The following is a 57,671-nucleotide window of genomic DNA, read 5'->3' as shown; positions in this document are numbered from 1 at the left end:
AAATCATCCCGTAAATACTGCGGGATGAGATGCAGTGGATCTTCATGCATCGGGCATCCTTTTATTGCATAAATCGCACCAGAGTCTTTTAACGAATAATTTTCAAGTCCACGCTTCAGTAAAGAAACGAGTGTGGACTTCCCACCTGACACCGGACCCATGAGAAGCAATATCCGCTTACGGACATCCAGCCGTTTTGCTGCCGGATGGAAATATTCCTCGATGAGCCTTTCCAGTGAATCTTCAAGGCCAAATAACTGACCGCTGAAAAAATTGTATTTCTTTGTCCCATTTACTTCTTCTATCCCTGCATCTCTGATCATGTTGTATACACGTGAATGAGCAGATTGAGCAACTAAAGGCGTTTCTTTCAATATTTCTAAGTACTCTGCGAAGGTGCCTTCCCACTTCAGCTTCTGTTCATCTTCTCTAAATTTTTCGATTTTCTTTAAAATATCCATTAAGGAACCTCCCCCTGTCACTTTCAGAGAATACTTAAATCTATGCTCCAAGTCTGACAAACATGTCAGACTTTAAAAAGTGGACGGGCATTGTTTCGAATCCCCCTTGACTCTCCATGTATCGAAAAGGGCTTAATCATTGAGAATTGATGACAAATATGCTGGCAAGAAAATTTGTGTGCACTCCTGCTAAAAATTAGGGTATACTAAGCCTATACTTAAGTGGGACAATATGGGTAAAGGGAGGTCACAACATGGGCACAGTTATTATCGTTGCAGTTGCTTTAACATTTTTAGCCGCTATCTTCACTGCCGGGTATGACGATAAACCAGGTGTGAAATAAAAAATAACAGCCTTTTCTAAAACTCCAAAAAAAGGGACAGCAAATTAAATTTGCCGTCCCTTTTTTTATTCCTCATCTATATATAAATATAGAAGCACTTTCGAAGTCATTCACGAATGGCTTATTGAGCATGCCAAACGAATAGGCTTCATCATTTATACAGCGTTCTTTTTATCAGTTTGAGCTGAAACGTTGTTCTCCATCGATCTCAAGTCTTCATTTACTTTTTGTCCTTGTTCCAAATATTCCGTTTGGAAACCACTCTTTAATGCCCAACTATAAAACATTAGTGATAAACATGTAATGATGACCATATCCAAACCAAATGGGATTATATTTAGTCCACCAAACTTTTCACTGCCTAAGTATGAAATGGTCATCATACAGAGTAAGTAAACAACCATCCAAAGCCCTGCTGAAAAGTTTTGGCGGAATCCCTTCCATTTTATTTTTGATTGATAATAGAAATAAACGGGAAGACCAGCCATAATGATAAATAATACTTGACCTGTAAGCGGCCATCTTGCCCAATATAGAACCAAAGAAGCAAAAACAAAGCCCAGTGGTGCAATGATGCTTAATCCTTTTAAACGTAATGGTCTGTACAAGTTCTGACCTGTGCGTCTTAATGTCATTACAGTAACTGGACCTGTAATATAAGAGACTAAAGTCGCAACTGAAATAACCTCTGCCAATACGCCCCAGCCTCTAAACATGAATAAAAATAAGAAAGATACGCCTAGATTAAAAAACATGGCTTGACGCGGGATACCATAAAGAGGATGCAGTTTTCCAAACACGCTTGGTAAATATTTATTCTTTTCCATTCCATAAAGCATTCGTGACGTTGTCGCCGTGTATGTTATTCCTGTCCCCGAAGGAGAAATAAAAGCATCTACGTATAGTAAAATAACCAACCAGTTTATGCCTAAAACAATTGCTAAGTCAGCAAACGGTGAATTGAAATTCAAATGTTGCCATCCATTCACAATCATGGACGGGTCAACGGCTCCAATAAATGCAACCTGTAATAGAACGTAGATGACCGTTGCAATTAAAATGGAGCCAATTACTGCAATTGGGATCGAACGTCCAGGATTCTTTGCCTCACCTGCCATGTTAATTGGACTTTGAAAACCGTTAAATGCAAAGATGATACCAGAAGTTGCTACAGCAGTAAGTACACTTGCCCATCCATTAGGAGCGATACTTCCTGCAGATGTAAAATTGGATGCATGAAACCCGGCAAATAAAAGTGAGCCAATCGTAAGTCCAGGAATAATAACCTTAAAGACTGTAATGAATGAATTAGCTTTCGAAAACAAACTGACTGTCCAGTAATTTAATAAAAAGTAGACGATCAGCAATACAGAGGCAATTGCCAAGCCTCCCCCAGTAAGACTTCCATTTTCTACTAAACCATGTGTCCACCGTGCCCATTCCCATGGCCATGAGCTCATATATTGAACAGAAGCAATCGCTTCAACTGGAATTACGGAAACGATTGCAATCCAGTTTGCCCAGCCTGCAATAAACCCTAAAAAAGAACCATGAGAGTACTGCGTGTATTTTACCATTCCCCCAGCTTCAGGAAACATAGACCCTAATTCACTGTAAGATAGTGCGATAAATAAAATAACAACCATCCCGATAATCCAAGAGATAATGGCAGCGGGTCCTGCAATCTGTGCCGCTCTCCAAGCTCCGAATAACCAACCTGAGCCAATAATTGACCCGAGTCCCACCATCATTAACGAAAATGTTCCCATCTTTCGCTGCATATTATTCATACATTTTTCACCATGCTTTCTAAAATTATTCTTTACGTTTAAAAGTAACTGGATTAATGATTCGTGTAGTGCGCCCAATTACATCTTAAAGTAATTGCTGCATTTACATCACCTCTTGTAAAAGTTTGAAAATTGATGAGGAAACCTTAAAGATCTCCCCTTATTGCTTCTATTAATTACACCGGAACCAAATTTTTCTGCATTTCAGAAAATGCTTAAATCCCATTCTTGTGCCATTTGTTTCAATAACAGACTACCTGCTACGCTATTCCCATATTCATCGATGGCTGGTCCATAAATACCAATGCCACATCCATCTTGAAAAGGCATTCCGCTTCTGGCACTTGGAGGAACTAGTGCCATAATCCCGCCAGATACTCCGCTTTTGGCCGGCACCCCAATAAAAGCCGCAAATTTCCCCGAAGCATTGTACATACCGCAAGTAAGCATTAATGCTTTGGCAAGCTTAGCCAATTTTTTAGGGATTACTTGTTCTTTACGAACGGGATGGTAACCATCTTGAGCAAGAATCAGTCCAAGGAGGGCTATGTCTTCTGTGGTCACTTCTATGGAACATTGCATGAGGTAAACCTCTAAAGCTTCCTCTACTTCCGATTCCAAATAATTCGTCTCTTTCAAATAGTGAGCCAAAGCTCTATTTCTATGAGAGGTTAACCACTCAGATTGATACACTTCCTCATTGATTGTCGGGCGCTTCCCTAACAAATTTTCAAATAGCTCATAGAGAAATTCCAATTTATTTTGTGAAGAATCCCCTGGGAGAAGCGAAGCTACTGTAATCGCCCCCGCATTTATCATAGGATTGAACGGCTTTCCCGGCTTATGCATTTCTAAACGAATAATTGAATTGAAAGCATCCCCAGTCGGTTCCACATCGACCCTCTCTAACACATAAGAAATGCCGCGACCCATACATGCGGCTATAAAGCTAAGCACTTTTGAAATACTTTGCAGCGTGAAAGGAACTTCCCAATCCCCTGACTTGATCATTGTTCCACCCGGCTCCAGTATGGTAATGCCCAATTGCGATAAATGTGCATTTCTCAATGCCGGTATATAATTAGCGGTTTGTCCTTCAATAGCAAAGGATCTGTAATATGCTACCCATTCATCTAAGTCGGATTTTCTTTGACTATTAACGTGAATGTCATACTCTTTTGACAATTCTTCAATCACATTCTTCCACCTCTTCAATTGTTGTATCATTATATTTTCAATATGAGCGTTTTACCGAATGCCATTACTAGATTCGATGAAAAAATAATGAATATTCTAAAAATTGTTAAGCGCTTTCAAAAATTTCTTTCTGCTTAATTTTAAATTGGGAACTACATAATCATACAAAAACCTACAAAATCTAAAAAATAAAAATCCACTAAAAAAACGTGATCATCTCACATGTCCCGTTACCATTTTTTGTGGATAGAAAAACAATTTGGTTTTGCCATAATTGATTATAAGCCGTTCTATTCAGGAAAAAGTAAGCGTTGTATTGAAGCCGATGAAACTGTATACTGATTTTTTAAACAAATTAGGAGGTGACGACTTGTATCTCAGTACGTTAATGAAAAAAGAGGTCTATGTCCTTGCTTTGATGTTGTTAACTGTGCCATTAGCAGGCGAATTGAGTTTTTATCCTTTCAATGAAACGTTTCGGGTAAGTTTTGGTGTGCCTGCATTTTTCTTCTTTTTACTATTATTACAAAAAACGCCTGCCATATTTTCGGGCATCTTGACTGGAACAATGGTTGTGATATTTCGCATTCTAATCGACTTTTTCATGCAGGATAATTTCTCCTGGATTTCCGCATTTCACGCTCATTATCCTAGTTTTTTCTTTTATTTTACCTATTCCGTTCTATTCTATTTTGCGAAAATCAACCGCTTTCAAAGCCGAACTTTGATTATTGGATTTATTGGTCTCATTATCGAAATATTGTCCGACTCCGTAGAATTAATCTTTCAATATATTGTGTTGGAAACAACGATTACGTTTGGTTCACTAAATGAGATGATCGTGATCGCATTCGGCCACAGTTTTATCGTTTTGAGCTTTTTTAATATGATGAAACTTTATGAAGCACAATCAAGGGAGAGGCAAATCAGAAAACAAAATGAACATATGCTGATGCTCATTTCCAATTTATACGAGGAAACGATTCATTTAAAAAAAACATTAAAAAATGCTGAGAATATTACAAAGAAATCATATGATTTGTATCGCGAATTAAAAGCATTGGAAAAAAGGGAAAAGCAACTTCATGATCTTACAGAGCCATATAGTCAAAAAGCATTACGCATCGCTGGTGAAATGCATGAAGTCAAGAAAGATAATCAACGGATTTTTGCTGGTCTCTCCAAATTGATCTCCAATGAGAGTTTTAAAGATTATATGAATGCTGCTGAACTTTTTTATTTAATTATCCGAATTAATGAAAAATATGCCTTATCATTAGGAAAGGACATTCAATTTGAATACTCATTGGAAGGAAAAAACGATTCACCCTATCATGTATATACTGTGTTATCTCTTTTCAATAATTTAGTCGCCAATGCAGTGGAAGCAATTAAAGAAAAGGGAATCGTCCGTTTAAGTTTGTTTGAAATTAGTGACAATGTAGAATTTAAAGTTGCTGATACCGGACCTGGAATTCCTCAAAAATATCAGACTGTCATATTCAAACCTGGTTTTACATCAAAGTATGATCAGTTCGGGACACCTTCAACAGGGATTGGACTCTCATATGTTAAAGAAGTCGTGAAAGAACTGGGAGGGGATATCCTATTTGAGAATAGTTTTAATGGCGCTGTTTTTTCAATAAAGTTACCAATCCAGAAGTTGATTCAGAAAGGGTGATTCCATGCGTTTTTTTATAACAGATGATGATTGTGCCATACGTTCAAACTTAAGCCAAATTATAGAAAACGAAGATTTAGGTGAAGTGGTGGAGGAAGCGGAAGATGGCAGTCTATTAGAAGGGCATATTTTGAATTTAAAACAAATTGATATATTATTTATTGATTTATTAATGCCCATCCGGGATGGCATTGAGACACTTCGTCATATAAAAAGTACATTTAACGGGAAAATAATAATGATTTCGCAGGTTGAATCCAAGGAGTTGATTGGCGAGGCTTACTCGCTCGGAATCGATTATTATATTACTAAACCAATCAATCGGATTGAGATATTGACAGTCATTCGAAAAGTCATGGAACGCATCCATTTAGAAAGATCGATCACTAATATCCAAGCCTCTTTAAATAGTGTATTGAACTTTGAACAGCCAAAAGTTGATAATTCCAATAGTTTTAATGAAAAAAGTATAAGAGAGGTGGGTGAATTCCTTTTATCGGAATTAGGGGTCGTTGGAGAAAATGGTGCAAAAGATTTAATGGAAATGCTTCAGTATTTATTTATGTATGAACGCACTTTTACTTTTGGAAAGCAATTCCCCACCCTTAAAGAAATCTTTGTAGAAATCACCAAAAAAAAGCTCGGAACAGCAGCTTTGCCGGTTGATATCAATCGTGAAATAAAAGCTGCCGAACAGAGAATACGCAGAACGATTAACCATTCGTTAAATCATTTCGCTTCGCTAGGTTTAACGGATTTTTCGAATCCGAAGTTTGAAAATTACGCTTCCAAATTTTTTGATTTCACAGTCGTTCGCCAAAAGATGAAAGAACTGCAAAATGATTCAAAAATCGTTCTTACACCTACCCGGGTAAATACAAAAAAGTTTATTCAAGTATTTTATTTCGAAGCGAAACGATTGAATCCTGATGAAATAAATAGATATAGATAATACATGATTAATTACGAAAAATTACGGAAGAACCAAAAAACATAAAATCCCCTGAATGATTTCAAGGGATTTTAACAATATCTTATTTTTTCAACAATAAATACATGAAATAAGGTGCACCGATCAATGCAACCATGATACCTGCGGGAATCCCCTCGGGTTCAATTATATTTCGGCCTATCGTATCGGCAAGCAGCAATAGCCATCCACCGATTAAAATGGCAACCGGAATGAATAGTTGATTTCGAGGTCCTACCAAGGATTTTGCTATATGCGGGGACATAAGTCCAATGAATGCAATTCCGCCTGTAACAGAAACGGCAGCCGCTGCCAGTGCCACAGCCGTGATCAGCAGTACAATCCGCTCCTTTTCAATCGATACACCGACCCCAATTGCGACCGGTTCACTTAAACCAAGCAGATTCAAACGATTTGCTTTATATAAGGTGAATGGAATAAGGATGACTAACCATGGAATGATTGCCCAAATGAAAGGCCAATCCGTTCCCCATATATTTCCTGCCAGCCATTTTGCGATGAAATCGACCTTCGCTCGTTCCGCTGACGAAATGAGGACAATCATCAGGCCTGAAAGCGCCATTGAAAAACCTACGCCGATCAACACTAACCGGACGGGTTCAAGTCCACTCTTCCTCTTGTATGAGAGGATATATATTAAACAGGCCGTCAGTAACGCTCCGATAAAACCAACAAGCGGAACCATATAAACAAAAGAACCAGCGTCAAGCGGGAAAAACAGAAAGAATGCGGCAATGGCAACACCTGCTCCTGAGTTGATCCCGATGATTCCGGGATCGGCTAAATCATTACGTGTGATCCCTTGTAGAATGGCTCCCGACAGTGCAAGGGCCATGCCTGCTAAAAGGGTGATGATGATACGCGGTAAGCGGACGGAAAATAATATGAATTCCTCTTTAAACGTCCCTTGCCCGAAGAGCGTTGGAAACAGTCGTCCTATAGAAAGATTGGAATAGCCCGAACACGTCCCTATAATGATCGTAATGATGATGAGTGCACTCAATGCACCTATTATCCAACGCTGTTTTTTGACTAAAGCTGACTGGATCATGAAAATGCTTTACCTCCTTTACGCACGATTAGGAGGAAGAAAGGTAAACCTATCATCGCAACAACCGCTACCACAGGTGTTTCATATGGAGAATTGATCGTACGGCCGATCGTATCGGCAAGCAGCATGAAAGTGGCTCCCAAAATCGCAGACATAGGGAGGATGAATCGATAATCCGTACCCACGATAGCCCGAACGATATGTGGGACCATTAACCCGATGAACACCATATTTCCGACAAGCGCAACGGCAGCCCCTGCCAGGAGAATGATGACCACGAAGAGAACCGCCTTTATCTGTGTTGTCTTTTGCCCTAAGCCTACGGCCACTTCTTCACTTAAACTAAGTATGGTGAGCTGTCTGGAAAAGATAAGGGAGATGAGGATGCCCATTAAAATGAACGGAACGATTACACGAAGCTGCTCCCATGAAGTTCCGATATTCCCGCCAGCTGTCCACATCGATACATCTTTTGATACCTTGAAATATATGCCGACCCCTTGCGAAACGGCAAATAGGAATGCAGAGACTGCAGCACCAGCCAAAACGATCCGCAAAGGTGAAAATCCTCCCTTTTTCATCGTACCGATTCCGAAAACCATGGTTGCCCCGACAGCGGAACCTATAAAACACGCAATCATGATCCCTAAATTATTAGCATTTGGAATGAATGCCAAAGTGATGGCGAGACCTGCATTGGCTCCTGCCGTCAATCCAAGCAACCCGGGATCGGCAAGTGGATTTCTTGTCATTCCCTGCATGATGGCCCCAGAAACGGCAAGGGCTGCACCCACAAAGATTGCCCCCACTTCACGAGGGAAGCGGATTTCCCGAATGATTGAAATCTTTTCACCGACAGCATTTGATGTCAGTGCTTGCCAGACGTCTTTAACGGTAACATCAGCCGCACCAAATGCCATTGAAATAATGAACATGCCTATAAAGGCGACGATCGCTATGATCAGTTTACTTATAAATGGGATGAAACGTTGATTTTCATTAGTCATCTGTCTCTCTCATTTCTTTTTTTATAGAATAAAAGGAGAGGAATTGGAATCCCTCTCCCTCGCTGTATTATTTTCCAAGAAAACTTTTGGAAAAGAAGTCTAATTGGTAATCTAATGTGATTGGATCATTAAAGTAGAATTTTTTTGCATCAGCTTCATACAGTTTATTGTTTTTAACGGCAGGTATGCTTTTAAACGTGTCACTTTGTTGGAATGAATTGTCCTGATCTTTGTTATTGCTCAAAATCACATAATCACCTGCATAGTCTTTAAGGACTTCTAATGATAAGGCAAAGTAACCATCTTTCAGCGCCACTTCTTTTACCTTTTCAGGCATACCCAATTTCATTTCTTGATAAAGGATTTCCGTTCCACGTCCCCAATTATCACCGTATACATAGAACTGTTTGTCAAACTTTTCGAAAACGGAAACGGTAGCATCTTCTCCAATCTTGGCTTTAATTTCATCACCAGTTGTTTTTGCCCGTTTTTTGAAATCATCCACCCATGCTTGAGCTTCTTTTTCTTTATTCAAAAGTTTACCGATTTCTACATGTTGTGTTAAATAGTCAACTTTTCCGTATGTATAAGTTACGGTTGGAGCAATTTCCTTTAATTTATCGACATTTTTAATCGTGGATAAACCAATGATTAAATCCGGATTCAACTCGATGATCTTTTCCAGGTTTTCGTCCGTCACTTCTTCCACATCTTTTAACTCTTTAAAATTCGGGTTCATTTTAGACCAGGAATCAACCCCTACAAGGTTAACATCCAAAGCCATTACGTTACCTGCGAAAGATGATAGTACTAAAACACGCTGAGGATCTGCGGGAACTTCAACAGGACCATTTTCAGATTGATAGGTGATGGTACCTGATTTTTCTTTTTTGGAAGCGGAGCTTTTTTCTTTTTCGGCTGACTCGTTACCACAAGCGCTAATAATTAACACTAACAGCAGTATAAACGGAAACATTATCTTTTTCATTGGCTGTCAAATCTCCTTTTAGTAAGTTGTATGTGCTGCACATTGGTTTGTTCGTTCGTAGATCTCGTCCGATTACCGCATCAATATGGAATACTTCCTTAAGAACTTCATGAGTGATGACTTCTTCACAATCTCCTGCTTTGACTATTTCCCCGTCCTTTAATGCAATGATATAGTCGGCAAAGCGAGCAGCTTGGTTTAAATCATGAAGAACCATGACAATTGTACGTCCCTGTTCTACATTCAGCCTCTGTAATAATTCCAGAACCTCCAGCTGATGGGCCATATCCAAATAGGTGGTCGGCTCATCAAGGAAGATGATTTCCGTTTCCTGGGCAAGAGCCATCGCAATCCAAACACGCTGGCGCTGACCTCCTGAAAGAGCATCCACGGGACGGAACTTGAAGTCTTTCGTGCCGGTCACTTCAAGTGCCCAATCAATCACATCATAGTCTTTTTGGGTCAGGCGCCCAAAACCTTTTTGATAGGGAAAGCGCCCATATGATACGAGCTCCCCAACCGTCAATCCGCTTGCACTCTCGGGTGTCTGCGGAAGTATGGCCATTTTTCTTGCAAGGATCTTAGTGCTTTCTTTTGAGATATTAACCCCATCTAAAACAACCGTACCTGATTGATTTGGAATGATTCTGGTGATCGCTTTCAAAAGTGTCGATTTCCCACATCCATTTGAACCGATGATCGTTGTGATTTTTTTATCTGGTATTTCCACACTGAGATCTTTTACAATTAAACGTTCACCATAACCAATATTCAAATTCTCTGTATATAGGCGAACCATTTTTTAACCTCCATTTACTGAAAAAAATAGGTAAGTAAAAACTCAAATGAAAATGATTATCATTATCCACTACTTAATTACTATAATTCTATCTAAATATATTGTCAATGGTAATTTCATGGTCATATAAGAAGAATTTCTGACAGGATTTTTGGGGCCGGTCCGTATTACCGACTGACAATGAAAACAATAAAGATCCCGGAGACGTTCCCGGGATCTGTACTGTTTGGCTCATACTCAGCACTTTGGCAAGAATATTCCTAATAGGCCGTATTCATTAATCAATGTTTCTTAAATCCTTGCTTCTCAACATAATCCTTCATGTACAGCCTGCTTTTCTTTCCAAGCATTCCTGCCATTTGCCCGGTCCAGGTCTCTTTTCGTTTACCTTTAGTCCGAAGCTCATAATAACTGGAAATCGTTTCATTATACTCTTCAAGTTGTCCGATGAACTCTTGCTTATCCCCCTGATATCCATTTTCATGATAAATGTTGGACACTGGCAAACGCGGCTTTTTATCCGAATGGTTTTTCGGATATCCGACCGCTAGAGCGAATAATGGTATAACACGATGCGGTATATTCAAAATCGCTGACACTTCCGGGAGATTATTGCGGATTCCGCCTATATAGCAAATGCCTAGATCCATCGATTCTGCCGCCAATGCTGCATTTTGGGCCGCTAGAGCCGCGTCAATACAGGCAACCATGAATTTCTCGGTACTTTCAATCGATTCGGACAGGTCCGTGTTTTCCATTTCGGAAACCATATCCTGACGATATAAATCGGCGCAAAAGACGAATAGATGTCCATTCTTCTCTACATATGACTGTGGTCCGGCAAGTTCGGCAAGCTTGGCTTTCTTTTCCGGGTCGGTTACCCCTATGATTGAATACGCTTGAATATAACTTGAAGTCGATGCAGCTTGGGCACATTCCACAATCGTATTGATTTGCTCCCCAGACAATAACTTGTCCTCAAAAGAACGAATGGAACGGTGATCTAAAATTTTCTCAATAATGTTATTCAATGCTCCCACCCCTAAAGAATATGTAAAGTATCCATCATCGGGGCTGAAATGCCCCCGATGACAGTATTGATGAAACTCAACCTTTTGTTTTCAAATCCAATTCACGGTAATTTTGCTGTCTAAGTGCTTCATAAACCAAGATGGCTGCCGTGTTCGACAGATTAAGGGAACGTACTTTATCCGTCATTGGAATCCGCAGGCACCGATCCATATTTTCTTGGATCAGATCTTTCGGGAGACCCGTCGTTTCACGGCCAAAAATGAAGAATATCTCACTTTCTTGATCACTGTAATCGAAGCTGGAATGCGGCTGCTCCCCGAATTTCGTCAAGTAATAAAATTCACCGCCGGCGTTTCTTTCAAAAAACTCTTCTAACGAATCATAATAATGGATCTTTACATTCTCCCAGTAATCGAGCCCGGCCCGTTTGAGCTGTTTGTCATCCGTCGAGAAACCGAGCGGGCGAATGAGATGTAAAGACGTATCCGTCCCTGCACATGTTCTTGCGATATTTCCTGTATTTGCTGGAATCTGTGGTTGATATAAAACTACATGTATTGACACTTCATTTTCACCTCTAGTTTGAACTTCACCTTAATTATAGCATTAAACAAAAAAGACTAAAAACCTATCACCCTCCATCCAAAATCACAAAGAATTTATAAACGATGTTCGGTGTATATCTGGTTGAATCCTCATACGTCCAATACCGGTGACGACTGTTCATCGTATGTGCATTCACAAGCGGCATCCCGTCCTGATCCTTCGCCGTTACAATCAAGTTATGGTCAAACCGTCCGTCCCCTTCGAAATCTATGCAGAGGATATCGCCCAAATTCAATTCCTTGGCCGACTCCACCCGCTTTGTCCTGATGGCATTCCCGGCTTTAAGCAGATGATATAAAGAATGGGCTGTCGTCCATGTATAACTCCAGCTTTTCCCCCTTATCCACCAGCCCTTATTTTTATTTGGCGCCCCCCACATCGGTATTCCCCCTGCATGTAAACATTGTGAAATGTAATTCGTACAATCATCGGTGAATTTATGATAAGCCGGATTGAATTCATTCCACCAACGCTCGGCATATTGAACAGCCTTCATTCGATCATACTTATATGCAAGACGATCTGCGCCTGGATCACTTTTTGGCGGTGCCTCTTCGGTTTCAAAGCTGGGAATCAACTCATTTTCATCCACTATATACCCATTTCGAAACCGTGCCTCCCTTTCTTCCATTTCTTCTTCTATATAAAATGAATCTTCCTGTTTCAATAAATATTGCAGATGGACATGATAGGTCAGGACTGTATCATTGTCTTCCTTTCTTTTCGAATGTACCTTGCCTGCCGCATTCACCCGAACAATTTCGGCGGCGCGGTTCCTCAACATTTTCTTCTTCAAATGTAACTTCCTTTCACCCCGTTCCAGATCATCTGTAGTATAAAACTCCACTCTTTCTTGTAAAAGGCGTTGCAATTGTTCCCTCAAGTTCATGCCCTCCTTCTTACCATCTATGCTAATGTGTATGTACGAGGGCATGGACAAAAACACAACTTCATAAATGTGGGAGTTTCAATCCTCCATAATGAAACTTTTTATAAAGATTTTCCTTGAAGCTTCCGAAATATCTTAAGCAAAAAGCCGCCCCGTTATATTTACGAGGCGGCTGCATTTTAAATATTATTTTGTTTCCAAGGTAAACTGCAGTCCTTTCTCAATTTCCACCAATACCTCTTCATCCTTTTCCTTCATTCGTGCTTCTTCCAATGCGGAAACAGCCTTCTCCCGGCCAATTTTCCCAACTGCCCAGGCCGCCGTCCCCCTGATGACAGGTCGCGGATCATTCTTCATGACCTGTATCAATAGAGGCAATGCCGTTTCATCTTTGAAATGGGCCAATGCTAAAATGGCATTTCGTTGGATTGGTTTTTTACCGCGCCAAGAGCCAGATACATGGCCGTATGTCTCTTTGAAGTCCCGATTTGAAATCGTAAGCAGGGGTTTTAACAGCGGTTTCGCCAGCTCGGGATCGGGTTCCATTTCTTCATGAAAATGAAAATCCATTCCTTTGTTTTTCGGACAAACGGTCTGGCATGTATCACATCCATACAAACGATTGCCTATTTTCGTCCTGAACTCATCCGGAAGGAAACCTTTTGTCTGTGTCAAGAACGCAATGCAACGCTTGGAATTTAGCTGTCCGCCCTGAACGAGGGCTCCAGTCGGGCAAACATCGACACATTTATTGCATGTCCCGCATTGATCTTCCATCGGTTGATCCGGTTCAAATGGCAGGTTGGTGATCATATCACCCAAGTATACATAAGACCCGAACTCCGGTGTGATGATCATACTGTTTTTTGCACTCCAGCCAATACCTGCACGCTCAGCCACTGCCCTATCTGATAACTCACCCGTATCAACCATGGACTTCATCATTGCCCCGGGCACTTTATCTTTAATGAAATTCTCAAGTAACTGCAATTTATTACGGAGAACGGTATGATAATCCGTTCCCCAAGACGCCCGGCAAAAGATCCCGCGGCGTTCACTTTTTGTACTTTGCGGAGCATCCTTCAATTTCGAAGGATAAGCAAGCGCAATCGAAATGATGGATTGCGGTTTATCGAATATCAATTCAGGCCTTACCCTTTTTTCTATATCGGCTTCTTCAAACCCTGACTGGTAATCCAGTTCCTGTTGACGTATCAGCCGACCTTTCAGTTCGGTGAAAGCCGTAGCCGAAGTAAAGCCGATTTTATCGATGCCGATTTCCTTACTATATAAAATCACTTCTTGCTTGAATGAGTTCATATCCATATTAATCACCTACGTTCATTCAGTATTCCCATTGAAGCTTGAATCCATTTCAAACCATTGCTATCTATGATAAACTAATTGCAATCATTTTTGGAGGTGAAACGGTTGGAAATTACCGTATCAGCTAATCTTAGCAGTAAAATCCCTGAATTCAAAGTCGGGGTCATTACATATGAAAACATCGAAGTCGGTCCCTCCCCGCAAATGGTGAAAGGAAGACTTCAACTATTTCAGGAAGCTCTTTTCTTCGACCTTGAAGAAAAGGAATTGACCGACTTTTCCGGCATTAAAGTGTGGCGGGAAATTTTCAAGGCTACAGGAACAAACCCGTCACGGTATCGTCCATCCGTGGAAGCCCTATACCGCCGCGTGAAAAAACAGAATTACTTGACACCCATCCATTCGGCCATCGATTTGAATAACTTCTTTTCACTGTTATATGAAGTTCCGATCGGCATTTATGATGCTGAAAAATTAACGGGAGACATCTCGATTAAGATTGGCGAGGGGGCAGATGGGTATGACGGTTTGAACGGCCGCTTCAATTCCATGGAAAATATGATTACCTCAGCCGATCATGCTGGCGCATTCGGAAGTCCCTACGTTGATTCAGAACGCACGAAAGTCACTGAGGAAACGAAAAAAGCCATCCAAATCATTTATTTACAACCCAATACTTCAACCACGGAAGCAAATCAGCTAACGAAATCCTTGATGGACATGTTCCTTGAAATCCACGGTGGTGAAGGGACTTACTCGATTATGGAAGGATAATTAAAATTGAACGGAAATAAACCCTTTCCACAATCGGAAGGGGTTTTTTCATTATTGTTCCACTTAATAAAACCAGTCCGCGGTATCCTTTTATTTAACCGATCGATCCATACCTTAAAAATTTCTTTTCAGTCGATTCCAGAAATCCGCTCCCTTTCCACCGACTGTCTGCCAAGCCTCCTCGACGTAAACGTCTCCGGGGTCTCGGCTAGCCAGTTACTCGGCAGGAGTGTCGCATATTTCTTCCATCCTTTAAGGATTAATGTAAAAAACCTCAAGGATCACCTCGTCTTAAACTTGGTTCGGGATGTCCAGCCTACGGTTTTTTCTTAATATTTCATTCCAGTCGATCCCAGAAATCCGCTCCCTTTCAGCCGACTGTCTGTAAAGCCTCCTCGACGTAAACGTTTCCGGGGTCTCAGCTAGCCAGTTACTCGGCAGGAGTGTCGCATATTTCTTCCATCTTTTAAGGATTAATGTAAAAAACCTCAAGGATCACCTCGTAAATTTGGTTCGGGATGTCCAGCCTACGGTTTTTTCTTAATATTTCATTCCAGTCGATTCCAGAAATCCACTCCCTTTCCGCCGTCTGTCTGCCAAGTCTCCTCTACGTAAACGTCTCCGGGATCTCGGCTAGCCAGTTACTTGGCAGGAGTGTCGCAAATTTTTTACATCCTTTATGGGTTACTGTAAAAAAACCTCAAGGATCACCTCGTCATAAACTTGGTTCAAGATGAGTCTAGCCTGCGGTTTTTATTTAAAAGAACATTCCAGTTGATTGGAACGTAAGGTACGAGACTCCTGCGGAAAAGCGTGGACAAGGAGGCTCCCGGACCGCCCGCGGAAAGCGAGTGCCTGTAGTGGAAATCAACGATCAGATTTGCTAACCCTCAAAAACACTTTCCGTTTTACCCCAGAAACCCGTTCCCTTCCCTCCGACTGTCTGCGAAGCCTCATCAAAGCAAACGTCTCCGGGGTCCCGGCTAGCCGATTTACAATGGTTACTTTCTGCCTTTCGATTGATAATCATCGATGCTACATAAGCCTGGCACGCCTTTCTCTTCCCCATTAACAAAAAAGCACAAACTTAGTCAAACTGATTCTACTAACGTAGTTAATCATATTGACTAAGTTTGTGCTGCATCGAAATTCCCGGATGAAGGATAATCAAAATTTTTCGGGTATGACATACTGTATTACCGCTTCGATGAAATGCAGGCAATTTGGACAATAAAAAAATCCCACTGTAAACAGTAGAATTCTTGTAATAATATTTAAACGCAAAGCTTCGTTCTCCAGGTAACGAAACCCTACGTTATGAGTATGTATTGGAGCGGGTGAAGGGAATCGAACCCTCATCATCAGCTTGGAAGGCTGAGGTTTTACCACTAAACTACACCCGCATATTCTTGTAGAAGTTTGTCGAATTACCAATCAACAAAATTAATTATATAGTTTAATGTGAAAAAATGCAATAGTTCTTTTAAAAAAAATTAATAATTAGCGTATTGTAACGTTAATATATTCATTCACTCTAGTAAGTATGTTAAAAAGTCCTCTGATTCAGAGAACTTTTTTCATCCTATATGATGATTTAAGACCAAATGACTTCCATTAAACGCGGATAAACCTGCTGTGCCGTTTCTAGCAGCATGATTAACTTCCTGAACGCCAGATCCGGTACGATATCCCCCTCAATGGAGTATGAATAACGAATCGAAATGGTCCCATTTTCTTCATACAGCTTGGAATACCTGAAATTAGCATTAAATTCATTCAACAGTGTATGTACATCCTGTTTCTTTTCAGGGTTCTTCAACTCGGCGACATTAAAGCAAAATAAGTCCGCCACATTTTCATCTTGATTGAAAGCAAATACTAAAAGGACCTTCCACCCGTCCTTTAACTTTTGCTCGGCTCTAAAAAAGGTGGTGCCATCTTCATTCAACTCATTCATATAGATTTTCTCACTAGTTAAAAAATCACGAAATTTAGCAACGTTTGACATGGTTCATCACCTTTCTGTTTATAAGTCCATTTTATAATGAAAACAAGCATTTTTACAGACTTTTCTATTATCCTGCCAATTTCCTCCTATTAACAGGGGCGACCTTAAAAGGAAGGGAGTCATATATGAACTCCCTTCCTGGATTGATTATCCAGTTGCTTCTCCGCAAAACTGAAGCGCTACTTGCAGGTCCAAAATTACCTGGCGGATTTTTGAGTATCCTTCCATGTCAGGAACTTCTTTATTCGTAAGTAGTCGACCTTTATCTGCCGCTATCGATGGCTTATCCTTCAAATGGTTTAAGAGATACCACTAATATATTTTACTTGAAAGGAAAACGGCCTTTTCCCGATTGAATATCGAAAAAAGGCCGCTTTTGTTATAGCTGCTTAAAAGTCACATCGAAGAACCTTCCTCAGCTATATTTCCATAAAACTTATAGTTGAGCGAATTCGGGTTCCGCAACTTTTACAAGCTGTTTTCCGAGGTTCGTTCCTTTAAACAGACCTAAAAATGCATCCGGTGTGTTTTCGAACCCTTCAATAATCGTTTCTTCATACTTCAGCTTTCCTTCTTGAAGCCACTTACCTAATTCCGTAGCACCCTCCTGGAATCTAGCAGCATAATTTCCAACTGTGAAACCTTTCATTAGTGCACTGGTTTTGATCATTGCCGATTGCAGACGCGGTCCTAGATCTTTTCCTTCCGCGTTATATGAGGAAATCGCCCCGCATAATGGAATTCGGGCATTCGCATTCAAAAGTGTAAAAACAGCATCGGACACCTCGCCGCCCACATTATCGAAATAAACATCGACTCCATCAGGAACAGCATTGGCTAAATCTGTCGCAAAACTATCACTTTTATAATTTACGGCTCCATCAAACCCGAGCTCTTTCGTTAAGTACTCAAGTTTTTCATCCGAACCAGCGATGCCAACAACCTTCGCACCTTTAATCTTAGCAATTTGTCCGACTACTGAACCAACTGCTCCAGCCGCTCCTGAAACGACTACCGTTTCACCCTCTTGAGGTTTACCAATATCAAGCAAACCAAAATAAGCAGTTAAACCGGTCATTCCAAGAATCCCCAAATGAGTTGTGACCGGAGCCACCTTGGGATCAATCACACGGATTTCCTTTTCAGTGACAACTGTGTATTCTGCCCAGTCGATATTCCCAACAACGACATCCCCTTGTTTGAAGGAATTCGATTTCGACTCAACAACTTCAGCAACAACGCCGCCCGTGATGACCTTATTCAATTCAAATGGAGCTATATATGATTTGGTATCTTGCATTCTGCCACGCATGTATGGATCGACAGATAAATATAGTGTACGTACTAAAATCTCATTATCCTTCGGTGTGGGAACTTCACTCTCAACAAAGTTAAAATCCCCTTTAGAAGGCATACCTTTCGGGCGATTTGCCAGGGTGATTATTTGTTGTTTGGTTTGTGTCATCATTGTTCCTCCTTGGTTTGAATACGTAATTTCGAAAAGAAGCGTATCACTGATGAAGTTCATAGGTCAAAGATTATGATTGGCTATTGCTTCCATAACACTATTTATGTATCCTTTCCTGAAAACCTCAAACTTGCTACAGCCTATTATGTCCCATGTTTTTCATTTTAATAAACGTTTCGCTCACCAGAAAAATTTAACGGCCTTTCCCCGATTGGATACCGGGAAAAGGCCGCAGCTTGAAATACTCTTTTTTTATTTTCCGCTTTACAGGGCTACTGCCCCTTCTTCTTATGAACTAATTCATGGATAGTCTACATCAATTTTGAAATGAACATCGTTGCAATTCCAAAGTAAATTAGTAACGAAAGTATATCATTCAGTGTTGTAATTAGCGGACCAGACGCAACTGCGGGATCGATGTTGAATTTATATAATATCAAAGGAATAATGGTCCCAGCTAAAGTCCCGATAATCAGGGTCATCACCAATGAACTTCCAACCACTAATCCCAAAACGGGATTTCCCTGCCAAACATAAGCTATGATGGAAATTAATATTCCGCAGGTGATGCCTATTATCAAGCCAACTTTCAGTTCCCGTATAATGAGCCTGGTCACGGCTCCTTTATCCGTATCACTAGTGATTAGGCCTCTTACAACAACAGCTAAAGATTGAGTGCCTGTATTTCCAGTCATCCCTGCGATCATCGGCATAAAGAAGGCAAGTGCAACAACTTTGGACAAGGTTTCTTCAAAACTGCTTATAATGGTTCCGGACACTAATCCGATGAATAAAAGTAAAATAAGCCAGGGCAGCCGACGATATGCGGCCACATGCGCCTTCGTGTCAAAGTCTATAGCTTTACCGGATGCCGATAATTTTTCAATATCTTCATTCGCTTCCTTAATGACAACATCAATAATATCATCGACGGTTACAATTCCTAATAACTCATTATTTTTTTCAACTACTGGAATTGCTAAAAAATCATACCGCTCGATAACACGAGCCACCTCTTCTTGGTCTTCATCTGCAGATACGGAGATAACCCGGCTGTACATAATATCTTGAATTTTTTCAGATTCATCATTTATTATTAAATCCCGATATGAGACAACACCTACTAATTTTTTATCATTATCTATTACATAAAGATAGTTGATCGTTTCCGAAAACTCCGCAAAGATTTTCAGTTTTTCAACTGATTCACGCACCGAATAATGTTGGGGGATCCATACAAAACGGTTTGTCATGATTCTCCCTGCCGTTTCAGGGGGATAATTCATGATATTTTTAACGATTTTTGATTCTTCTTGTTTCATGCCAGAAAGAAGTTCTTCGATTTTTCCAGGGGATAGGTCCTCTAACAATGAAGCTAGATCATCATTATCCATTAAATCCATTACATGGCCGGATTTTTCTATTCCCAATTTACTAAGGATTTTTAATTGATGGACTTTCTCAACTTCTTGAATCAGTTCAGCGATTTGTTCTGAATCGAGTAACAACAAGAAGCGTGTATGATGTTTTTCTGGGAGCCCCTCAAAAATACGCGCAATGTCATATGGTTGGAGTTCATCCAATATCGCTTGAAATTCTTTCTTTTTTCCTTCTTTTAATACCTTTATGATCTGTAAAGTCAATTGATCTTCCGTCAGGACTTTTATCATCTTGTCTCTCACTCCTTTTTAGGGGAGCCAAAAAATATTTCCCTTAAATATTAAAAGTAAAAAATATTATTATTCCCCTTCCAAAATCTTGTTTCCATTCACGAGTATGTCGTCGTGAATAGTTATCCAAATCCCTCACCTCCAGGAAAAAAATAAAAACACCTCCATTACAAATGAAGGTGTTAAATACGGTATATATGCGTACATTGTCTGGATGACAAATACAAACAGCCGTATATGACTGAATGACAAATACAAGCATAAATCCAGTTCCTCCATTCGTAGAGCTTTAGCACTGTGTGGCATAGGACAAAGCCAGCTACATTAAAAACCACCTTATGTCGATGGTTTCTGTTGACCCATTGGCGTCTTTCGACATTTTTGGGCAGTAGCGTATCTCCTACACAGGAGCCTCACCTAACGAGGATATTTAATTTACACATCCACTCTAAAAGAGTTTCATTTAGATGTCAATGGTTAATTCAAATAATTCTAATTTTGACCTGATATCCATCCCCAAAAAAGTTACCTGAAAAAAACACCGACTTTTGCTCTCCCGGTTATTATGCCTGATTGAATGTCCCTTCGATATTTTTTAAGAATTCCTCTTAACAGCCACAATTGCCACCCTATTTAAAAGGATACAACGGAGAAATACATGCAACTACAAGGGAAAATATTGGAATTACATATTGAAACTTACTTATAATGAAGACGGATATCCAATGACTGAGTCTAATTATTTTAAGAAAGGAACTGGCTCAAATGAAAAAAAATTTGTCGATTATATGTATTATCATAAGTGCTGCTTTATTAATGGCTGGTTGCAGAACCAAGGACGAGGTACAGGTGGAAGAGAAATCGAAGGAAGTGAGCTCATTGAACGCTATTGAAGGCAGATGGGAAGGAGATATTAAAATCCCAAATCAACCGCTTCCAATCATTGTTCATTTTACGAAGAAAGATGGAACGATAAGTATTCCTGTACAAGGGTTGAATGAATTCCCCTTAACAAGTGTAAGGTTAAGTGAATCAGACTTGTTTTTTGATATGAAAATCCAAAACCAGCAAATTACGTTTGATGGGAAAGTAAATCAGGATAAGATTTCAGGAACATTCGTTCAAAAAGGGCAAGCCTTCCCCTTTGAATTGCTCAAGAAATCCGATCAGGCAGTTGAAGAAAAAGAATCAGGTGAAATCGTGCAGGCCGACTTAAAGAACGGAACCATTAAAGGCCTTTTAGAAACACCAAAACATGAAGGGCCTTTTCCTGTGATGATTATAATTGCGGGTTCCGGGCCGACCGATAAAGATGGTAACACCATTGCAAATCCCGGAAAAAATAATAGTTTGAAAATGTTAGCCGAAAGTCTTGCTGAAAAAGGGATTGCAAGCATCAGGTATGATAAGCGCGGAATTGGTGAAAATATGAAATTGGCAGGAAAAGAAAAGAACCTGAGATTTGAACAGTATATTGATGATGCAGCTGCCTGGGTCCAATTTGCCAAAAAGGATGGCCGTTTTTCCAAAGTCGGCATCATCGGCCATAGCGAAGGCTCGTTAATTGGAATGGCAGCCGCAAAGAAAACAGAAACAGACATATTCATTTCATTGGCGGGTGCAGGTGAACCTATTGACCAAGTTCTCATCAAACAGCTTGAAGAGCAGCTTGCACCGGCGTTATTAACGGAATCCAAAGATATTCTGGCAAAGCTAAAACAAGGAAAACAAGTCGAGACTGTCAGTGCTGATCTGCAAAGTGTATTCCGCCCCTCTGTTCAGCCTTACATGATTTCTTGGATTCAATATAACCCGCTAGAATCAGTAAAGGAACTGTATATCCCTGTTCTAATCGTAAACGGCAATAGAGACATTCAAGTGCCGGCAACTAATGCAAAAGCGTTACATGAGGAAAAAGGCGATTCAGAATTACTTATAATCGAAAAGATGAATCATGTATTGAAAGAAGCCCCTGCAGATCGAGCAGGAAATTTAGCAACCTATACAAATCCTGAACTGCCATTATCCTCTGGATTGGTGAGTGGAATCATTGAATTTTTAAACAAAAATGACATCACCAGAAATTGAGAATTGTGTCTCCCCCGGGTTTGCAAAGATCACTCAAATGATTCTCGCGCCTACAATATTAAGGTAAATAAGGAGATCAAAATTGAAAATTATCGCTTTAAAATTACCAATTGATTTGAATGAAAATACTTATGAAGAAATGCTCAATTTGTGTCCTCGACAAAGACAATTGAGCATACACAAATTACAAAAGATAAAGGATAAATACCGTTCTTTATTTGGGGAGCTATTAGCCAAGTGGTGCATAAGTGACAGTTTAAAAGATTCGTTTCAAAATATCCAATTTGTCTTAGGTGAAAATGGGAAACCCCATCTAGCAGGAGGAAGAATTCACTTTAATATTTCCCATTCAGGTGATTGGGTTGTTGTTGGCATTCATAATGATTCCATCGGCGTTGATATAGAAGAGGTCAAAGATTTCAACATCTATGAAATTGCCAAAAGTACTTTTAGCAGTGAAGAACTAATGTATTTAATTAAATCACCCAAAGCTAATCAAATCGAAATTTTCTTTAAAATGTGGACGCTGAAGGAAAGCTGGTTAAAATGTATAGGTTCAGGTTTTTTGGTTCCCCCAAATACTTTTTCAATCTTGAAAAGAAGGAATCGTTATAGTTTAGAAATACCAACTGAGGAATTTTCAAAACTAAAAACACTAGGTTTAAAAATTGGAAATACGTCTAACTATCGTTTTAAGTTGTATCATCTTGGGCCTGGGTATCCCATAAGTGTTTGTATTAATAACGGAAATGAAAATCATTTCGAATTCCCTGATAATATCGATATTATAGAATTGAATAGTTTAATGAATGAGTTGAAAGCACTTTAAATAACTTTAAATATTTAGAAGTTTTAAAGCGTCGTTCATGATTTTCCCTGAAGCCGGGAAATGGGCACTTTATCATGGAAACCATTGCCGAAGAACAAACGGTAAGCCCTATTTGTTTTCAACTTCTTCAATTGTTTTCGCCTCGCTGAATGGAATCATATTAATAAAGCATCGTCATCACCTCAAGCTTTATTCATTCTATTTTAAAAAAATGAAGACTTTAGGCAATTTTATCTAAATGGCAAAACAATGTTGAGTGGAACGTAAGGTGCGAGACGCCTGCAGGAAAAGCGAGTGCCTGGCGTGGAAATCAAAGTTCAAAATGTGCAACCGAAAAAAATGTAGACAAACTCAAATTCCATCGAGTTTGTCTACATCCCGAGGCAGAATGTTTCTGCCTTTTTTTATATTTTCTCCGATATACTCTGTCCAACTTTTGAATTATAAGCTAATATACTTTTTTGAAAGAGCATGAAAAATAGGAAAGCGCTTATTAAGGAAGAAAAAGCAGCGACCAGAAAAGCTCCCTCATGCCGAATCAATGGTACAAATGCTAGTAACTGTGGAGCAAATATTCGACTTATTGAATAGCGTATATTTGCCGCAGCAAAGTACTGTGCTTTTTGGTTAGCAGGCGCAATGCCAGCAATGTAAGAATCCTGTGTACTAACAACAAGTAATTCAGCTATTGTAAGGATTAAGACTCCTATAAAAAAACCTATATAGTTTTGTGAAAAACCAAAGATAACCATGGAGAAAGCATACAAAATACTGGAACCTACAAACCCAAAACGGGTGCTATACTTTGAAGAAAGCCTAGCCGCCATGCTGCCTAAAATAATGACCAAAATCCCATTCGTCATTAACAAAGAAGCATAGTTTTGAGAAGCATTAATCGTAAAACCGAATATTGATGTACTTTCAGATAAACGATCTAGTAAAGTTGACGGAAGCAATATTTCTAACTGCATGAAAGCTTGAGCTGCAAATACACTGGCAACAACAAAAATTAAAAGACGTTTATCTTTTCCTATAAGCACTACTGCTTTTGTAAACTTACCATTTGCATTCATTCTTTCTTCATTACCTAATTTTCTATCATCCTGAAATTCCGGAGTTTTCCATAGTGATATATATACTAAAGTCAGTACAGATACCAAGGATGTTCCAATAAACCAAATAGGCATGGAATCAAATATAAAACTTCCTATAAGTGGACCAAGCGTCACCGCAACATTAAATATCTGGTAGGTGAATACATAAGCTTTTTTTTGTTCCTTTTCATCGAGCCAATCAGATATATAAGCTCTTCCTGCGGGTATATATGAAGAATAAGCTATACTCATTAAACCGAAGCTGCCAAACACCATTATATTGCTTCCAGCTATTCTTCCAATGATAAATAATATAGTCGCAACCAGAAAACCTATACTTGAAGATATCATCATAGGTTTTCTTCCTATCCTATCTGCAAAGATTCCACCCCAAATACCTGATATTACACCCAATACTGAAATTATGGCTAAAGCAAAAGATGCTAGGTAAGGGTTCCAGGCATCGTTTAAATATAAAACAATAAATGGAAATAGCATATAAAATAAAGTGTTTTGAATACCCTCAGCAAAAAATCTCCAACGCATATGATTTTTTTTCATACTAAAAACCCTTTTTCCTTAGATTTATACATACCTTATAGATGCAACTTGTTCCATAATAATCTTAGCAACATTTTCAGCATTTGGAGATTTATAGATCGTAAAATGTTGAGCTGGAACTGAACGCACTGTTAGTTCCCCAGCCAAGTAATTTTCCCAACCCACAGTGGTATCCTGCTCATTTTCTTCAGCTCGTATAAACAGAACTTTTCCATAAAAAGCTCCTGATATATTGTAACGATGAATAGCGACATTATTTGCTTCCCAAATTCCCAAGCCGCTCTTAACATCCTCAACTTCTGCGTCCATATGGAGATGACCGCCATCTTTTCCTAAGTTTAAAAGGAATTCCAATAGTTCCCCTTTGTCCATATGGGTTAACTCATCCGGATTAAACTTATCATTAGCTCCATTTGTAAACTTTAATGCATATGATTTAACAAACTCCATTTTGTCGAAATCACGGGCTTTACTGAAATGACAGTCTAATAATGTTAATAAACCAACGTCTCTTCCTTCAGCCTCAAAGGAACGAGCTATTTCATAAGCCACATTACCACCGAACGAATAACCTGTAATATAATATGGCCCTTCATCTTGAACAGATAGAATATAAGAAGCATATCGTTTAGCCATATTTAATAAATCATCTTCATATTTATCACTTTCAGGAATCTCCGCACTTTCAATTCCCCAGACGTCAAACATTTCATTTAATTCCGCAGCCATTTCTTTATAACACCAAAGTGCTCCGCCAGCTGGGTGAATAAACCATATTTTTTGACGGTTCTCAGCTGGTGAGACGTGTACTACGCCATTAGGTTTAATGGAATTTGTTATAACATGAGCTATTCCTTGTATAGTGGGATAATCAAATACAATTGATACTGGCAAAGTTAGCTCGAATTGTTTATTTAGTAGAGCAATAAATTTCATGGCCAATAACGAATGTCCACCTATTTCAAAAAAGTTACTATTTATATTGTCGTCTGAGTTTCTGAAGATATCCTTCCATATGTTCTGAACTTTCATCAATGTTTCTTTATCCGCATGATAGTTTTTGTCATTTTTCAATGTTGTAGCTTCAATACTATTTTCCTGGATTTCAAATTTAGTGGTTTCATCAGCTATTCTTTGCATTTGAGAGATCCATTCTTGCTTCACTTCCGAGATTACATGATCCGTAAACAAATCGTTACAATATTCTATTGTGAATGTTGAATTCTCTCCATCATGTTCTATGATGAAACTAAGATCGCATTTGGAAGTATCACTTAAAACCGATTCCATCTTAAATTGAGTATAGGGTTGTTTTTTCAAAAATCTATTATATACAAACATAACTTGAAATAGGGGCCGATAGTCACTACTTCTACTCTTCAGAACAGCAGGAATAATTTTTTCAATGGGAATATGCTCGTACTTTATTATCTCGGCATAATCCTGTGCAATTTTTTCGGAAATACTTTTTAATGTAGCATCCTCAGTAAAGTTTATTCTAAACGGAACAACATTAACATAATTCCCAATCGCTTCAAAATCCTGTTCGTAGGTTCTATTTGCTACTGGTACCCCCATGCAAATATCCCGTTGACCACTCATTCTGGCAAGGACATAAGCTGCCATTGCTAGATGAATGGAGAATTCTGTAATTGATGTATTCTGACAAAAAGAAAGTATCTTTTGCTCTAGTTCTTTTGGCAGCGAAAACTTTATATGATTACCATTTATTGTTTGGGTACTCCCCTTCATCATACTTGTTGAGAATCTTGATTGATTTGGAATCTGTTCTAGATACTCCTTCCAAAATTTAAGACCCTCACTAAAATCCATTGAGTTTTGATGATGTGCAAATTGGAAGAATGCAGCATTCATTTCCGTATTTTCCACTAGATCGGTTCCAATAAGTTCATGCAACTCATCTACAAATAACTGAGAGGACCAACCATCAACTATTAGATGATGGAAAGTTAATAATAAATATTCCGCCTTGTCAGTACTAAATAATGAGGCACGAAATCCTCCCTTATTTAATTCAAACTTCCTTTCTGCTTCAGTTTGAATTTCTTCTCTTAAGCCCGTTTCCTCAACTGAACGTTCACTTATTTCGGAATTCAGCGTACTGTCATATTTCTGTATATATTCACCATTGTTAGTTAATATAATTCGTGATGATAAAATCGGATGTCTTCTTCGTAAATAGGAAATTGCTTTTTTTATTTTTGTAGTTTTACCTTTTTCAAAGTTTAACAGAAACGCTATATGATATTGAGATGCTCCTTTTTCTTGTTCAAAGAATAGTATTCCCTGTTGTCCCAACGATAATGGAGCTTCAAGATTAGCATCAAATTTTTGGTTTATCTTTTCCAATTTCTTAGGTTCTACAGTATTCTTGCCATTCTTTGAAATATTCTTTTTCAGATAATCTGCTTGTTTTCGAATTGTTGGATACAAGAAGACAAATCCATGTGTTAACGAAAGTTGAAACTCAGCGGAAAGAAGGTTTGCGAGTCGAATTGCCAGTAAAGAATGCCCTCCCGCTGAGGCAAATGCAGTTGTAGCAGAATGAACTTTTTCTCCTAAGACATCTTCCCAAATATTCGCAATGACTTGCTCCCATTTATCATGAATTCCGCCAAAATCATTATTACTCCTAAAAGGTACTAAAGATAATTGCCGTCGATTCATTTTCCCATTCTCTAAATAAGGGAAACGATCCATCTGGACAAAAAAATTAGGAATCATATAAGAAGGCAAACGTTTTTCAATATAGCTTCTCAACCCAATCTCATCCCAAGACTCAGTATCACAACGTATATAAGCTACAAGCCATTGTTCTTCGACTTCTTCACGAACCTCTACAACTATGTCTTTAACGAAAGATACTTCTCGTATGGTTTCTTCAATTTCACCAAGTTCAATACGAAGTCCTCTTAACTTTATTTGTAAATCTTTACGACCTCGAAATTCGTAATGACCATCTTCTCTAATATGAACAAGATCTCCAGAGAGGTAAGACAATTGACCTGTAGAAGGACATATAACAAACTTTTCTTTTGTAGCATCGGGAAGACCAAAATAACCCAAGGCTAGACCCTCACCGGAAATCAGTAGTTCCCCTTCGCATCCAGTACCTAATAAATTCAACTCTTCATCCACAACATGTACTGAAGCATTATCGATTGGCTGTCCCAAATCGATTTCGCTATAAAGGTGATTTTCACCTGGCAAACAAACTCTATAAGTAGTATCAATAGCTGCTTCAGTAGGACCATATAGATTTATAATCGGTATTGGTAAATTCGTTTGGATTTTATTTACTAATGATGTTTGCAATGACTCACCACCGCAAAACAATAGGCGCAAGGATGTGAAATTGGATAATGACTCCTGTTCTGACAGTAATTTAAGTACAGTTGGTACAAACTGTACAACTGTTACTTTATGCCTTTTGATATCAGTTGCAATATCAAATGGGTTGGATGAACCGATAATCATAGTACCACCAGACGATAGTGGTGCAAATATCTCCCAAACAGAAGCATCGAATCCCGATGCAGTTTTTTGTAAAAATACATCATCTTCAGTCCAAGAAAATTCTTTTTGCATCCATTGCATATGATTGACAATGGCACGATGCGGAATAACTACACCTTTTGGTCGTCCTGTAGAGCCCGATGTGAAAATGATATAGGCAGGTGTTTCATTATTTATCAGAACCATTGGAGGATCTTCCGCCCTAATTTTAGAATGCTCCCTTAAATCTATTGAATTCCGATTAAAGGCTAAATCCTTAACGGAACCGTCAGTCATTAATACATTGACTTCTGCTTTTTCAATACAATACCTTAATCTGTCTAATGGATAAGAAGGGTCAAGTGGTACGTAAGCAGCACCCGCTTTTAGCGTTGCAAGCATGGCAGCTATTAATGAAATGGATCTTTCTGCTGCAATGGCGACCCGGTCTCCTTCGTTAATACCCTTTTTTGCAAGCAAATGGGCGAGAGCATTTGCCCAAGTATCCAATTCCTTATATGTTATAACCATATCTTTATCTTTTATTGCAATGCTATTGGGATATATAGTTACCATAAGTTCAAAAGCATTTTGAAGAAACCTATTATTCATAATAATTTAGCGTATTGGCAAATCAATAACGCTGTCCTCCTTTGGGCAACTTAGTATGTATTATAAAATTCAAAACTATTAGAGGAAACAAACCTGTCGGGAGCTAACTCCCGACAGATTTATTATTTATCCGTTTACAATGCAATCTGTACCATCTACATAATGCTCTTTATGTTCTTCTAAACTCCACAAATTAACGGTTTTCATTATCCAACGAGTTCTTTGCTTTTCCACATCCGTGATTTCTTCAACATCCTTACCATGAATTGAATGATTGTTTGACAAGGAAATGAATTCACCCGCCTTTAGTAGGTGCGGAGCCTTTAATTCATGTAGTAAAACTTTTATTTTATCTACAACTCCCTGGGCTTCTTCCGTAAGACCCACTGTCCGATTTTCAAAATATGCAATATCAAATTCTTCTTCATTCAATAGGATGGCGTGATTTTTTGCACGCCCTAATTCAGTACGATTACCATATGTCGATAAATCATCAAAAGGTGTATAGAAGAGTTCTTGACGCATCAAATTTAAATCAGAAGGATCAAGTTTCTGAATTAAATCAATATTTTTGACGAATGTTGTAAAGATTTGATTTCCTTCATAGGCCCTCATTGATAACATATTCACAAAATCAGGCCGAACGAAATGATTTGCTAAATCTTTATGGAATCCTAAAGCCACCAGTGCTTTTTGTGATTGTGTTTCTGATAAAGATTTCATGGGATAGATATCTTGAAAGACATCGCCATCATTTACATTTATATATCCAATAGCTGGCATTTCCATGACTTGAGCATAGAATTGAAGAAAACCTTCCCCAACATATGTTTTTTTAAGCTCCCTTTTTGATTGAACTGGTGATTCATGGTCAAAAATAGGAACATCTTTATCTATAGGGCAGTTTTGTAGGTATAAGTAAGGTTCTTCCTTCCAAATCCTATTACCGGCAGCTTTTATTTTTTCCACAATATCTTTTATTTCAACATCGTTTTCGACAATGTTTTCAATTTCTGAACGAAAGGAAGTGTAATCTTCATAAGGATTACATTTTAACTCCAAAAATTTATTTGTAAGAAGTTGATTCTCTGCATCTGTAAACACATAATCAACTTTTAATTTATTCTTCGTACTTGCATTAGTATCTACACCCATTAACTTAGCTCCAATTCTATTGATTTTATTTTTACGCAGTAAATCACTAAAGTCTAGATGTGAAAAAATCTAGCAATCTTCTGAATAATAGGGCCCTATTAATATGTAAATACGTAATATGATTGCTGGTGCTACCAAATTTTAACACGATAGTTTTCAGAATTCAACGAATGTTAAAAAAATACAACTTCTTGCTCATTACCACTCACATTAGAGCTTTCATTCTTAATATGGCAATGTCATGATTCGTCACTTTCTGAACACCTGGCATGGCAGTGTTACATGAGATCAAAAGGAGGATTTTGGTGTTTTATAACCTGATTTATGGTGATGGACCGCCTCGTTGATAACAGTTAAATCTTGAGAAATACAAGAAAATGCCTGAGCCTATATGTCATTAAGTCAGGGCATCTAAATCAACCGGGCATCGAATTTTTCTTCATTTTTTGAATATATGTAAGTAATGAAGAGTAAGTAGCATTCCTCTATTGAACTGATCGAGTAATGATCCTAAAACCCTGAGATCAGAAAAGCAACGTTGCGACTTCCTACCTAATTTGATCACCGTAAATGGAACAGGAACTTATGGACTGTAATTTTGAGTGGATAAAAGTAATCACCTATGTCATATTCCGTACTTCGGGTTAAAGAATTATGCCCCTTACCAAAATAGCAAGTGTTTATTGAGCCACGTAAAATAGCCCTCCTCCATATACATGGCATCAGTTGGCCATGGTGAACGATCCTGTTTCAACAAAATCGTACATCCAGAAAAACAATGGCAGGTAATCTAACAAAGAGGAAGATTTTGTATAAATTCATTAGTATAATTGATGAAATTACAATAAGGAAGGAAAGATCACTCATGCATGCTTTAAAAAAGAATGCCACATGTACCCTTGAAATCAGTTATCTGTATATACTGTTCTTTTTTTCAGAGCTACAAACCACTACCGCAAGCTTTTTAAAAATAAAGTAAGAATCATGTAATTAAAACCTCTTGAATGAACTATGTTAAAAGATCCTACGAACATTCCCTTACGATTATTTATCTTCATTATTAGCACTTTCAACCGTCATAACAGCCAATTTGTACGTCTTGTCTGTGCAAGATCCCTCAAAGGCGAAATGGCAATTCCCCTTACGGTTCCAGATTGATAAACTGGATGCCCGACAAGCGTTTTAAGACATTAACTCAGTCCTCTGTAACTCCATAGGGCTGAGCTTTTTTCAACAGGTAATGATTATTCTACCTATCCTCCCTACTGAGCTACCTTACTAGCCGTGAATGAAAAATATTACAAAGTTGTTCCTTACAAGTGAGAAACATAAGTTCTCCAAAAAAGGACAAACTGTATTTGAAAAAAGAAAGGAGATGTGAGACATGACAAAAAAATTCAATAAAGGCAGCGGTAACCAAAATTCGCCGCAATTACACGGACAAACCCCTGTTAGTGGGGACAACAGCAAAGGAAATAAAAGAAATAAAGATCAGAGCTCTAAATCAGAGTAACTAATGAAACAAACCGGTCATATTCAGACCGGTTTGTTTCATTGCAGGCACTATTCATTGTTAAAAAGAACAATTCTCAAAAGATCCCCTTCTAGCGATCATTGAATTATCCTGTGTACACTGGACCAACTTTGATTCCAAAAAGCCCAATTCATTAAAAGCGTTCCAAACTGTAAATGGAGTGCTGCAAAAACCGACCCCAGGAAAGTTTTAATTGGAAGGAATTCGTTTTACATATTTAAACCGGATGTGAATGTGAAAAATCATGTTGAGTTAGCTATTTGATTCTTTTTGCATTAGATCTTCTGCTCTAGTGCTGATGTCTCCAAATCATCAGTATCTTGATGAGTATAAGTAAAGTTTTTTGTCATCAAACTGACCACCACTAAAACAACAATGTTAACAAATAGGGCGATAATACCCACATTCAGGTCTTTTATTGCCTGAGGAAGATAAGGAAACAGTTGACCAATTTTTATATTCCCCAGTTCCATGATGGAAACTAGCACTCCTCCTGTTATAATCCCGGCAAATGCTCCATGTTTGGTTACAAAATTATTTCTCATCAAACTGGCGAAAAAGGCAGGAGCTAGTTGTGTGATGAAATTATAGGCGATTAACGCGAGACTAAAGAGGGTATTTCCACCCTGAAAGGTCAAGTATATTCCTAAAAGAGAAATAAGCGGAACCATGTATTTTACCAGTTTTGCAATCTGTTTTTCCGTTGCTGATGGAGTGAATACGCTATATACATTTTTCGAAAGCAACGTTGATATAGACATCAACAGCATGGAACATGGAACTAGAGCGGCTAACACGCCTGTACCACCGATTAAGCCCACAAACCATGGATCAAAATCCTGTTTAGAAAACTGCAGCAAGATTAGATCGGCGTCGCTTCCTTTTAATCCTGGTGTCTGTAAGATAGCGGCGAATCCAACAAAAAAGGCAAACAATAAAATCAATTGGTACAATGGCATTAGGATTGCATTTTTTCTTAAGGCTTTCTCGCTAGAGGCAGCATAAATAGGAGAAAACCCATGCGGCCACATATAAAATCCAATAGAGCTTAATATAACGGTCGATATATACCACGATACGCTCATTCCTTGATCTGGGAGTATGGTAAAGTTCGGCTTTGCCTGTTCAATGGCCTCATACATAGGCTGAAGCCCGCCATAATAATGCATGGGGAAATAAACCCCTAGAAATACGATAATGCCCAGAATGAGAATATCCTTCAAAATAGCTGTCCTGGCTGAGCCATGAATACCGGAAACCATTACAAAAATGGTAACACCTATTGCTCCAACCCAAATGGCAGCTGTAGAAGAGATTGCCCCATATGATGTTGCAAACACGATATATCCTAATCCCTTCAATTGCAGGACCAAGTAGCAAGTACAAGCTATAACACCTATAACCGCAACAAGTACACCAAGATAGGGACTTTGATATTTTTTTACAAAAAAATCAGATTGGGAAACTAATTGATGCTTCTTTGCATACCTCCAGATTGCCGGAAATGTCCAATAGGAGATGACTGTAGCCAGACAGCCATATGTGACAATACTAAAGATGGAACCACCTTCCCCATAAGCTGAGCCACTTGCACCTAAAAAGGTAAAGGTAGTATACATTTCACCTGCGGATAAAAGGAAAATCAAAAGGGCTCCCATTCCGCGGCCTCCAACCGACCATTGTTCCAAATTCATTTCTTTCCCTTTTTTAGCCTGGATACCGATCAAAACGGAAATGACGAAAAAAAACAGGATGAAAAGAACGGCAATATTCATCTTGAATCTCCCTTCTGATCAGCAGGATCCAGTAGATAAATAACCCACATTATACCTGTGGTTAGCACAGACCAGAGCACAATCCAAAAATGAAAAAATGGCATACCCAGAACATAGGGAGTCACTTTATTTGTAAACAAGGCGCCTACGATAAAACCAAGAAACGGGATAATTCCGAGCCAATATATTTTTTTCATTCTCTTAGCCCCCTAGTATGTTAGATTTAACATTTTTAAAGTCCCATGAACATATAACTTCACCCCATTTTGTAAAGCCTGTTCATCGACTGTAAATTTAGGATGATGGTGAGGATATATAATCCCTTTTTCTTCATTACGAGCCCCTATTCCAATATAAGTTCCTGGAACTACTTCTTGAAAAGCAGAGAAGTCTTCACTTCCCATAATTGGCTTTAAAATCTCTCGACTTTCTTCACCAAATATTTCACAAACCGTTTCGTCCATCAATCGGGTAACTTCTTCATCATTAATGGTAGGAGCATAACCAAACTGATAATCGAATTCATATGTAGCTCCATGTGCTTCAGTAATCCCTTTTACTATCCGTTCGATAAAATTCCGGATTTCTACCTGCAGCTGTGGATTAAAGCTTCGAACTGATCCACCAATGCTTACCTTACTTGGAATAACATTAATCGCACTTCCCCCATGGAACTGGGTCACTGAAATCACCAGAGCATCCTGGGCATCACGATACCGCGAAACAATGTGCTGGAGATTCGATACCACCTGTGTTCCAATTGCAATTGGATCGACGGTAAGTTCAGGTTGTGAGGCGTGCCCCCCTTTACCCACCAAGGTGATGTTAAAAGTATCGGCCCCAGCCATTATCGGACCGTAACCCAAACCAATTTTCCCAAAAGGAAGAGTCGACAAGAGATGGGTGCCAATGATCATATCAACCCCATCAAGCGCACCAGCCCTCACCATTTCTTGAGCTCCACCTGGCGGCAGTTCCTCAGCATGTTGAAATAAAAAACGCACCTCCCCTTTAATTTGCTCCTTTATCTGTGTAAAGATTTTTGCTGTTCCGAGCAGCATCGCCGTATGCCCATCATGTCCGCAAGCATGCATGACTCCTGAATTCTGTGACACAAAGTCAAAATCGTTTTCTTCTTCAATTGGAAGCGCATCCATATCTGCCCGAAGTGCAATGACCTTCCCAGGATGCTGACCGATCAAACGAGCCATTATACTCGTTTTTGTCGGACGTGAAATTTCCAATTCACCAAAAGTTTGCAGCTTTTCATAAACAAATTGTGCTGTTTTTTCCTCCTGAAAAGACAGCTCCGGATACTTATGTAAATATCTTCTCCAAGCAATCACTTCATCTTTAACGGCCTCGATCAAATCATGAATCATTATGGTTTGAGACATACGCTACAACCCCTTTTCGTTTGATTTTAAACAGCAACTCTTAATTTAGGTTAGTTTAAGGAAAAAATTCCTTAAATAGAGTATAATCTCATACAGTCTTCATTACAATATTTTTCGAAAATTCAAAACCGTTTTTCCCACACTAAAAAAGCACCCAAATTATGGGTGCCTGTAATTCATAATAATTGATAAATCTTACTCGGCCTTCCTCGGGTGGCATTAGCCTCTTCACCAACGCATTGTGCCAAATCAACTTCGCACATATCCGCAACAATTCGCCGTACATTGCGCTCTGTCATCTCTAGATGTGTCGCTAAGTCCTTTGTAGTAAAATCACTCCAGCCCATTCTTTGAACAAGCGCCGATATCTTCTTATACGTTTTAACACTGATATTTCCGTTTTTCAACTTTTCTATAAGGGGTTTATTATGGGTACGGGTATCATATTGCAGTTCTTTCTTTTTGCCTGGTGATTCGATTATTTTGCCATCATCTTGAATAATCACAATTTCTCGCTTTTTCATCTCTTTTGAATGTTGAATAGCACGAAAAGCATTGATTTCCGCCGAATAGGCAGTCTCGCCGAAGCCAATTCCAACTGCAACGGTTGTATCTGCTTCAAAAGCCAATTTTTCAATCGTTTCTTCGAGCGTAATGATTTCTCGTTCAATTGCGCCGCGAGAACTAAAAATCATGTATCTTCCATTCCCTTTCTCTGAAAAGGAACCATTTATTTTTTCACCAAGTTGAATCAACATTTCTTTTAGCCGAAGCTCCAAGTACTGTAAATGATATGGAGTTTTCATTTCCTCTGCCACTTTATTAAAATATTCGACTTCAATGATTTCGACTCCGATTTGTGTATCCTTAAAGTAGGATGCCTTTACTTTTTCAGAAAGAATTCGAAGAGTTTGCCTCACTTCCATCTTACTCATCGACATACGGTAGGCTGGAATGCCCAATTCCCTTAAAGCTTCACACACGGAAGGAAAACAAGAAAAAGCGCCTTCTGTCTTTCCCGTATTCCATAAATCCAAGTGAAAATGTACCAATTCATCCGTATCAACATCTGTCTCAAACACTTTCGTATAAATCTTTTGGGTTTTTATATTCAACTGTGACAAAGCTTCTTCGCTAATATTATTTGAGGACATAGTATCGATACTTAGATGCTCAATGATTTTCCCTTGTTCATAGATCATCTCTAAAAAGGATTTATAAAAACCAGATTCCGTAGCTGGGACATGGACCATTATTTTATCTGTACATAGGGTTTTTCCCGCAATTTCATAGGGAAGTGGACCAGAAAAAAGCCATGCATGTACATGTGAATCATGTTCCTTTACAATATTCTCTACCTCTTCGGTCCTTACATAGGGCAAAGAGATGAATTCCAACTCATGTTTATATTCTTCTGCCGCGGCTAAAATTTGTTCTATAGAAGTTTTTAGACCGACAAGTCCGATTTTATACATCCAGTAATCGACTTCCTTTACCATCTGTAATAGATTCATTGTTATTTGTAGAATATCCTGGTTTAATCCAAGTCATGATATGTAATCCTAATTCTTCTGCTGTCTAACTATTGTTTCAATTTGTATGAGCCCTTGTTTTTATTTTTTTGTTACCTCTTGATCATATCAGCAGCAAAAAGAAAAATGTGTAGCCAAGGCTTTAATATATAGTTGCATTCATACCCACGCCAAATTTTTTTCTCTTATGTCTCATTTTATCATGCAACATGAAGGAAAAATACGTTGTATTCGTTATTCATCTATAATCACTGCACGGATAAATATAGTTAATGTATGTACCTTAAAGTGGGATATAAAAGTTATTTAATAGTTTAATTATGTTTTTTAAAATAGGTGTTTTGAAGAAATATTGTTGCTTTATTTTATAGACGCTTCTCTAGGGTGCCCAATCAAACTCATTAAATAGCATAATATACTTTAGGCTAGGGGGAGTTATATAAGCCCCTAATATGAATGCAAAACAAAGAAGGGGATAGGGCCGCCTTCCAGTCACATCATCTCTTTAAGTTTATTATTTTGTTAACAACTTTTATTCGGAACATCTCCTCTTAGGTACGATTATAATGTCCGCCCATAACAATAAAAAAGCTGCCTCAATGACAGCTTCGCATTTCTGGAATCCTCTACGAATGACCCGATCCAGCCATACTTATTACTGGTCATAGGCAAATCCACAGGAGCAACGTTTTTTCCCAAATAACAGGTGATAAGATGCGGGGAATTCATGATTGACCCGTTGAACTTCAAGTGCAAATTCCTTACTATCTTTAGGCACTGTTGAAAGTGCATCCGCTTTTTGTGAATCAATATTAGCTCCTGGCGGTACAAACCTACCAGGCGGTATTCGAACGCCATTCGTTACTACTGCATTATAAGAAATAACTTCCTACAATTGCCCAATGGATTTAAAACTAACAAATACCTTATCTGCAATATAACAAGGCCCATGGACAATCGCACCATGAGCAATGGTCACTTCATTTCCAATGAATATTGAATAGCCATTTGTCCCAACTGAAATCCTTTTATTGAATAACCCATGTAAAATTACTCCGTCCTGTATATTTGAATTGGATCCTATATAAAAAGGAGTTCCTTCATCCGCACGTATACTTACATTAGGCGGCGCTACATAGACATTGTTACGAATGGTAACATCACCTATGACACTGGAAAACTGACTGACAAATGCTGTTTTATCAATTTTAGGAAAGCATTGAACAGGATTTAATGAAGTAATGGGGGTGGGGCTTATAAATGGTTCAAAACAGTGAGAATGGATATTGGAAGAGGCGTTTGAGCCTTTTTTTTCACCCAAGCAATTACCTCCCTCACAATCTATCGGGCTTAATTATTTTATGCAGGAAGATGGGTGGCGAAAGGGCTATCATTCAGGTATCCATCCCTTTCCTGCAGTACAGACGATAGAATTTTTTAGTCTTTGCCTTGGTATAGAAATAGATATTTCGCGTGTTAGAAACTAAGGATAATACCTATCGATCCTGTTATGCACCTGCGAGTTTGTAAATCAACCAAAAGAATCACGAAGTTTCTTCGCCACTGGGGATCTAAAACGTGAAAATATACCACAATCAATACAGATATCAATGGAATTAAAAAGAATGACCCCTTTTAAACAAAGATCATCCTCCTTAAACTAGCCTTATTTACTCTGTTCGTTACAGCGGGTGAGCTTTTAGCAGAAACCGCCATATTCTTGGACCGCCCCATTACCGCTACCATAACAAGTAGCTCCAACAATGATTAAGAGTATAAACAATACGACTATAAAAGCAAAACCTCCACCAAATCCACCAACACCGTTATCAGAATCACAATTTGATTGATGACCACAATTTGACAATAGAAACATCTCCTTCTTTGTTTTAAGGAGAAATTAATTAAATGGGTTCCTTTACTTTATGTTCTAATTGGGATATTGGCACAATAATCTCACCGGAACCGAATTTCATTTACGTGAATACTAAGAACGCTGAGGTGTTACTTTTTTAACATATAAATTTTACGAGGTCTTCCCCGAGGTGATTGAAGTTCTTCTCCTTTGTACTCCACTAAACCGCTTTCACTCAAACCACTCATGATTCTCTGGGCATTTCGAACGGTCATGGTTAAATGGGAAGCTAAGTCCGAGGAAGTGAAGCCGTCCCAGCCCATACGATCGATCAATGCTTCAATCTTTTTATACGTTTTTACACTAATGTTGGCCTGATTCAATTTATCCAGCAGTTCTTTATCATTAGAACGGAAGGTGTATGCCAATTGTTCTTCTTGACCTACGGATTCAATCATTACACCATCTTCCTGGATAACAACAATTCCAGAACTTTCTTTCTTTTTTGAATGACGGATCGCCTTGCGGGCATTGATTTCTGCCGATGCTGCCGTTTCACCAAAACCAATGCCGACTGCAACAGAAACATCCATCTCAAGGGCCAGTTGTTGAACAGTACTTCGCAGGCTGCCAATTTCCCGTTCAATGGCCTTTCGTGAACTAAATATTTGATAGCGTCCGTTTCCATTTTCGATGAGGGATCCATCTAATTTTTCGCAAAATGTAAGCAATGTTTGTTTAATCTTAAGCTCCAAATGCTGCAGATGGTAACGAATATTAACCTCGTCAACAAATTGATCAAACTGATCAATTTCAATGATTTCGACACCTATCTGGCTATCCTTGAAATAAGTACTTTTTGCCTTTTCAATTAAAATCTTGACCGCTTGCCGAATTTCCATTTTGGTCATATTAATTTTGTAGACAGGAACACTTTCCTTCTTCAAGGCCTCATAAACAGATTGTAAAACGGTAAGGACACCATGTACCTCCCCTTCCCTCCACAACTGAAGATGAAATTGGACAATTTCTTGATAATCATATTGTTCATCAAATGTTTTTACATAAATATGTTCAGTGGAAATCCCCAGCTCTTGCAGCGACTCATGAAGAAAAAAGTCTTCCAATCGAATCATATCGATGGACAACTTATCGAAAAAATGTTTTTGATCTGCAGACATTTGTAATAAACATCGATATAAACTAGATCCTACAGGGGGACAATATGTAAAATTAGCCTCTGAATCCAACATTCCTTTTGCTATTCTATAAGGTACCGGTCCAGAGAAAAACCAACCATTTACTGTACTTTGATGTTTTTTTATTATGTCCGTCACCTCACGTGCATCTTCATATGAAAAATCAATAAAATCTATTTCATGTTCAAATTCATTAGTGACATCCCGAATTTTCTTTAAAGATGAAAGTGGACCAACAACCCCAATTTTATACAAGTTTATTTCACCCCTACATCATACTATTCGTTTTATTATATCAAAATAACCAACCCTAACAGGGAATAAAAATGATATCCAAATATACAAGCATGGTAAGAACCGTTTGACATGAATAAACGGTGCTCCTTAATATGGTTTACTTATCTATCGTAAGTTCAAGAATGGCAGGATTTAATCATTCAATGATTTCGCATTCCATTGTTTACTTTACAACAATTACCAGAAAATATTTTCCCTTTATTCAGAAAATTTTATTGAAATAGATTATTCTTAATTATATAATACATTTAACGAAAATAACGTTAAGTATTCGTTAAATAAAATCAGTATACTTGGAAGAGATTAATGAAGTTCACAAAGGATGATAGAGGCTAATTTGAGTTTAAGGCAGGTTTAGAGAAAAAGTTTATAAAGGGAATGCTACAAAACGCAAAACTACAAATGGAAGAAGGTTTAGGAGGAGAATGTAATGGAACAAAAAGTAATCAAAGATACAACTAATCTTCAAAATCAGAAAACGGGTGGTTTTTTCAATAGAGTAGAGCGAATAGGAAACAAAATCCCCCACCCCTTTATCTTATTTATTTATATGATTGCCTTTTTATTTGTTGTAACCGCTCTCTTATCCGTTTTCCATGTTTCGGCATCGGACCCCATTAGTGGAGAGAAAGTGGAAGTTCAAAACCTTTTAAGCCGTGAAGGCATCCAATGGATTTTGCCGAATATGATTAAAAACTTTTCAGGGTTTTTACCATTGGGATCTATTTTAGCCCTAATGCTGGGAGTGGGACTCGCTGAAAAGGTCGGATTGTTAGAAGTTTTGATTCGGAAAATGTCGTTAAAGGTCTCAGGGAAATACGCAAGTTATTTAGTTGTATTTGTTGCCTTCTTCAGTCATGTTTCTTCTGATGCTGCGCTTGTCATCATGCCTCCCCTTGGAGCTTTGATTTTCCTTGCTGTGGGACGGCACCCTGTTGCAGGGTTGCTCGCTGCCATTGCTGGGGTTGGTTCAGGTTTCACTGCCAACTTATTAATCGTCACAACAGATGTCTTGCTTTCAGGAATCAGTTCGGAAGTAGCGAAAGGCATGAATGCAAATTTGACCGTTAATGTTACGGATAACTGGTTCTTTATGGCGACTTCCGTTCTCGTACTCACGGTAGTTATATCCTTGATTACAGATAAATTTGTTGAGCCGCGTTTAGGAAAGTATGAAGGTGGCGGTAAACATAAAAAATTGGAGCAATTAACGAAGCAACAAAACAAAGCACTCCTGGCTACAGGTATTTCAGCATTGATTTTTATAGCTGTTATGGCCATTCTAGTCGTTCCAGAAGGAGCTTTATTACGAAATCCAGAAACCGGAGCCATCCTTCCTTCTCCATTCATGTCCGGAATTGTCGCAATCATCTTACTCTTCTTTTTTACAGTTTCCATTACTTATGGAGTTAAGGTGGGAGCAATCAAGAAACAAAATGACATTCCGGAATTATTGGTAGACCCAATTAAAGGCATGGCCGGATTCATTATTATGGTTTTCCCGCTTTCCCAGTTTGTCGCTTGCTTTAACTGGAGTAATATGGGTAAGTTTTTGGCTTTATCCATCACAGATCTGTTGGAACAGCTAAACATAGAAGGTGCACCTGTCCTAATAGGGCTAATGTTCTTATCTGGACTTCTTTCCATGTTCATTGCCAGCGGATCGGCAATATGGTCTATATTGGCACCCGTTTTTGTCCCAATGTTCATGGTATTAGGCTATCATCCTGCCTTCGCCCAAATGTTGTTCAGGGTAGCAGATTCATCTGTACTGCCATTGGCACCTGTATCTCCATTTGTCCCACTATTCTTAAGTTTCTTACAAGAGTATCGAAAAGATGCAAAACTAGGAACTTATTATTCTCTTATTTTGCCTTATCCGATTATCATCTTCATCATTTGGACATTATTGGTTGTGGTTTGGTATTTCCTTGGCCTCCCAATTGGTCCCGGAGTATATCCGAAATTACCGTAATTTGAAAAGTCCCAAGCGCCCCGTATGTCCCTTAAGCGACTTGAGGGGCTGGGCAGCTTGATATAGACACTAAATCGTATGATACGAATTATCATCAAATAAAATTAGGAGTGAAACGAATTGGATATTATTTCTTTAAGACGTGATCTTCATCAACACCCGGAAGTTGGCTTTACGGAATTTCGTACTGCTTCAAAGGTAGTGGAAGCACTAACTTCCCTGAAGTATAACGTGATATTTGGAAAAGATGCTTTAGATGGTGATTCTCGCCGTGGAGTCCCCCCTATCGAAGTATTAGAGGAAACATTTAATAGAGCATTACAAGATGGTGCCAATCCAAAGATCCTCCAAGAAATGGAGGGTGGATATACTGCCGTCATTGGTGTATTAAAAGGAAAAATGGCTGGACCAACCGTAGCTTTCCGCTTTGATATGGATGCATTGCCTGTTACGGAAAGTACTGATTCTGACCACTTCCCGCAAATAAACGGTTTTCGTTCAAAATATGAAGGGAATATGCATGCCTGTGCACACGATGGCCATACAGCCATTGGCTTAGGACTTGCTGAAAAATTAGCGGATGGCAATTTCGCAGGAACTGTAAAGCTTATTTTTCAACCAGCTGAAGAGGGCGTACGCGGTGCCTATTCAATTGTACAAAAAGGAATTTTGGATGATGTGGATCATATATATTGTCTGCACCTTGGCACAGATGTCCCTCTAGGAGAATTTCACGGTGGGTCTTCCGGATTTTTAGCAAGTACGAAAATGGCTGCACATTTTCATGGGGTATCTTCACATGCAGGTGCTTCTCCTGAAAAAGGTAAAAATGCATTATTGGGAGCAGCCACCGCATTGTTAAATATTCATGCCATTCCTAGATTCAGTTCAGGCTCGACCCGTGTGAACGTAGGTGTTCTTAATGGAGGAACAGCCGCTAATATTATTCCAGCGCATGCAAAAATGATCATTGAAACCCGATCTGTAACCGAAGAAGCAAATGCTGAAATGGAGAAACGTGTTCGAAATATCGTGGCTCATAGTGCAGGTATGCATGAGCTTGAACATGAAATTGAAATTATAGGACAAGCAATTACGATTCGCTGTGATCAAGAACTTGTCGAACTGGCCATGGAAGAAGCCAGGAATGTAGATGGTTTTTCAACAATCGAAGCATGCAGGAAATCCGGTTCTGCTGGAAGCGAAGATGCAAGTTTCATGATTCGAAGAGTACAGGATAATGGCGGGAAAGGGACATATATGATTATTGGGACTGATATTCCTGCACCACATCACCACCCTAAATTTGATATTCAAGAAGAGGTATTACCAAGGAGTGTAGAACTTTTGAATCTTATTGCTAGACGGCTTTTAAAATAGTTTTTCAGTATAAATAAATATATATATAGGAAGGAAAGAGTAAAAAATGACATATGTAAATAGACTATCGGAAATCATTGAACAAAAAAAAGAAAAATTCATTGAAGTCAGTGACTGTATATGGAATTTTGCAGAAACACGTTTTGAAGAATATCAATCTGCTGAATTGCTATGCAAAACATTAGAAAGCGAAGGATTTTCTGTTGAAAAAGGTGTTGGAAACATAGAAACGGCATTCATCGGCAGCTTTGGAACCGGTAAACCTATTGTGGCAATCATGGGAGAGTTCGATGCATTGTCAGGTATGAGTCAAAAAGCGGCTACGGCTAAACAGGAGCCACTAGTACAAGGTGAAAATGGCCATGGCTGCGGTCACAATTTACTTGGTACGGGATCTTTAGCTGCAGCTGTTGCAGTGAAGGATTATATGGAAGAGAATCATATAAATGGGACAGTTCGTTATTATGGATGTCCTGGAGAAGAAGGCGGATCAGGCAAAACCTTCATGGTCAGAGAAGGTTTGTTCGATGACGTTGATTTTGCATTTTGTTGGCATCCACTGGATGTTAACGGCGTCATGTCGATGGATTCACTTTCCAATTTCCAAGTGTATTATAAGTTTAAAGGCAAAAGCTCCCATGCAGCAGCATCACCACATTTGGGACGGAGTGCTTTAGATGCCGTAGAACTTATGAATGTTGGCGTGAACTATTTAAGAGAGCATATTATCCAGGAAGCAAGAGTCCATTATGCAATAACGAATTCAGGTGGATTATCGCCTAATGTTGTCCAACAAGATGCTGAAGTTCTTTATTTATTACGAGCTCCAGAAGTTTCACAAGTTCAAGATATTTACTTAAGAGTTTGTAATATTGCTAAAGGCGCTGCCCTGATGACAGGAACTGAATTGGAAATCGTTTTTGACAAAGCCTGTTCCAATGTTATCCAAAACACTGTGTTAGATTCCGTCATGTATAAGAATTTTCAAGAATTAGGCATTCCACAACACGATGATGATGAAAAACAGCTTGCCAAAGAAATCCGCTCCACCTTAACCGAACAAGAAAGGAACCGTACAATCAATCCATTTAAAGATAATCAAGATGATGCACTGGCAAATTGGTTAGAACCCATTGAGGGCCTCCAAGCGCCATTAACAGGTTCATCGGATGTGGGAGATGTTAGCTGGATTGTTCCTACTGCCCAATGCACAACGGCTTGTTTTGTTCTTGGGTCACCTTTGCATAGCTGGCAGTGGGTTACACTGGGATCAACATCCATTGCCCATAAAGGAATGCTTCATGCTGGCAAGGTTATTGCGGCAACTGCAGTAGAAGTACTTCAAAATCCGGAATTAATTGAAAAGGCAAAAACGGAACTAAAAGAACGATTACAAGGAAAAAGCTATAACTCCCCTATCCCGCAAGATGTAAAGCCTTTAGTTAAAAGATGATAGACTAGTTGTTAGTGGGTTGCCTTAATCGTTAATTGTCCGTAGCTATATGGTAATTTAGTTCATGAAACTTATGATGTATAAAAAGGGGTTCGGAAAACATATCTTTCATCAAAATATGTTCCCAAACCAACACCTTCAATTCCTCAAGTATGGTTTCTATCTATATGTTTGAACAAAGTTGATTGGAGAGAAAGGTGCGAGACTCCTGCGGGAAAAGCGCGTCTAGGGAGACCCCGAAGGCGCAAGCCGAGGAGGCTCGCGGACCGCCCGCGGAAAGCGAGTGCCTGGAGCGGAAATCTACGTCCAATTGTACAAGCCATAAAAAAACTGTGGTAAACTCGATTTCTTCGAATTTGTCTAAAGTCTCAGGGATCTTCGATTGGAAGATCCCTTTTCCATTTGTGCTTATGAGCTCGCTGTTAAGATCAGGAAAGACCCAGTTTCGAAAATCTCTAAGATTCATAAAGATTAATGGTAAGGAGCTTATCCCTTCATATTCAACAAATATCCTTCAATATCGGGCTTACTTTTTAACATAACTATCACCTTTTCAGGGTCACTCTTTTGAAGATCTGCCAATTTGATTTTCATTTCTTTCCTGCGAGGAAAGTAAGTGGATATGATAAATTTGATAAACTCCCAGTCTAGTTTTTCATTGCAGCCTTTAGCCATATCAGGCCTTGTTTTACCTAGATTAGACAACCAGCGTTTTATCACCCGGTAAAGGCAAACACCGAGAGGAAGTTCTAAATAAATAATCGTATCGGCTAGCTCCGAACGCAGGTTAAAAGAATGACTATAATTGCCTTCCATGATCCACTTGTCATAACTCACTACTTCCTTTTGAGCAGAAATAAAATCCTCTAAAGGAGCCTCCACCCAGCCAGGCCTCCAGTAGAATGTATCCAAATGATATACCTCGATATTCAAATGATCTCCAAGCCTTCTTGCAAAAGTAGATTTCCCGACACCCGCGGACACTCCGATAACCATGATACGTTCCATCGATATACCATCCACTCTCCCCTTTTATGTTCATAAGAAAAGGCGACCCTTCTTGAAGAAGAATCGCATCAGTTTTAGAAAATGAAGTATGGTTGCTGCATTGTCCTGTCAAAGAACAAGCCAGCCTTACATTTTATCTCTATTAAATCAGATGCCCTAAATGTTTCTTTACCTCGTAATCAACAAGTTTTTCATCTTTCTTAATTCGTGCCAGATAATCCGGGTTGGCGATAAGCGGACGGCCAATCGCCGCAACGTCAATGATGCCTTTTTCCAGTGCTGCTTCCGCTGTTTCGGGATCAAGCCCGCCCACACCGACTATGATTCCATCCCAATGGCTGCGTACCAATTCATGCATGGTCAATCCTCTTGCAATCGGTTTGGTAAATTCCATCGTGGATGGGTGAATCATTTTGACTCCTGTTTCATTGAACGCTTCAATAAATGTTTGGATCGCTTTTTCAGGGTCTTCCCACATATAAGACGGCTGGTCAATTTTCAAAGCCGAGAAACGAATAAGGGTACGTTCCGCTCCTACCGCATCAATAACTGCTTTTAGCACTTCCTTCATAAATGTCAGACGCTGTTTTAAATCACCACCGTACCGATCGGTCCTTTTATTGGAGGTGTTAGAATTGAACTGGTCTATTAAGTAGCCATGTGCACCATGAATTTCAACGCCGTCAAAACCAGCAATCATTGCATTCTTTGCAGCTTGTTTATATTGGTTCACAACTTCTGCAATATCCGTCTCTGTCATTTCTTCAGGAGTGTCAAAAGGTTTGCCGAATCGTGAAACCTTACCTTCTGCAGCGATAGGTGACGGAGCCTGCGGAGGAAGTCCTCCTGCAATTTCATGGTGGCTTGCACGGCCCACATGCCAGATTTGCGCAATAATCGTTCCGCCTTCAGCATGTACTGCTTCCGTTACTTTTTTCCACCCGTCGATTTGCTCTTGAGTATATATACCGGGAACTCCAGGATTGCCCTTTGCTCTTGGTGAAATCACTACACCTTCAGTAATGATAAGTCCGATTCCATCTTGAGCCCGTTTTCGGTAATATTCTACGGTCAGGTCATTCACAACACCAGTTTCGTTATCGGCAAACGACCGAGTCATAGGAGCCATTGCCGTTCTTGTTTTTAAGTTCCATGCACCTATTGTTACAGGTTCAAACATTTTGGTTTTTATTGTTTTCATTTGAGTTCCTCCTGTTAACCGCTTTACCTGAGCTGAATTTTAGTAACTTTCATTGTGTAAGATTATCCGATAAGTGGTTAGTTTTCAAATAATCCACTCTGATTTTTTCGTTTTTGATGAAATATGGTAATAAAGACCAGTAAAAAAAGCCAGACAGAGAAACTCCATTCCCTGCTGGCTAATTTATCTTATTGGTCTCGTGCTGTTCTGATAAAAAACGATACGATCAAACCAATGATTGCAAGGACAAGGCCGAAAATAAAGGCATCTTGAACACCTGCAGTCAATGAACCGCTAATGGCAGACGGATCGAACGGATCTTCTGCATTTGCCATATAATTTTTTTGGGATGCTGACATGATCGTAATGGCAACGGTTGTACCGATGGCCCCCGATACTTGTTGCAATGTATTCATTAGAGCCGTTCCATCCGGATAAAGATTTTTTGGCAGTTGATTCAGCCCATTTGTCTGGGCCGGCATCATGACCATCGAAACACCAATCATAAGGAGGGAGTGCATGACGATTACCATTATGATCGTCGTTTCAGTCGTTACGTTCGTCAAAGTCCATAACATGACAATCATGATAATGAAGCCTGGAACCACTAACCCTCTTGGACCGAACTTATCAAAAATGCGCCCCGTAACCGGAGACATGATACCATTAAGCACTCCACCCGGCAATAGTACCAGCCCAGCAGAAAACGCAGCTAATGCAAGCCCGGTTTGCAGGTATAGCGGTAAGAGAATCATGGATGACATGATGATCATGAAGGTGATGAAGACGGTTATTAACCCTAACGTGAACATCGGGTATTTAAAAACGCGCAAGTCAATCATTGGTTTATCCATATTGAATTGCCTCACAGCAAACAGGAATAACGCTATAAGTCCAACAATGATCGAGGATAAAACGATCGCATTGCTCCATCCTTGCTCTCCGACAATACTAAAGCCATAAACAATTCCCCCAAAACCAATGGTCGATAAAACAATGGATGGTACATCGATTTTAGGTTTGGTGATTATTGAAACGTTTTGCATATACTTCAGACCGAATAGTAAAGCGATCACAAAGAACGGCAAAGACACCCAGAAAATGTAGTTCCATTTTAGATTTTCAATAATCAAGCCTGAAACTGTCGGTCCGATGGCCGGGGCAAACATGATCACCAGCCCCATCAATCCCATCGTCGCTCCCCTTTTATGAATAGGAAAAATCAATAAAATGGTATTGAACATGAGAGGCAATAAAAGACCCGTTCCGATTGCCTGGATGACACGGGCTAGCATCAAGATGCCGAACCCGGGTGCAATGGCTGCAATGAGCGTACCAATGATGGAGAACACCATTGAGGCAATGAATAATTGACGAGTATTGAACCACTGAATCAAGAGTCCCGAAACGGGAACCAATATCCCCAATGTCAATAGGTAACCCGTTGTTAGCCATTGCACGGTTGAAGGACTGACATTGAATTCTTGAATTAGATCCCCCAGCGCCATGTTTAATGCCGTCTCGCTGAATAACCCAATGAACCCTGCAATTAAAAATGCAATTAATATAGGGGTCGTCCTAATGACTGGGTTTTGTTGCTGTGTTGCATCTGCTGACATAAAATAATTCCTCCAATTACTAACTGTTCGACCTAAGCTTAAAATAATTTTTCCGCATGACTTATTTATTTATCAGCAATAATGGTATCTGTTCCGCAATGGCTTGGAGAGGTTCCCCGTTTTTCGCCGTTAAGGATAAAAGGATACCGCCTTCAATCAAAGCATTAATTACGATACTCAATTCTTTTGCCCGTTTCTCACTGAAGTCCGCTTCGAGTAATTTCTTCACATAAATGGATTGCCAATCTTCCATCGCTTCTTGACAGGCCATTCTTATCTGCTCGCTCGTCGTATATGTTTCCGCCGCAATCGTCCCGATTGGCAGTCCTAATAGATTTTCACTATGACCAAAAACCTCGGATAAATGATAAATATGAGACTGAATGGCCTTGATAGGGTCTTCTATTTCATCAAATCCCCGTTTAATTTCATCTATCACGAATTCCTTTGTATGATTAATCGCCTCAATCGCCAATTCTTCTTTGCCTTTCGGAAAATAATGATACAGCGAACCTTTTGGGATACCACTTTCCTCAATAATGTCCTTAAGCCCGACACCGTAATATCCACGTATACGAAAAAGTCTGGAAGCAGCTTCAATAAGAATGTCTTTCGAGTTTCGTTTTTCTGCCATAGCTGGATCACTCCTTGAAATTATAACAACCGGTCTATTAGATACTATACTTGTATATCATTGTTTTGTCAAAGATGATACTTATGTATGCATCGATATGCGATTGAAACTCATTGGAAACAAAAAAGAACACCTTATAATGGTGTTCTCTGCAAGTTTAAAAAATCGAGAAAATCAATACCTTCTTTAAATAACCCGGAATTTTTTAAAACGCTTCCATTATTAATCAAACACATCGGCCTGCCTCAATATCTTCAAGGATTTTTGTCATGATTTTTGAAATCAAGAATAGCAATTACAAACATGCCAAAGCTTAGCATCAGGGAAATAACTTCGAAAGTACCCATTCATACATCGCCTCCTTATATCCAGCTTTTCCTAATCAGAGATTGTCCTATACAAGAAAAAGATGAAGCAGCGGCTTTTAAACAAAAATAAGCAAACCCTCTTCAGGGTCTGCCCTTGTACTCCATTCGAATTTCTTTTCAAAAGACCGATCGCTGTTAATAACCAAGTTTTTTTTCTACAACGTTCATTAGGGGTTTACCGTCAGAAAAAAGCTTTAAATTTCTAAGGAATAATTCCATCACACGATCTAGGTGCTTGGAAGAGTTGTAAGCATTATGTGGGGATACCATGACGTTTTCCAGCTGCCAAAAAGGGTGGTCCTTAGGTAAAGGTTCTACTTCAAACACATCCAGAGCCGCTCCTGCTATGTGCCCATTGCTCAAGGAATGAATTAAATCTTCATCGACAATCGTATTACCTCGGCCGACATTAATTACATAACTGCCTTTTTTCATTTTATTTAAGCGTTCTTTATTGAAAAAGTATGAAGTATCTTTTGTAAACGGAAGGGCCAAGACGACAAAGTCGGACATGGAAAGGACCTCATCCACTTGATCCATTCCCATTATCAAATCAGCAGGTTCATATTCCGTGTTCCTCTTGGAGGGGTTCCGGCGGCACCCAATAACGGTCATACCCAGCGCTTTACATCTCTTGGCTATCTCATGGCCAATATCACCATACCCAATTATCCCCACTGTCGCATTTTCAAGATCTTTCACTGGAATTTCAACCCACGTTTTGTTTATTTGATTCCTGATCATTGTCGGTACGCCTCTTGCTAACGAAGATAGCATCGCAATTGTATGCTCGGCTATCGGGACTGATGTGCAGCCTTTGACATTGGTGATGATGACATCGCTGTTTTGTATATCTTCATTCAGCATGGCCTCCACTCCAGCACTGTCTGAATGGACCCATTTAATCTTTGGAGCTTTTTTTATAATGTTAAGATTATCATGAAGCCCCAGCGTATATAGGACATCAAACTTTGTTAAATCAACTGTTGGCTGTGGTTCGGGTTCGCCGAATTCCCATGGCTCGACAACAACTTCCGCACAAATCTCCTTAAACTGATTGATGTATTTTTCCGGTATATCGACCCTGATATAAAGTGAAGGTGCTGCTTTCTTAGAAGCGGACATTATAAAACCTCCTCAAGAACATACGATTCCTTTTTCCCTCTTTTACGGGAAGGCAATCCGTTGGGATTATACCATGCCGTGCTTCATGGTCACTTCAAGAAATCTGGTTGCTCTTTTCTGATCCTTTCCCACAGAGGCTGGAAACTCAGCCATCCCTCATATTCCGTTCCCGTTTGTTCTGCAGTCAATTTTGCATACTCTTCTTCTATAAAAATCGGCTTACCTACAGATTCAGCCATTATCTGCGCTTGACATGAACGTTCCATCGTTATGAACCACCAAGCAGCTGAATCTACAGATTGGCCGACCGTTAGCAACCCATGATTGCGGAGGATGACAGCTTTGTATTGACCTAAAGCCTTAGCAATGCGCCTACCTTCTTCGGATGCATAAACGACACCAGTAAAATCATCAAATAATGCATGATCATTGTAAAATTGGCAGGCATCTTGTGTAATCGGATCTAACAGTCTCCCTAAGGAAGACCATGTCTTTCCATAGACCGAATGAGCATGTGCCGCTGCAATCGCATCCGGCCGTGCTTTATGAATTTCAGAATGAATGGCAAAGGCAGCACCATTAATAGAATGTTCACCCTCTACAATATCACCTTTATGATTAACCAATATAAGATCCGAAACGGAAATTTGACTAAAATGCATCCCAAACGGATTGACCCAGAAATGGTCTGTATATTTAGGATCACGGACCGTAATATGGCCTGCTATCCCTTCATCGAAACCAAACTTTGAAAAAAGGCGGAATGAAGCTGCCAAGCGTTCCTTCCTGTGATTGCGTTCTTCTTCCATTGTATTGAATGTTGCAGGTTGCAAGGAAATTGTCTTTGTCATATTTCGTTCCTCCTCGAATCTTTTTCCGTTTTTTTGCTGAAACATTAATTAGCCATGGTATCCATATCAGCTTTACCCTTTATATCTTGCTTTACTTCACTTTCATTTTTATGATCATTATTGGAACTTAGGAGAGTGATCGTAGTAATGACGACAAAACTAGTAGCGAGCCCGTACAGAATTGGTTGAGTGGAGGAAGGTCCATTAATCACCAATCCGACAATGATAACGATCATGCTGGCGAGAATCGAGTAAAATGCCGCTGTAGCCGTGACCCTTTTCCAAAAGAAACCAAGGATGATCGGAAAGAACACAGCTCCGGATAAAATGGCGTAAGCTACATCCAATGCAACTAAAATATCTTGAATCCAAATCGAAACGATTATGGTCAATACACCAATCGTTAAAGTTGTAATTCGGGATGTTTTTAAAAATTGTCGTTCACTCATTTTTGGACCAATATATTTTTTAATGATGTCATTAACAACTAAAGTGGACGAAGCAAGCAAAGTACCTGAAGCAGTGGACATTAGGGCTGATACCACACTCGCAATGACAACCCCTAACAGACCAGCAGGTAAAGTTACCATTGCTATACTGGTAAATGCATTTTGGGGATCGCCTAAATCAGGAAGGATAATAAAAGCGCACATTCCAATGATACTTATTGCAATCGCATAAAAAACACTATATAACCCCGCTCCAATCGTTCCGCCACGAGAAACAGCTTTGGTTCGTGCGGTGAATAGACGCTGCCAAATATCTTGGCCAACAACTACCCCGAGGGTAAATAATAGGAAATATTGAAAAATCGTCTCTCCGCCAATGTTCCCTAACTCGAAATGTGATGCTGGGAGATTTTCTTTAAGCGAGCCCCACCCTCCTGCCTTAGATATGCTCATCGGAAGCATGATAAAGAAAATACCGATCGTCATGATGACGAATTGCACGACATCAGTCATTGTGACTGACCACATACCTCCTAATATTGTATAAAATAAAACGATCCCGCCCCCGACTATCATGGAAACCGTTAAATTCCAGCCAGCCAAAACATGTAAAATTGTCCCCATCCCAATCACTTGCGTTACAGTCAGCATGAATGTATAGATAACAGAGACAAGGGCACTGATCAATCTTGTCTGAGAGTTGTAGCGTTTCTCAAGCATTTCACTGATCGTCAATACTTTCAAATTAAATATCTTATTTGTTAAAAACAGCCCAATAGCGATAATGCCGAGCCCGATCATCACCACTAGCCAAATACCGGATATCCCAAACTGATAACCTAACTTTGCTGTTCCTAGAGTGGAGGCCCCCCCTAATATCACAGCAGCTAAACAGGATAAATACATAAAATGACCAAGATTGCGTCCTGCCACAATGAAATCATCTGCTGTTTTTGCCCGTTTGGATCCGATTACTCCCACAATGATCAAAACAGAAAAATATAGAATCATGATCGATATATCCAAAATATGCATGTACACATCTCCTTTTGGGCTTGTATTGTTCTTATCGCTTTGTAAAAAGGGAAGAAAGGACTTACAGCTTCCTTCCTTCTCTACAGTTAAATGAGGAAACTAAATATTAAGCTGCGTTTCAAAATCTCCTACTCTCTTTTTCTTCTCCATTTTCCCTTTTTTTGCGAGTGCGATGAGTGTGATGAATTCATAGACAATATTAGCGGCTGCGGCAGCCGTGATTTGTCCGTGATCGTATGAGGGTAAAACCTCGACAAGATCGAATCCAACAAAATCTATATTCGTCAATCCTCTCACCAAGGCTAAAGCATCATCAATGCTGGCACCGGAAACTTCTGGAGTCCCCGTACCCGGAGCATAAACCGGATCTAAAAAATCAATGTCGAAAGATAAAAACACCGGACCATTCGCAACACGCTCATGAATGACCCTTAACATCTTTTCGACCCCGATACGCTTATAATCGTTTGTCGTGTAAACTCCCAAACCTAAATCCCGGGCATCCTGAAGGTCTTCGGGTCCGTACAGACCGCCCCTCATACCAATTTGAAGAGATCGCGATACATCGATGAGCCCCTCTTCTATTGCACGGCGAAAAACGGTTCCGTGATTATACTTTTGATCAAAATAACTATCCCAAGTGTCAGAGTGGGCATCGAACTGAAGCAGGGCAACGGGTCCATGTTTTTTTACGATTGCACGTAACTCCCCTAGTGTAATGGAATGATCGCCTCCCAATGAAATGGGAATGATCCCTTTTTCAATGACGGGAGTAAGCTCTTCTTCGATCTTTTTATATGTTTCCGAAATATACCCCGGGATGATCGGAACATCGCCATAATCAATTCCTGATATATAGTCAAAAATATTAATATCTTGTTCTGGATTATAAGGACGTAAAAGGATTGAAAAATCGCGAATGGCTTCTGGACCGAATCTCGCACCCGTCCTAAATGATTGCCCGGAATCAAATGGAATTCCCGTAATGACAAAATCCATATTTTCATCTATCTGTTCAACAAATGGGAGCCGCATAAACGTACGCACTCCACAAAAACGGGGTGATTTGAATGAGTCTTTCGGTTGATACTTCGTCATGTAACATCCTCCTAAATTCTAATTCTACTATTATTTTTTTCACTCCATTGCAATTGCAGATGTCATACAAACTTCCATCTTTTCTAATAGAATGGATATTCATAACACCCTTGTTTGGAAATTCTCTTCTTACCTTTTACATAAGCAAGATTCAGGCCAACTATTTCGCTGCGGTATATAAGGCTTTTCATTATTTTGTTTCATCAAATGATTAAAAACTTAATCATTTTCTCGTTTCTTGATTTAAATTTTGATTATTTAGACTTTTTGATTTATATTTTAATTAAGCAGCATCCCAAAACCCAAAGGAGCGAAACGTATGTACGATGATATGCTGGAGGAAGAACTAAATAAAATTATTGAAACATCGAATAATAACATTCTCATTACCGATCAAGATGGAATCATTTTATATTCCAACCCAAAGCTTTGGGAGATTTATGGTATGAAAAGTGACTCTTATATCGGTACCTCCGTCTATCAATTAGAAAGCGAGGGCCTTCTTGCACCTTCCATCAATGCGATTGTTTTAAAGGAAAAGAAAGCGAAACGCATAATGCAAGAAACAAAAACGGGTCATGTTGTCATGTCGACTGGCTATCCCATTTTTAATAAGGAAGGACACCTCGTTAGGGTAATCAGCTATGGTCAGGATCAAACCGAGATCCTGCAATTGCAGGATCAATTTGAACAATTACAACGAAAAGTTAAAGGCTATCAAACGGAAGTCGAGGATTTAAGAGAAAAAGAACTGGATAACCATTATCTGATTGCCAGAAGTAATGAAACGAAGCATATTTTAAAAACGATCCATAATGTTTCAAAAACCGATGCCACGATTCTCTTATTAGGACCTTCCGGCGTAGGGAAAAGCACTTTTGCCCGTGCTGTTCATGACCAAAGCAACCGAAAGAAAGAACCCTTTATCGAAGTGAATTGCAGCACGATACCTGAAAGTTTGTTTGAATCAGAAATATTCGGCTATGAGCCGGGATCATTTACAGGGGCAAATAAGCAAGGGAGGCAAGGCCTGATCGAGCAGGCTGACAGCGGTACTCTTTTCTTGGATGAAATTGGGGAACTCCCACTTGCCATGCAAGCTAAATTACTGAAAGTACTACAGGAGAAAAAGATAAAGCGCATCGGTGGAAAAAAAGAAAACCATATTAACTTCCGCCTAGTTGCAGCAACTAATCAAGATTTGAAGGAGATGGTAAGTCAAGGTAAGTTTAGATTGGACTTATTTTATCGTTTGAATGTGATTCCCATCCAAATTCCGGCATTGCATGAACGTAAAGAAGATATCCCTCTCCTAATTCAGCATTACTTAGAAAAAACCAATGATAAATACCAGAAATACAAAAAAATCCATCCATCGACATATGAAGTTTTAACCCATTACCATTGGCCCGGAAATATACGGGAATTAGAAAACTTAATTGAACGGTTAATCCTGACCATCGAAGAGCCAATTATATTTCCCGAACACCTTCCGCAATCCATCACAGGGCAAATTGAACAGCCTGAAGACTCCAACTTCCTTGCAATCGAACAGGATTGTGAAGAGAATTTCGATTTAAAAAAGACACTGGAAAAGGTTGAAAGGCAACTAATTGCAAAAGCATGGAAAAAATGTAAAACCACATACGAAATGGCAGAACATTTAGGCGTCAGCCAGCCAACAGTCATCTATAAATTAAAGAAATACAAACAGTATTTGTAATCTGGACTGAAATCCCCCGTAATCCATGAATGGTCCTTGGCCTTTAGCCATAGATGCTGTTCAAGCTAAGGGCGCTTTTTAATATTTGCCGGCAATTCGAAGTGAAACGTATGAAGATTATCGGCCATTATTTCATATAAAGGACATCAAAAAAATCCACATTCAAGTTGAATGGGATTCACAATATCACGTTTCCATATTTTAATGTTACAGCTTACATTTTTTCAAACGGATGATCTCCGTGAAGCTCCTGCAGATCCCCCCACCTGTTAAGACAACGATAGCCACTAAACCAAATAGCTTAAGGGATATTATATCCCCTGTTGATAAATGTACAATTTCATCATTGAAAAACCCTCTTAGTATGTTTCAAACTCCCCTAATGTGGTTTTTTCACTTCTTCTTTGGTCGAAATGTAAGAAAGCTCCCATAAAAGGAAGCCATTCATTTACTAACCTAACAATCTTGCCAAACCTTTTTATGCATTCAAGCTTTTTTCCAATTTGGAACCGCAAGATTCGCGGATAATCAACTCATCTTTCAGAACGAATTTTTTCTTTTCAATGGTTCCGCCTTTCATTAAGGTCAGCAATAAGTTCGTTGCCTTTTTCCCTATTTCGTACTTAGGCTGGTCAATGGTCGTCATATGCGGATTAAAAATCGATGCTATTTTCAAATTATCAAAACCTACGACAGCAATATCCTCGGGAACGCTCAACCCATGATCCTGGATTGCCTTTACAGCACCCAGCGCCATTTCATCATTAAAAACGAACACTGCTTCAGGCTTGTTTTCAAGCGATAATAATTTCACCATCTGGTCATAACCTGAGTCAATGCCATAATCCCCTTCCTGGATGTATTCCGGGTTGACCTTCAAGTGATGCTTCTTCATTGCCTGCTGGAACCCCCCTAGGCGATCCCGGCTAAGAATGATGTTCATAGGCGCTGTTATATGGGCAATCCGTCTATAACCAAGCTTGATTAAATGCTCCGTTACTTTTCTGGCACTGCTTACATTGTCGATCGAAACAGTTGGAATGTCCAGTCCGTCCACGTATTCACATGCCAATACAATCGGAAATTGATTTGATAGTTTTTCCAGGCTTTCCCTATTCATTCTAGCAGTAAGGAGTAACGCTCCATCTGCCTGCTTTTTGTAAAGCAAATCGATATATTCCTTTTCCCGTTCAATATCGTTCTCCGTATCTCCCAATATAACCTGATAGCCATTTTCTACAGCTGTATGCTCAATGCCCCGAAGCACTTCGGAAAAAAAGGGCCTTGTGATATCCGGAACGACGACCAGAATGATCTTTGTCTCTTTAGTCCTGAACTGACTGGCAATCATGTGAGGCTTGTAATTCATCTCTTCAATCACCTGCAGCACCTTTTGTTTAGTTTCCTCGCTGACTAAATCCGGCTGTCTGAGCACTCTTGAAACGGTTGCAGGGGATACGTTTGCCAATTTCGCCACATCGCTCATTTTCATACTATTATCTCCACCTGCCAATTTCTTTTTTTTATTGTCATTAAGTCCATTATAAAGTAATTTAGACTTCATGTTAAAACATCGAATTCCCTAGGCAATGTTTCTTTCAAAACATTCATGGATTTTTTCACGCCCGTTAGTGGTTCCATTGTCAAATCTTCCATTTCGAGAACGATGGGCCCTTCATAACCAATCATTTTAACAATAGTAAAAAACTCCTTCCACCAGCCACTGTCGTGCCCATACCCGAGTGCAACATAATTCCATGATCTACCTGCATATTGGTTCATTGGTTTCACATCAATCAATCCCTGGACGTCATATATCCCTCTTTCCAAGCGGACATCCTTTGCATGAATATGATAAACTGCGCTTCCTAAAGCCCTTAAAGCCGCAATAGGGTCGCCGCCCATCCAAAATAAATGACTCGGATCAAAATTCATTCCGACCGTATCACCGACTTCATGCCTCAATTTAAAGAGTGTTTCGGGATTGTAAACTAAATTGCAGCCTAGATTTTCGATGGCAACCTTTCTAACCCCGTTTTGTTTTGCCGTTGTCACAGCTTTTTCCCAATAAGGGAATGCCACTTCATTCCACTGCCAATCAAGCATCTCAAAGTGTGTGGGCAAAATGGGATGTGTCAGCCAATTTGGTGTCCTGTCACTTGGTCCGCCGCCAGGACACCCCGACATCATGACAACCGTTTCAACACCTAAAAGCCCAGCTAGCTG

Annotated in this window: 45 protein-coding genes, 1 tRNA gene and 1 riboswitch (2 of these 47 running past the window's edge); of the genes, 10 read left to right on the top strand and 36 right to left on the bottom strand. The window is 39.3% G+C overall.

From position 1 onward, the window contains the following. The 3 genes from AC0VX1_RS04460 to AC0VX1_RS04450 all read right to left on the bottom strand — a co-directional run. On the bottom strand, positions 1-461 hold the 5' end (the start) of the coding sequence (locus tag AC0VX1_RS04460) for a PrkA family serine protein kinase (protein ID WP_034315159.1). The gene continues 1,435 nt to the left of window position 1, outside the view; only the first 461 of its 1,896 coding nucleotides appear in the window; the start codon lies at positions 459-461; its stop codon lies off the left edge, out of view. Between the two features lie 499 nt (positions 462-960). Beyond that, positions 961-2,595 carry an APC family permease gene (locus AC0VX1_RS04455; RefSeq protein WP_063577250.1) on the bottom strand — a complete coding sequence of 545 codons (1,635 nt, stop codon included), beginning with the start codon at positions 2,593-2,595 and terminating at the stop codon, positions 961-963. 204 nt (positions 2,596-2,799) lie between these two features. Next, on the bottom strand, positions 2,800-3,789 hold the full coding sequence (locus AC0VX1_RS04450; RefSeq protein ID WP_413022322.1) for a glutaminase: 990 nt from the start codon (positions 3,787-3,789) through the stop codon (positions 2,800-2,802). A 421-nt stretch (positions 3,790-4,210) separates the two neighbouring features. Here AC0VX1_RS04450 and AC0VX1_RS04445 point away from each other — a divergent pair, with 421 nt between their 5' ends. Both AC0VX1_RS04445 and AC0VX1_RS04440 read left to right on the top strand, forming a co-directional pair. Beyond that, the gene (locus AC0VX1_RS04445) at positions 4,211-5,473 is read left to right on the top strand and encodes a sensor histidine kinase (RefSeq protein WP_034315597.1); all 1,263 of its coding nucleotides are present in this window, start codon (positions 4,211-4,213) and stop codon (positions 5,471-5,473) included. A gap of 4 nt (positions 5,474-5,477) precedes the next feature. Further along, positions 5,478-6,425, top strand: coding sequence for a response regulator (locus tag AC0VX1_RS04440; RefSeq protein ID WP_034315164.1), 948 nt, complete (start codon positions 5,478-5,480; stop codon positions 6,423-6,425). An 82-nt stretch (positions 6,426-6,507) separates the two neighbouring features. On the opposite strand, the gene AC0VX1_RS04435 is transcribed toward AC0VX1_RS04440, so the two are convergent. The 8 genes from AC0VX1_RS04435 to queG form a co-directional block, all read right to left on the bottom strand. Then, on the bottom strand, positions 6,508-7,515 hold the full coding sequence (locus AC0VX1_RS04435) for a FecCD family ABC transporter permease (protein WP_057275625.1): 1,008 nt from the start codon (positions 7,513-7,515) through the stop codon (positions 6,508-6,510). After that, positions 7,512-8,522, bottom strand: a complete 1,011-nt coding sequence (locus AC0VX1_RS04430) for a FecCD family ABC transporter permease (protein ID WP_034315169.1) — start codon at positions 8,520-8,522, stop codon at positions 7,512-7,514. Before AC0VX1_RS04430 ends, AC0VX1_RS04435 begins: the two co-directional genes overlap by 4 nt. Before the next feature lie 67 nt (positions 8,523-8,589). Then, positions 8,590-9,510: an iron-hydroxamate ABC transporter substrate-binding protein gene (locus AC0VX1_RS04425; protein ID WP_475470072.1), complete on the bottom strand. Its 921-nt coding sequence runs from the start codon at positions 9,508-9,510 to the stop codon at positions 8,590-8,592. Next, the gene (locus tag AC0VX1_RS04420) at positions 9,461-10,309 is read right to left on the bottom strand and encodes an ABC transporter ATP-binding protein (RefSeq protein ID WP_413011630.1); all 849 of its coding nucleotides are present in this window, start codon (positions 10,307-10,309) and stop codon (positions 9,461-9,463) included. Before AC0VX1_RS04420 ends, AC0VX1_RS04425 begins: the two co-directional genes overlap by 50 nt. A gap of 281 nt (positions 10,310-10,590) precedes the next feature. Continuing rightward, positions 10,591-11,340 carry an oxygen-insensitive NADPH nitroreductase gene (nfsA, locus tag AC0VX1_RS04415; protein ID WP_475470070.1) on the bottom strand — a complete coding sequence of 250 codons (750 nt, stop codon included), beginning with the start codon at positions 11,338-11,340 and terminating at the stop codon, positions 10,591-10,593. A 76-nt stretch (positions 11,341-11,416) separates the two neighbouring features. Further along, positions 11,417-11,905 (bottom strand): tRNA (uridine(34)/cytosine(34)/5-carboxymethylaminomethyluridine(34)-2'-O)-methyltransferase TrmL, encoded by a 489-nt coding sequence (trmL, locus tag AC0VX1_RS04410; RefSeq protein ID WP_034315177.1) that lies wholly within the window; start codon positions 11,903-11,905, stop codon positions 11,417-11,419. Positions 11,906-11,972: 67 nt separating this feature from the next. After that, positions 11,973-12,830 (bottom strand): amidase domain-containing protein, encoded by an 858-nt coding sequence (locus AC0VX1_RS04405; RefSeq protein WP_475470068.1) that lies wholly within the window; start codon positions 12,828-12,830, stop codon positions 11,973-11,975. A gap of 192 nt (positions 12,831-13,022) precedes the next feature. Continuing rightward, entirely contained in the window at positions 13,023-14,162 is a 1,140-nt protein-coding gene (queG, locus tag AC0VX1_RS04400) for a tRNA epoxyqueuosine(34) reductase QueG (protein ID WP_475470066.1), read from the bottom strand. 105 nt (positions 14,163-14,267) lie between these two features. Here queG and AC0VX1_RS04395 point away from each other — a divergent pair, with 105 nt between their 5' ends. Further along, entirely contained in the window at positions 14,268-14,936 is a 669-nt protein-coding gene (locus AC0VX1_RS04395) for a B3/B4 domain-containing protein (RefSeq protein ID WP_057275618.1), read from the top strand. A gap of 1,329 nt (positions 14,937-16,265) precedes the next feature. On the opposite strand, the gene AC0VX1_RS04390 is transcribed toward AC0VX1_RS04395, so the two are convergent. The 4 genes from AC0VX1_RS04390 to mgtE form a co-directional block, all read right to left on the bottom strand. Continuing rightward, positions 16,266-16,339: transfer RNA gene (locus AC0VX1_RS04390), tRNA-Gly, on the bottom strand. A gap of 191 nt (positions 16,340-16,530) precedes the next feature. Then, on the bottom strand, positions 16,531-16,944 hold the full coding sequence (locus AC0VX1_RS04385; RefSeq protein WP_053533892.1) for a YbjN domain-containing protein: 414 nt from the start codon (positions 16,942-16,944) through the stop codon (positions 16,531-16,533). A 436-nt stretch (positions 16,945-17,380) separates the two neighbouring features. Continuing rightward, the gene (locus tag AC0VX1_RS04380; protein ID WP_048684398.1) at positions 17,381-18,409 is read right to left on the bottom strand and encodes an NADP-dependent oxidoreductase; all 1,029 of its coding nucleotides are present in this window, start codon (positions 18,407-18,409) and stop codon (positions 17,381-17,383) included. Between the two features lie 314 nt (positions 18,410-18,723). Next, positions 18,724-20,082: a magnesium transporter gene (mgtE, locus tag AC0VX1_RS04375; RefSeq protein WP_475470063.1), complete on the bottom strand. Its 1,359-nt coding sequence runs from the start codon at positions 20,080-20,082 to the stop codon at positions 18,724-18,726. A gap of 266 nt (positions 20,083-20,348) precedes the next feature. Then, a riboswitch (M-box (ykoK) riboswitch) is annotated at positions 20,349-20,514 on the bottom strand. Between the two features lie 333 nt (positions 20,515-20,847). On the opposite strand from mgtE, the gene AC0VX1_RS04370 reads away from it, so the two are divergent. Next, positions 20,848-22,170, top strand: a complete 1,323-nt coding sequence (locus AC0VX1_RS04370) for an alpha/beta hydrolase family protein (protein ID WP_475470062.1) — start codon at positions 20,848-20,850, stop codon at positions 22,168-22,170. Between the two features lie 82 nt (positions 22,171-22,252). Next, positions 22,253-22,999, top strand: a complete 747-nt coding sequence (locus tag AC0VX1_RS04365; RefSeq protein WP_475470060.1) for a 4'-phosphopantetheinyl transferase family protein — start codon at positions 22,253-22,255, stop codon at positions 22,997-22,999. A 404-nt stretch (positions 23,000-23,403) separates the two neighbouring features. On the opposite strand, the gene AC0VX1_RS04360 is transcribed toward AC0VX1_RS04365, so the two are convergent. The 3 genes from AC0VX1_RS04360 to AC0VX1_RS04350 form a co-directional block, all read right to left on the bottom strand. Beyond that, positions 23,404-24,654 carry an MFS transporter gene (locus tag AC0VX1_RS04360; protein ID WP_098864962.1) on the bottom strand — a complete coding sequence of 417 codons (1,251 nt, stop codon included), beginning with the start codon at positions 24,652-24,654 and terminating at the stop codon, positions 23,404-23,406. Positions 24,655-24,678: 24 nt separating this feature from the next. Further along, positions 24,679-28,782 (bottom strand): non-ribosomal peptide synthetase family protein, encoded by a 4,104-nt coding sequence (locus AC0VX1_RS04355; protein WP_475470058.1) that lies wholly within the window; start codon positions 28,780-28,782, stop codon positions 24,679-24,681. Between the two features lie 126 nt (positions 28,783-28,908). After that, on the bottom strand, positions 28,909-29,937 hold the full coding sequence (locus AC0VX1_RS04350) for a hypothetical protein (RefSeq protein WP_034315208.1): 1,029 nt from the start codon (positions 29,935-29,937) through the stop codon (positions 28,909-28,911). Between the two features lie 1,384 nt (positions 29,938-31,321). Between AC0VX1_RS04350 and AC0VX1_RS04345 the strand changes: the two genes are divergently transcribed. Continuing rightward, the gene (locus AC0VX1_RS04345) at positions 31,322-31,450 is read left to right on the top strand and encodes a hypothetical protein (protein WP_268936504.1); all 129 of its coding nucleotides are present in this window, start codon (positions 31,322-31,324) and stop codon (positions 31,448-31,450) included. Positions 31,451-31,746: 296 nt separating this feature from the next. On the opposite strand, the gene AC0VX1_RS04340 is transcribed toward AC0VX1_RS04345, so the two are convergent. From AC0VX1_RS04340 to AC0VX1_RS04310, 7 genes are all read right to left on the bottom strand, one after another. Further along, positions 31,747-33,246, bottom strand: coding sequence for a sodium:solute symporter family protein (locus tag AC0VX1_RS04340; RefSeq protein ID WP_475470055.1), 1,500 nt, complete (start codon positions 33,244-33,246; stop codon positions 31,747-31,749). Continuing rightward, positions 33,243-33,443 (bottom strand): DUF3311 domain-containing protein, encoded by a 201-nt coding sequence (locus tag AC0VX1_RS04335; RefSeq protein WP_096340270.1) that lies wholly within the window; start codon positions 33,441-33,443, stop codon positions 33,243-33,245. Before AC0VX1_RS04335 ends, AC0VX1_RS04340 begins: the two co-directional genes overlap by 4 nt. Positions 33,444-33,455: 12 nt before the next feature. Then, positions 33,456-34,643 (bottom strand): amidohydrolase, encoded by a 1,188-nt coding sequence (locus AC0VX1_RS04330; protein ID WP_475470053.1) that lies wholly within the window; start codon positions 34,641-34,643, stop codon positions 33,456-33,458. 176 nt (positions 34,644-34,819) lie between these two features. After that, positions 34,820-36,118, bottom strand: coding sequence for a hypothetical protein (locus AC0VX1_RS04325; protein WP_403187324.1), 1,299 nt, complete (start codon positions 36,116-36,118; stop codon positions 34,820-34,822). Positions 36,119-37,064: 946 nt separating this feature from the next. Continuing rightward, entirely contained in the window at positions 37,065-37,496 is a 432-nt protein-coding gene (locus AC0VX1_RS04320) for an LbetaH domain-containing protein (RefSeq protein ID WP_475470051.1), read from the bottom strand. Between the two features lie 378 nt (positions 37,497-37,874). Further along, positions 37,875-38,042: a YjcZ family sporulation protein gene (locus AC0VX1_RS04315; RefSeq protein ID WP_475470049.1), complete on the bottom strand. Its 168-nt coding sequence runs from the start codon at positions 38,040-38,042 to the stop codon at positions 37,875-37,877. A gap of 137 nt (positions 38,043-38,179) precedes the next feature. After that, positions 38,180-39,484 carry a hypothetical protein gene (locus tag AC0VX1_RS04310; protein WP_475470047.1) on the bottom strand — a complete coding sequence of 435 codons (1,305 nt, stop codon included), beginning with the start codon at positions 39,482-39,484 and terminating at the stop codon, positions 38,180-38,182. A 472-nt stretch (positions 39,485-39,956) separates the two neighbouring features. Here AC0VX1_RS04310 and AC0VX1_RS04305 point away from each other — a divergent pair, with 472 nt between their 5' ends. From AC0VX1_RS04305 to AC0VX1_RS04295, 3 genes are all read left to right on the top strand, one after another. Further along, a complete protein-coding gene (locus AC0VX1_RS04305) occupies positions 39,957-41,501 on the top strand; it encodes an AbgT family transporter (RefSeq protein WP_098864956.1) in 1,545 nt (514 codons plus the stop codon). A gap of 120 nt (positions 41,502-41,621) precedes the next feature. After that, positions 41,622-42,881 (top strand): amidohydrolase, encoded by a 1,260-nt coding sequence (locus AC0VX1_RS04300; RefSeq protein ID WP_057275598.1) that lies wholly within the window; start codon positions 41,622-41,624, stop codon positions 42,879-42,881. Positions 42,882-42,927: 46 nt separating this feature from the next. Beyond that, positions 42,928-44,334, top strand: coding sequence for a M20 family metallopeptidase (locus tag AC0VX1_RS04295; protein ID WP_413022295.1), 1,407 nt, complete (start codon positions 42,928-42,930; stop codon positions 44,332-44,334). A 486-nt stretch (positions 44,335-44,820) separates the two neighbouring features. On the opposite strand, the gene AC0VX1_RS04290 is transcribed toward AC0VX1_RS04295, so the two are convergent. The 9 genes from AC0VX1_RS04290 to speB form a co-directional block, all read right to left on the bottom strand. Then, complete coding sequence (locus tag AC0VX1_RS04290; protein WP_413022294.1) at positions 44,821-45,342, bottom strand: P-loop NTPase family protein; 522 nt, start codon at positions 45,340-45,342, stop codon at positions 44,821-44,823. Between the two features lie 142 nt (positions 45,343-45,484). Further along, on the bottom strand, positions 45,485-46,543 hold the full coding sequence (locus AC0VX1_RS04285) for an alkene reductase (protein WP_475470043.1): 1,059 nt from the start codon (positions 46,541-46,543) through the stop codon (positions 45,485-45,487). A gap of 188 nt (positions 46,544-46,731) precedes the next feature. Next, complete coding sequence (locus AC0VX1_RS04280) at positions 46,732-48,162, bottom strand: MDR family MFS transporter (protein WP_268564284.1); 1,431 nt, start codon at positions 48,160-48,162, stop codon at positions 46,732-46,734. 61 nt (positions 48,163-48,223) lie between these two features. Further along, positions 48,224-48,796, bottom strand: a complete 573-nt coding sequence (locus tag AC0VX1_RS04275; RefSeq protein ID WP_413022293.1) for a TetR/AcrR family transcriptional regulator — start codon at positions 48,794-48,796, stop codon at positions 48,224-48,226. 254 nt (positions 48,797-49,050) lie between these two features. Next, positions 49,051-49,143: a putative holin-like toxin gene (locus tag AC0VX1_RS04270; RefSeq protein ID WP_220126990.1), complete on the bottom strand. Its 93-nt coding sequence runs from the start codon at positions 49,141-49,143 to the stop codon at positions 49,051-49,053. 156 nt (positions 49,144-49,299) lie between these two features. Further along, positions 49,300-50,289 (bottom strand): D-2-hydroxyacid dehydrogenase, encoded by a 990-nt coding sequence (locus tag AC0VX1_RS04265; RefSeq protein ID WP_475470040.1) that lies wholly within the window; start codon positions 50,287-50,289, stop codon positions 49,300-49,302. 89 nt (positions 50,290-50,378) lie between these two features. After that, complete coding sequence (locus tag AC0VX1_RS04260; protein ID WP_413010539.1) at positions 50,379-51,185, bottom strand: class II aldolase/adducin family protein; 807 nt, start codon at positions 51,183-51,185, stop codon at positions 50,379-50,381. Continuing rightward, positions 51,185-52,624, bottom strand: a complete 1,440-nt coding sequence (locus tag AC0VX1_RS04255; protein ID WP_057275591.1) for a sodium:solute symporter family protein — start codon at positions 52,622-52,624, stop codon at positions 51,185-51,187. The genes AC0VX1_RS04260 and AC0VX1_RS04255 overlap by 1 nt, the downstream gene beginning before the upstream one ends. Before the next feature lie 99 nt (positions 52,625-52,723). Then, positions 52,724-53,722 (bottom strand): agmatinase, encoded by a 999-nt coding sequence (gene speB / locus AC0VX1_RS04250; protein WP_475470037.1) that lies wholly within the window; start codon positions 53,720-53,722, stop codon positions 52,724-52,726. A 319-nt stretch (positions 53,723-54,041) separates the two neighbouring features. Between speB and AC0VX1_RS04245 the strand changes: the two genes are divergently transcribed. Next, a complete protein-coding gene (locus AC0VX1_RS04245; protein WP_328129747.1) occupies positions 54,042-55,445 on the top strand; it encodes a sigma-54 interaction domain-containing protein in 1,404 nt (467 codons plus the stop codon). Between the two features lie 478 nt (positions 55,446-55,923). On the opposite strand, the gene AC0VX1_RS04240 is transcribed toward AC0VX1_RS04245, so the two are convergent. Both AC0VX1_RS04240 and AC0VX1_RS04235 read right to left on the bottom strand, forming a co-directional pair. Beyond that, entirely contained in the window at positions 55,924-56,937 is a 1,014-nt protein-coding gene (locus AC0VX1_RS04240; protein WP_063596665.1) for a LacI family DNA-binding transcriptional regulator, read from the bottom strand. Between the two features lie 68 nt (positions 56,938-57,005). Next, positions 57,006-57,671: the 3' portion of a sugar phosphate isomerase/epimerase family protein gene (locus tag AC0VX1_RS04235; protein WP_475470035.1), read on the bottom strand. The gene runs 288 nt beyond the window's last position; the window shows 666 of its 954 coding nt (coding positions 289-954); its start codon lies beyond the right edge, outside the window; the stop codon is at positions 57,006-57,008.

Source organism: Peribacillus sp. QJM3NY_7 (genome assembly GCF_056173225.1).
Note: the sequence above shows the minus strand (reverse complement) of the source record. Positions and strands in the feature narration are given on the sequence as shown.

What these genes read in the sequence shown, in the direction of transcription:
- AC0VX1_RS04280 (WP_268564284.1), bottom strand. Translation starts at nt 48,162, where the DNA reads ATGTCAGCAGATGCAACACAGCAACAAAACCCAGTCATTAGGACGACC.
- AC0VX1_RS04355 (WP_475470058.1), bottom strand. Translation starts at nt 28,782, where the DNA reads ATGAATAATAGGTTTCTTCAAAATGCTTTTGAACTTATGGTAACTATA.
- speB (WP_475470037.1), bottom strand. Translation starts at nt 53,722, where the DNA reads ATGACGAAGTATCAACCGAAAGACTCATTCAAATCACCCCGTTTTTGT.
- AC0VX1_RS04360 (WP_098864962.1), bottom strand. Translation starts at nt 24,654, where the DNA reads ATGAAAAAAAATCATATGCGTTGGAGATTTTTTGCTGAGGGTATTCAA.
- AC0VX1_RS04270 (WP_220126990.1), bottom strand. Translation starts at nt 49,143, where the DNA reads ATGGGTACTTTCGAAGTTATTTCCCTGATGCTAAGCTTTGGCATGTTT.
- queG (WP_475470066.1), bottom strand. Translation starts at nt 14,162, where the DNA reads ATGGATATGAACTCATTCAAGCAAGAAGTGATTTTATATAGTAAGGAA.
- AC0VX1_RS04440 (WP_034315164.1), top strand. Translation starts at nt 5,478, where the DNA reads ATGCGTTTTTTTATAACAGATGATGATTGTGCCATACGTTCAAACTTA.
- AC0VX1_RS04455 (WP_063577250.1), bottom strand. Translation starts at nt 2,595, where the DNA reads ATGAATAATATGCAGCGAAAGATGGGAACATTTTCGTTAATGATGGTG.
- AC0VX1_RS04345 (WP_268936504.1), top strand. Translation starts at nt 31,322, where the DNA reads ATGACAAAAAAATTCAATAAAGGCAGCGGTAACCAAAATTCGCCGCAA.
- AC0VX1_RS04350 (WP_034315208.1), bottom strand. Translation starts at nt 29,937, where the DNA reads ATGGGTGTAGATACTAATGCAAGTACGAAGAATAAATTAAAAGTTGAT.
- AC0VX1_RS04325 (WP_403187324.1), bottom strand. Translation starts at nt 36,118, where the DNA reads ATGTATAAAATCGGACTTGTCGGTCTAAAAACTTCTATAGAACAAATT.
- AC0VX1_RS04420 (WP_413011630.1), bottom strand. Translation starts at nt 10,309, where the DNA reads ATGGTTCGCCTATATACAGAGAATTTGAATATTGGTTATGGTGAACGT.
- AC0VX1_RS04275 (WP_413022293.1), bottom strand. Translation starts at nt 48,796, where the DNA reads ATGGCAGAAAAACGAAACTCGAAAGACATTCTTATTGAAGCTGCTTCC.
- AC0VX1_RS04380 (WP_048684398.1), bottom strand. Translation starts at nt 18,409, where the DNA reads ATGACACAAACCAAACAACAAATAATCACCCTGGCAAATCGCCCGAAA.
- AC0VX1_RS04335 (WP_096340270.1), bottom strand. Translation starts at nt 33,443, where the DNA reads ATGAAAAAAATATATTGGCTCGGAATTATCCCGTTTCTTGGTTTTATC.
- AC0VX1_RS04370 (WP_475470062.1), top strand. Translation starts at nt 20,848, where the DNA reads ATGAAAAAAAATTTGTCGATTATATGTATTATCATAAGTGCTGCTTTA.
- AC0VX1_RS04260 (WP_413010539.1), bottom strand. Translation starts at nt 51,185, where the DNA reads ATGTTTCAGCAAAAAAACGGAAAAAGATTCGAGGAGGAACGAAATATG.
- AC0VX1_RS04435 (WP_057275625.1), bottom strand. Translation starts at nt 7,515, where the DNA reads ATGATCCAGTCAGCTTTAGTCAAAAAACAGCGTTGGATAATAGGTGCA.
- AC0VX1_RS04285 (WP_475470043.1), bottom strand. Translation starts at nt 46,543, where the DNA reads ATGAAAACAATAAAAACCAAAATGTTTGAACCTGTAACAATAGGTGCA.
- AC0VX1_RS04425 (WP_475470072.1), bottom strand. Translation starts at nt 9,510, where the DNA reads ATGAAAAAGATAATGTTTCCGTTTATACTGCTGTTAGTGTTAATTATT.
- AC0VX1_RS04385 (WP_053533892.1), bottom strand. Translation starts at nt 16,944, where the DNA reads ATGTCAAACGTTGCTAAATTTCGTGATTTTTTAACTAGTGAGAAAATC.
- mgtE (WP_475470063.1), bottom strand. Translation starts at nt 20,082, where the DNA reads ATGATAAAAGTCCTGACGGAAGATCAATTGACTTTACAGATCATAAAG.
- AC0VX1_RS04240 (WP_063596665.1), bottom strand. Translation starts at nt 56,937, where the DNA reads ATGAAAATGAGCGATGTGGCGAAATTGGCAAACGTATCCCCTGCAACC.
- AC0VX1_RS04305 (WP_098864956.1), top strand. Translation starts at nt 39,957, where the DNA reads ATGGAACAAAAAGTAATCAAAGATACAACTAATCTTCAAAATCAGAAA.
- AC0VX1_RS04445 (WP_034315597.1), top strand. Translation starts at nt 4,211, where the DNA reads ATGTTGTTAACTGTGCCATTAGCAGGCGAATTGAGTTTTTATCCTTTC.
- AC0VX1_RS04265 (WP_475470040.1), bottom strand. Translation starts at nt 50,289, where the DNA reads ATGTCCGCTTCTAAGAAAGCAGCACCTTCACTTTATATCAGGGTCGAT.
- AC0VX1_RS04430 (WP_034315169.1), bottom strand. Translation starts at nt 8,522, where the DNA reads ATGACTAATGAAAATCAACGTTTCATCCCATTTATAAGTAAACTGATC.
- AC0VX1_RS04245 (WP_328129747.1), top strand. Translation starts at nt 54,042, where the DNA reads ATGTACGATGATATGCTGGAGGAAGAACTAAATAAAATTATTGAAACA.
- AC0VX1_RS04255 (WP_057275591.1), bottom strand. Translation starts at nt 52,624, where the DNA reads ATGCATATTTTGGATATATCGATCATGATTCTATATTTTTCTGTTTTG.
- AC0VX1_RS04290 (WP_413022294.1), bottom strand. Translation starts at nt 45,342, where the DNA reads ATGGAACGTATCATGGTTATCGGAGTGTCCGCGGGTGTCGGGAAATCT.
- AC0VX1_RS04340 (WP_475470055.1), bottom strand. Translation starts at nt 33,246, where the DNA reads ATGAATATTGCCGTTCTTTTCATCCTGTTTTTTTTCGTCATTTCCGTT.
- AC0VX1_RS04295 (WP_413022295.1), top strand. Translation starts at nt 42,928, where the DNA reads ATGACATATGTAAATAGACTATCGGAAATCATTGAACAAAAAAAAGAA.
- AC0VX1_RS04330 (WP_475470053.1), bottom strand. Translation starts at nt 34,643, where the DNA reads ATGTCTCAAACCATAATGATTCATGATTTGATCGAGGCCGTTAAAGAT.